Genomic DNA, 57,671 nt, shown 5'->3' with positions numbered 1-57,671 from the left:
AGGGCGTAGAGGAGAGACACACCACGCGCGGAAAGGAACGTCACGTCACTCAGATCGAGTGCGAACGGCTTCTCCGCGAGGACCAGTCGGCGGACCTTGTGGGTGAGTCGATCGAAGTTGTCGTCATCGATGACACCGGAGACGGTCACCACCATCGCGAGGTGGCGGCACTGAGCTCGCAGTTCGGCGCCGTCGCACTTGACCGCCGGGTTGCCGTAGCGGAATGCGATCGTCATGTTCTGCCTCCCTTCTGGTTCTGACCTGTCGTTCTCGATATCACCGAAGTTATCGGCCGAATTTAAGGTACCGGGGAGTAGTGATTGAGACTTTGCTAAGAAGATAGTCTGAGAGCCGGGTAAGGTTTCGCTGAGCGAAATGTAAGCCGTTGTGCTGCAACGCTTTTCGGCGATGAGTTTAATTACCCGAAACGGCGGGTAAACCGTACCGCCGAGTAGCCTAAATTTCAGGGTCAGCGTTTGAACTGATTTCCCGAATATCCATCCCACGGCGAATAGTCCGCGATCAAGGTCTCCTGGGGTGGGCGGATGCCCTCCGGCACATGCTGCAGATTGATCCGCACGCGGTACCAAATCGAGCTCGGACCACGCATCCCGTCGATGAGAACGTCGACCGGCTCCAGCCGCTCGGACGCCTCGGCATGGCGGCTCCGCCACAACTCCAGCGCCGCCATCGCCTCGTCGCGCGTCTTGGTCCGGGCGACCTCGATCAACGGCATCTGTGAGGCGCGGCGCCCGTCGGCGCTCTTCTTGCCGGGCGGTTTCTCCGCGGGCCCCAACCGCTCGGCGAGTTCCAGCAGTTCGGTCAGATCACCGGGATGGGCATCCATATCCGCCCATGGATCGCCGATGTCGGCGAAACGGGCCGGCACGGTGCGGACGGTGAACGCCTCCGGCAGGCAATCGGCGACCTCGTCCCAGTACAGCGGGGTGGACACCCGGGCGTCGGGCTTGGCGCGGACCGAATAGGCCGAGGCGACGGTGCGGTCCTTGGCGTTCTGGTTGAAATCGACGAACACCCGCGCGCCGCGTTCTTCCTTCCACCACCGGGCGGTGGCAAGGTCGGGCACCCGCCGCTCCACCTCCCGGGCCACCGTCTCGGCGGCCAGCCGGACCTGTTTGAACGGCCAATGCGGGTGGATTCGCGCGTAGATGTGGAATCCGCGGGAACCCGAGGTTTTCGGCCACGGGGTCAGGCCGTGATCTTCGAGCACCTCACGGGCCACCGCCGCGACGGCCAGGATCTGGCACCAGTCGACTCCGGGCATCGGATCCAGATCGACCCGCAGCTCGTCGGGGTGTTCCAGATCCTGGGCCTGCACCGGGTGCGGGTTGAAGTCGATGCAGCCCAGACCGACCGCCCATACCAGGCCGGCGGTCTCGGTGATCACCGCTTCCTTGGCCGACGTCCCGGACGCGTACTTCAACTCGGCCACGTCGATGAAGTCCGGACGCTTCTCGGGGGCACGTTTCTGGAAGATCGCCTCTTCGCTGATGCCCTTGACGAACCGTTTCAGGATCATCGGCCGGTTGTGCACACCGCGCAGCGCGCCATCGGCAACGGCCAGGTAATAGTCGACGAGGTCGCTCTTGGTGACATCGGCCCGCCCGTCGGCGCCGGGAAAGATGACTTTGCCGGAATTGCTGACGGAGACCTCGCGCCCGCCGACCTCCAGCGTCCTGCGACTGCCGGCCGAAGCGCCCATACGGCCATGGTAGTTATCTGCCGCGACTCGACACGCGTCACATATTGTGGCGTTCATGCCCAGTCTCACAGACCTGCCCGCTCAGGCAGCGGCCAAGGCCCAGCAATACCTCAGCCGCGGCGCCGCAGAGTTGCATTACGCGCGCAAGATGTTCGAGGCGGGAGCCCTGCGGCTCGAGTCGCCGCAGGCGATGGCCGCCATGCTCGCCGATATCCGGCGCTGGGGCGAGTTCGGGATGATCCCGGCGCTCAACGCCCGTCGCCATCCCGACGCCGTCGCCATCATCGACGACGACGGCGAGATGACATTCGGGGAGCTGGATCGTGCCGCCCACGCGGTGGCCAACGGGCTGCGCGCCAAGGGCGTCAAGGGCGGCGACGGTGTCGCGCTGCTGATCCGCAACCACCGCTGGTTCCTGGTCGGTGTGTACGGAGCGGCCCGGGTGGGCGCCCGGATCATCCTGCTCAACAGTGAGTTCTCCGGGCCGCAGATCAAAGAGGTTTCCGAGCGCGAGGGCGCGCAGATCATCATCTACGACGACGAGTACACCGCCGCGGTGTCGCAGGCCGACCCGGCGCTCGGCAAATTCCGGGCCCTGGCCACCAACCCCGACAAGGATGAGCCCTCGGGTTCCACCGATGACACCCTGGCCGACCTGATCGCGCGCAGCAGCAAGCAGCCCGCCCCCAAGGTGACCAAGCATTCGTCGGTGATCATCTTGACCAGCGGCACCACCGGCACCCCGAAGGGCGCCAACCGCAGCACGCCGCCGTCGCTCGCGCCCATCGGCGGCGTGCTCTCCCACGTCCCGTTCAAGTCCGGCGAGGTGACCTCGCTGCCCGCGCCGATGTTCCACGCACTGGGCTTCCTGCACGCCACCATCGCGATGATGCTGGGCACCACCCTGGTCCTGCGCCGCCGGTTCAAACCGGCCACCGTGTTCGCCGATATCGAGAAGCACAAGGTGACCGGCATCGTGGTGGTCCCGGTGATGTTGTCGCGCATGCTCGACGAACTCGACAAGATGCAGCCCAAGCCGAACCTGTCGAGCCTGCGGATCGCCTTCGTCTCCGGGTCACAGCTGGGTGCCGAACTCGCCGGCCGGGCGCTGCGCGAGCTGGGGCCGATCGTTTACAACCTGTACGGGTCCACCGAGATCGCGTTCGCGACCATCGCGCGGCCCAAGGATCTGTCCATCAACCCGGCGACCGTCGGCCCGCCGGTCAAGGGCATCACGGTGAAGATCCTCGACGACAACGGCGGTGAGGTCCCGCAGGGCGATGTCGGGCGGATCTTCGTGCGCAACACGTTCCCCTTCCAGGGCTACACCGGCGGCGGCGGTAAACAGATCATCGACGGGATGCTGTCCTCCGGTGACGTGGGCTACTTCGACGAGCACGGACTGCTCTATGTTTCGGGCCGCGATGACRAGATGATCGTGTGCGGCGGAGAGAACGTCTTCCCCGCCGAGGTCGAAGACCTCATCAGCGGACACCCGGAGGTCGTCGAGGCCACCGCGCTGGGCGTGGAGGACAAGGAGTGGGGCCACCGGCTGCGTGCCTTCGTCGTCAAGGTGGAGGGTGCGAGCGTCGACGAGGACGTCATCAAGGCCTATGTGAAGGACAACCTGGCCCGCTACAAGGTGCCGCGTGAGGTCATCTTCCTCGACGAACTGCCGCGCAACCCGACGGGCAAGATCCTCAAGCGCGAGCTGCGCGAGATCTCCGTCGACGACTAGCCGGGGAATAGTGGTGGCGCCGTAGGGGTAGTACTACGGCGTGAATATCGACCTATCTGGCAAGACCGCACTCGTCACCGGCTCCACCCAGGGCRTCGGCCTGGCCATCGCGCAGGGGCTGGCCTCGGCCGGTGCGCGGGTCATTGTCAACGGCCGGACCCAGTCCAGGGTCGATGAGGCGGTCGCCACGATCGGCGGTGATGCCATCGGCGTGGCCGCGGACGTGGCCGACGCCGCCGGTGCGGACGCCGTCGTCGAGAAGTTCCCCGATGTCGATGTGCTGGTGAACAACCTCGGCATCTTCGAGGCGGTGCCGGCCCGGGAGGTCACCGACGAACAGTGGCGGCGTTACTTCGACGTCAACGTGCTCTCGGCGGTCCGGCTGATCCGTGCCTACCTGCCCTCGATGACCGAAAAGGGTTGGGGCAGAGCCATTCAGATCGCCAGTGACTCCGCGATCGTCACCCCGGCCGAGATGATCCACTACGGGGTGTCCAAGACCGCGCTGCTCGCGGTGACCCGCGGCTTCGCCAAGGATGCCGCAGGCACCGGCGTGACGGTGAACTCGGTGATCGCCGGGCCGACGCACACCGCCGGTGTGGAGGACTTCGTCTACCAGCTGGTGGACAAGTCGGTGCCGTGGGACGAGGCGCAGCGCGAGTTCATGATCAAGCACCGTCCACAGTCGTTGCTGCAGCGGCTGATCGAGCCGGAGGAGATCGCCAACATGGTCACCTACCTGGCGTCCCCGCTGGCCTCGGCGACCACCGGTGGTGCGCTGCGCGTGGACGGCGGGTACGTCGACGCGATCCTGCCCTGACGTACTTCCCGCGAGCAGTCGCAAATGGCCCCCAAATCGCTTGATTTGGGGGCCATTTGAGTCTGCTCGCGCAGAGGGTTTACGGGTCGCGGGGCAGGCCGAGCAGACGCTCGGCGATGATGTTGAGCTGCACCTCGGTGGTACCGCCGTAGATCGTGGTGGCCCGGCTGAACAGCAGTCGCTCCGCCCACTTGCCCGGATCCTGCTCCTTGTCGCCGATCGCGCCGTCGGTGCCGAATGAGGAGACGCCGAACTCGGCGTAACCCTGGCCGGTCTTCATGGACAGCAGCTTGGAGATCGCCGCGGCCGGCATCGGATCGCCCCCGGCCAGCGTGAGCAGCGTCGAGCGCAGGTTGAGCACCTTGGCCGCGTAGCCCTCGGCGATCAGCCGGCCCGCGTGGTTCTGCTCGATCTGGTCGAACTGACCGTCACGCACGAACTCCACGAACTGCTCCAGGCTGGCCAGGAACGGCGGCTCGGCGCTACCGATCGACACCCGCTCGTTGGTGAGGGTGTTGCGGCTGACCTCCCAGCCGCGGTCCACCTCGCCGAGCACCATCGAGTCCGGCACGAAGACGTCATCGATGAACACCGTGTTGAACATGGCGTCACCGGTGAGCTCGCGCAGCGGCTTCACCTCCACGCCGGGCGACTTCATGTCGATCAGGAAATAGGTGATGCCATTGTGTTTCGGCGCAGTCGGATCGGTCCGGGCCAGCAGTGCGCCCCACTGGGAGTACTGCGCGCCGGTGGTCCAGATCTTCTGGCCGGTGATGCGCCAGCCGCCGTCGACCTTGGTGGCCTTGGTGGTCAGGCTGGCCAGATCGGAGCCGGCGCCCGGCTCGGAGAACAGCTGGCACCAGATCATCTCGCCGCGGAAGGTGGGCGGCAGGAACTGCTGCTGCTGCTCATCRGTGCCGTAGGCGACGATGGACGGGATGATCCAGGCGGCGATACCCATCTGCGGCCGGGCCACCCGCCCGCTGGAGAACTCCTGGGAGATGATGATCTGCTCGATCGGTGCGGCATCGCGGCCCCACGGCTTGGGCAGATGCGGCTGCACCCAGCCGCCCTCGGCGATCGCCGCGTTACGCTCTTCGCGCGCAATGGCTTTCAGGCCGGCCACCTCGGCGCGGATCTCTTCGCGAACCTTCTCGGTATCGGGGTCCAGGTCGATGTCCAGCTTGCGCAGACCGTTGGCGGTCGAGGTGTCGACGACCCGCTGCGGGTAATCGGCGGCCCGCCCGAACGAAGCCGCCAGCACCAGGGCCCGGCGGTAGTAGACGTTGGTGTCGTGCTCCCAGGTGAAGCCGATACCACCGTGCACCTGGATGCACTCCTGGGCGGTGTGCTGAGCGGCAACCGGGGCCAGCGTGCCGGCGACCGCGGCGGCGAAGGCGTACTTCGAATCCTCGCTGCCGCCAGCCGAACCCGAGTGGAATTCGTCGATCGCGCGGCTGGCATCCCAGACCGCGGCGGTGGCCCGCTCGGTCTCGGCGATCATGCCGGAGCACTTGTGCTTGATGGCCTGGAACTGACCGATGGGCCGGCCGAACTGCTCGCGGATCTTGGCGTACTCGGTCGCGGTGTCCGTGGCCCAACGGGCGACGCCGACGCATTCGGCCGACAGCAGCGTGGTGATGAGCGCCCTGGCGTGGTCGCGGCTGAGGTTGGACAGCACCCGATCGGTGCCGACCTCGACCGCATTGGCGCGCACGTGCGCCAACGGGCGCAGCGGGTCGAGACTTTTGACGTCTTCGACCTCCAGGGCGTCGGCGTCCAGCGCCACCCACTCCTCGCTGCTCTCGATAGAGACGGGCAGGACCAGGAGCGACGCCTGCGCCGCGGCCGGCACGGCGCGCACCTCGCCGCGGATGACGAGCTTGTCACCCTGGCGGGTGGCGGTCAGGCCGGAGTCGATCGCGTAGGCGGCGATGGTGTCACCGGACGCCAGGCCGCCGAGGAGTGGCGATTCGGCGTCGTGGGCGGAGATCAGGGCGCTGGCGATGGCCGACGGGACGAAGGGTCCCGGCACCGCGCCGTAACCGAACTCGGCCAGCGTGATCGCCAGTTCCAGAATGCCGAAGCCCTGTCCGCCGACGTCCTCGGACAGGTGCACGCCCTGCAGGCCCTGCTCGGCGGCGGCCTTCCAGTACGGCGGGGGATTGGAGATCGGTGTCTCCAGCGCCTCGTGCAGGACATCTGCCGGGGCGACTTTGGCTACCAGCGACTTGACCGAATCGGCCAGGTCATTGTGTTCAGAGTTGATCGCGATGGGCACGCTTAACCTCCATGGGGCAACTTCCCTATTAACCGGTCGGTTGGGTTTCGAGGGTACCCCGCGGTGACAGGGGCCACACCAGTGGCCTAGCTGACTTGGTTTACCACGTTGGCCAACTCCCGGCCGCCCCGCAACCGGCGACAATTGTCCACCGCGACCTCCAGATAGCGGCGCATGGTGTCGACCGTGTACCAGGTGACATGTGGCGTCAGCACCACGTTGTCCAGGCCGAGCAGCGGATTGCCGGGCTCGACCGGTTCGGTGGAGAAGACGTCCAGCCCGGCGGCGGCCAGGCGGCCCTCCCGCAGCGCCGCGGCCAGTGCTTCCTCGTCGACGATCGGCCCGCGCGCGGTGTTGACGAGCACGGCGTCGGGTTTCATCAGCGCCATCGCGTCCTTGTCGATCAGGTGCCGGGTCGCCGAGGTGAGTGGTAGGTGCAGCGAGACGATGTCGCTTCCCGCGAGCAGTGCCGGCAGCGGCCGCCAGTCGGGGTGGCCGTCGTCGCGGGTGCTGGTGTGCAGCACCCGCGCGCCCAGCGTCCTCAGCACCGTCTCGACCTGCTTGGCGATATTGCCGTAGCCGACCAGCCCGACCGTGCACCCGCCGATGTCGCGGACCGTCTCACCGAGACTCGGATCCGACGGCCAGCCCCGGCCCTCGCGGGTGGCGCGGTCCATGACGGGCAACCGGCGCAGCGCGGCGAGCATCAGCAGCAGGGTGCCCTCGGTGACCGACGGGGCGTTCGCTCCGGGCATGTTCGCGACCGCGATGCCGCAGCGTGTCGCCGCGTCGACGTCGATGGTGTTCACCCCGGCGCCCAGCTTGTGCACCAGCCGGCAGTTCACTGCGAGCTCCAGATCGCCGGCCGACAGCGGTCGCAGCACATGCCAGATCACCTCGGCGTCGGGCAGCTCGCGCTCCAGAGTGGTGTCATCGTCCTCGGCGCACCACCGAACGTCCAGCCAATCCGATTCTGCGGCAACGAGATCGAGTACTTTCTGGCCGGGGGTGAAGTGGGCGAGAACTCTCAGCGCCACCGTTTCGCGATCCACTTGGCGATGGTATCGGCCTGCTCACTGCGCGCACCCGGGGTGGTGAAGTAGTGGTCGGTGTCGATCGACAACAGCGCCTTGTCGTCGCTACCCAGGGCGTCATGGATGCGCTGGGCGTCCGAGGGGTAGACGCCGGTGTCCTGGTCGGCGTTGATGACCAGCGCCGGGCAGTCGATGAGCGCCAGATGAGGTTCGGCCCGGGTCTGGGCGTGCCGCAGGCTCCACATGCCGATCCAGTTGCGCAGCGTGCACGCGGCTGCGATGCCGTAGGCGGACCGGTTGGCCTTGACCGGGGGTCCGGCGTAACACATGTTGGCCTGACGCCTCGTCGGTTCCAGTGCGGGATCGACCATCCGCGGATCCGCCCAGGTGCGCAGCACGGTGAACGGCCGGTCCGAAAACCCGGCGGCTCGCACGCGGGTGAGCTCGGCCTCCGCCCAGTCGGTGATGGCCTCGTTGCGGGCGATCTGCGCGGCGCGGTAGCGGGCGATGAAGTCGCTCGAGTAGGGCGGGCCGTTGCGCGCGCCGAACAGATCGAGGTCGGGATCGGTGGCCAGCGCGTCATTCTCGTCGGTGACCGAGGCGTCCATCCACGCGGTGAGCACATCGGGACGGCCGGGGTGCGCGGCGCTGGCCACGTAGCCGTCGGCCGCGGGCAGGTCGGTGAGACCCGCCGCCGGGCGCATCCCGTCGAGCGGGGTGACGTGGTGGTGCACAGCCTGGGCCTGATAGGCCGCCATCAGGGAGCCGCCACCGGAATTGCCCAGCAGCACCACGGTTTCGATGCCCTGTGTCTCCCGCAGCCAGCGCACCCCGACGCCGATGTCGACCAGCGCATGGTCCAGCAGGAAGGTGCTCTCGAAACCCCGGAAGCGGGTGTTCCACCCGAGGAACCCGATCCCGCGGGTGGCCAGGTAATCGGCGAGATAGTGCTCGGAGAAGTCGATTTGATAGTGCGTGGCGATCACCGCGACCTTGGGTTTGCGGCCGACCCCGCGGTGATACAGACCCTGGCACGGGTGCCCGCCGGCGCCGGCGCGGCGCGCGGTCGGGGAGTCCGTTCCGACGAATTCCCGGGTGACCCCCGGCGTCGGGCCTTTCGACGTCATGACTGCTCAATCTCCTTGTGATAGATCGTCCGGTGAAAGATCGCGGCCAGGGTGGCGACGCAGGCGTCGTCGTCGGCGGTCTGGGCTCCGGTACCCGAGAGTTGGGTGTAGCAGAACTGGTTCAGCATCGACACCAGGGCGACGGCGATCAGGTGCGCGTCATCGCCTGCGCAGCAGCCTTTGCGCTGGGCCCGCTGGACCATCTTGGTGACCAGGGCGATCGGCAGGGCGCAGATGTCGGCCCAGTACTGCGCGAAATCGTCGTTGACCGTGGCCAATTGCGAAACGGCGATGATCTCGGCGAGCCGGTGCCGATAGGTATTCCAGTGCGCGGCGGCGGCGGCGTGTGCGCGCGCGGCATCGGTGAGACCGGGTTCGGCGGCGGCCATGGCGCGTTCGCGGGCCTCATCGCGGAATCGGACGGCCCACTCCCGGACCATCGCCTCCTTGGAGTCGTAATAGTTGTAGTACGACGCGGTGGAACGGCCCGCCTCGGCGGCGATATCGGCGATGGTGGTGGCCAGAATTCCCTTGCGCGCGATAACCGTTCGTGCTGCCGCGTCGATGGCGGCCTGTGTCTGACGCCCGCGTGCGGTGGGCAGCTCTACCCGTGCGGTCACGGAACCCTTTCCCCGGAGTTCGTTGATCGAATCTGAATCTGATGTTAGATTCAGATTCAGATCTGCGCCAGAGCTGCACAAGCCTTTCCCCGTCGCTCCGCTCGCCCCAGGAGAGCCATGATCAAGCCCGACAACCCCAACTCCGAGTTCACCCTCGGGGGTATCAACCACGTTGCACTGGTGTGCTCGGACATGCAGCGCACCGTCGACTTCTACTCCGGCGTGCTCGGGATGCCGCTGATCAAGTCGCTCGATCTACCCGGCGGGATGGGGCAGCACTTCTTCTTCGATGCCGGTAACGGCGATTGCGTGGCCTTCTTCTGGTTCACCGACGCCCCGGACGGCATCCCCGGTGTATCCGCGCCGGTCGCGCTGCCGGGCCTCGGGGAGATCACCAGCGCGGTGACCACCATGAACCACCTCGCCTTCCACGTGCCTGCCGAGAAGTTCGACGAGTACCGGGAGAAGCTGAAGGCCAAGGGCGTGCGCGTCGGGCCGGTGCTCAACCACGACGAGAGCGAATGGCAGGCCTCGCCGACCCTGCATCCGGGTGTGTACGTGCGCTCCTTCTATTTCCAGGACCCGGACGGCATCACCCTGGAGTTCGCCTGCTGGATCAAGGAATTCACCGAGGCCGACACCACCACGGTGCCCAAGACCGCCGCCGACCGGCGGCCCCGCGCGGTGGTCTAGAACTGCCGCTCGTTTTCGCCAGGTCCTGCCCGCCGACCGATTTCCCGGGTCGCTACGCTCCTGCCCGCCGAGGGTCGGGGAACGTATTCAGCAAGGCGGTCAGTAGCTCGATCAGCTCGTCGCGGGTCAGCGCGATAGCCCCCGTGAGCCACCCGTGGATGGTCTGGTTGACCCCGCCGACGATGAAGTGCGCGATCGCCTTGATCTCGTCGCTGTCCTCGCGGGCCAGCACGGTCTGCGCGTGCTGGCCGGCCAGCACGGCGAAGAACCCGCCCAGCTCGGCCCGCTTGCGCACCAGAATTGCGTTGGACAACTGCGGATCGAACAGCAGCCTTCCGATCCGCGCGTCATCGCCGATGGTCCGCACCAGGTTGGTGATGCCGGCCCGGTTCTGTTCCGGTGGTGGCACCGCGGCGACCGCCGCCTGGGTGGTGCTGGCGATCTCGCCGATCACGGAGTCGAAAAGCGCCGCGACGAACTCGTCCTTATCGGCGAACGCCTCGTAGAAATGGCGGGTGGCGATACCGGACTGCCGGCAGATGGCCCGCACCGTGAGTTCGTCGTAGGTCTCGCCGAGGAGGTCCAGGCCGGCTTCCAGGAAGCGGCGGCGCCGCTCGGCCAATCGCTGCGGCGCCGCAACGCCGCGGTAGGGCCGGAGCTGCGTCATATCGTCCATCTTGACACCCGTCCGATGGGCGAGGCAATATCAGGAAACACTCGTTCTCACTTTCATCCACAGAGGTGTCAATGACGATCACCGAACGTCCGATCAGCCAGACCGCCGGCGTGCCGGCCCGCCGGCCACGCTGGGGCGCCACCGTCGATGACGGGCTCATGGGGGTTGCGCTGCTGGCGGGTCCGGCGAACGTGGTCATGCAGCTGGCCCGCCCCGGTGTCGGTTACGGCGTGCAGGAGAGCACGGTCGAGAGCGGTCGCGTGGACCGCCATCCGGTCAAGCGCGCCCGCACCACCTTCACCTACCTGGCCGTCGCGGGCCGGGGCACCGACCAGCAGAAGGCCGCCTTCCGGCGCGCGGTGAACACGGCGCACGCCCAGGTGCGCTCCACCCCGGAGAGCCCCGTGCAGTACAACGCCTTCGACAAGGACCTGCAGATGTGGGTGGCTGCCTGCCTCTACAAGGGTTCGGTCGACATCCAGCGGATGTTCGTCGGGGAGATGGACGACGAGACCGCCGACAAGCATTACCTGGACGGGATGACGCTGGGCACCACCCTGCAGGTTCCCGCCGAGATGTGGCCCGCCGACCGCGCCGCCTTCGACAAGTACTGGCAGGAACAGCTGGACAAGGTGCACATCGACGACACCATCCGCGAATATCTGTATCCGATCGCGGTGGGCCGGCTGCGCGGACTGAGACTGCCCGGCCGCCTGCAGCGACTGCATGAGGACACCGCCGGGCTGATCACCACCGGCTTCCTGCCCCAGCGGTTCCGTGAGGAGATGCGGTTGCCCTGGGATCTGAAGCGTCAGCGCCGCTTCGACCGGCTGATGAGGGCGCTGCGCGTGGTCAACAACGTGATACCCGGCGCGCTCCGCCAGTTCCCCTTCAATGTGTTACTCAAGGATCTGGACTGGCGCATCCGCACCGGCCGTCCACTGGTCTGACGTCCACGCCGGGCCCCATTTGCTGAAAATCGCATCAGCCGAGGTCAACCACGCCGGCTGCCCTTAACCGTCCGCGGTCACTGGATTCGTGGCACGCGGTGAGCGCCGTCACGGTCCCGGCCGACCCCGAACGTCTCGACAGGTTAGTTAATGCAATGCTAACTTCGGCGGAGTTAGCCTAGCCATACCAAAGGAGACGGCAGGGGGGCGTGTGCTTCTTTGCGAATGACATATGGACACGGTCAGTGACACGCTCACCTCGAGCGTTGGGGGAACCCGCGTCGATCGCGACGTGGTGAACAGGTTCGCGACCTGTTGTCGATCGCTGGGCCTGTCGGTCAACGACCGGCAGCGGCCCGCGGACCTGGCCGCCGCGCGGTCAGGGTTCACCGAGCTGACCCGGATCGCCCGCGAACAGTGCGACGCCTGGATCGGACTGGCGGCCGCCGGCGCAGGCGAGAACGCCGGCCGCGTCATCACCACCATCTGGCGCACCCTGGGCACCCTCGGCGCGCTCACCCGCGAAATCGACCTGGGCGCCGAGGATCTCGGATTCACCTACGACACAGGACTGTACCTGCAGTTTCGCGCGACCAGTCGCGACGATATCGTGTTGGCCTATGCCGCCACACTCGGCGAGGCCGGTGACTTCGCCGACGCCGATCAGCTTGTCGGGGAACTGATCTCACGCCGTCCCGCCTGGCTGCAGGCGCGCTGGGTCCGGGTGGCCCTCTATCACCGCAGCCGGCGCTGGTCGGATGTGGTGCGCACGCTCACCCCGGTGGTCAACGACCCCAAGCTCGACGAGCACTACGCCCACGCCGCCCGGGTGACGCTGGCCATCGCGCTGGCAAACCTGGGAATGTTCGCCCCCGCGCTGTCGCACCTGGAGAACCCGGAGGGTCCCGTCCCGGTCGCCGCCGTCGACGGTGGTCTGGTGAAGGGGCTGTGCCTGCGGGCGCAGGGCGAGGACGACGAGGCCGCCGACGTGCTGGCTGAGTTGTACGCCGCCAACCCCGAGCATGCCGGGGTGGAAGAGGCATTGTCGGACAAGTCATTCGGGCTGGACACCACCACCGCTGCGCGGATCGAGGCCCGCAGCAATCCGTGGGACCCCGCGACCGAACCGGGGGAGTCCGACTTCGTCGACCCGGGTGCCAAGGAACGCAAGGCGCACCTGCTCATCGAGGCGGAGGCCGAACTCGCCGAGTTCATCGGCCTCGAAGAGGTCAAGTATCAGGTCGCACGCCTGAAAAGTTCGGTGGCCATGTCGATCCGGCGCCAGGAACGCGGGCTGACCGTGGCCCAGCGCACCAACCACCTGGTCTTCGCCGGTCCGCCGGGAACCGGTAAGACCACCATCGCCCGGGTGGTCGCCAAGATCTACTGCGGGCTCGGACTTCTGAAGAAGGAGACGGTCCGCGAAGTGCACCGTGCCGACCTCATCGGCCAGCACATCGGCGAGACCGAGGCCAAGACCAACGCCATCATCGACAGCGCGCTGGACGGCGTGCTGTTCCTCGACGAGGCGTACGCCCTGGTGTCCACCGGCGCCAAGAACGACTTCGGCCTGGTCGCCATCGACACCCTGCTGGCCAGGATGGAGAACGACCGCGACCGGTTGGTCGTCATCGTCGCCGGCTACCGGGCCGACCTGGACCGCTTCCTGGACACCAACGAAGGTCTGCGATCCCGCTTCACCCGCAGTATCGACTTCCCGTCCTACAGCGCACCGGAACTCGTCGAGATGGCGACCCGGATGGCGGAGAAGCGCGACAGCGTCTTCGAACAGGTCGCCCACGACGAGATGGAGGCACTGTTCGCCCATCTGGCCGCCAGCACCACCCCGGATGCCACCGGCACCGCGCGGCGCAGCCTCGATATCGCGGGCAACGGCCGGTTCGTCCGAAACCTTGTCGAGCGTTCCGAAGAGGAGCGCGAATACCGATTGGACCACTCAGATTCCGACGACTTCACCGATGAAGAGTTGATGGCGATCACCGCCGACGACGTGAGCCGCTCGGCCGCCCCGCTGCTGCGCGGGCTCGGGCTTTCGGTGCCGCAGAAATGAGTGAGACGCCAGAGGACCGTCGCGAGTTCACCTCGCGCACACCGGTCAACGAGAACCCCGACCGTGTCGCCTACCGTCGCGGCTTCGTCACCCGTCACCAGGTCTCGGGCTGGCGATTCGTCATGCGCCGCATCGCATCCGGCGTTGCGCTGCACGACACCCGGATGCTCGTCGACCCGCTGCGCACCCAGAACCGCGCGGTGCTCGTGGGCGCCCTGGTATCGGTCACCGTCGTCGCAGGCTGCTTCGTGTTCTCCCTGATCCGCCCCGGCGGAGACGCGGGAAGCTCGACCATCCTGGCCGACCGCGACACCTCCGCGCTGTATGTGCGCATCGGTGACGTGGTGCACCCGGCGCTCAACCTCACCTCGGCCCGGCTGATCGCCGGCCAGGCCGACAACCCGACCACGGTGAAGAGCAGCGAGATCGACAAGTTCGCCCGTGGCAACCTGATCGGCATTCCCGGCGCCCCGGAACGAATGGTGCAGAACACCTCTCGTGACGCCGACTGGACGGTGTGCGACGCCGTCACCGGCAGCGCCACCGGCGTCACCGTGATCGCCGGTACCCCGGACGAGCAGGGCGAGCGGGCCACCGCGCTGCCCGATGACCGCGCGGTCCTGGTGCAGAACGTCGGCGGCGTGCACTCCGGCACCTGGCTGCTGTGGAATGGCAAACGCAGCCCCATCGACCTGGGCAACCGGGCCGTCACCGACGCCCTCGGGCTGGGCACCGACATCCCCGCACCGCGCGTGATCGCGCCCGGCCTGTTCAACGCCATCCCGGAGTCCGCTCCGCTGGTCGCCCCGGCGCTGCCCGGCGCGGGTGAGCCACCGCGCTTCGCCCTGCCGGTACCGGCCCCGGTCGGAGCCRTCGTCGCCGCCTATGAAGCCGACAACACGATCCGTTACTTCGCGGTGCACGCCGACGGCCTGCAGCAGGTGTCGCCGGTGCTGGCCGCGATCCTGCGGAACTCCAATTCCTATGGGCTGCAGCAGCCGCCACGCCTGGGTGCCGACGACGTGGCGAAGCTGCCGGTCGTCGGGGGTATCGACACCAACGCCTACCCGGCCGATGAGGTCACCCTGGTGGAGCCCGGTCCGGCGCCGGTCACCTGCGCCTACTGGTCCAAGCCTGCCGACGCGACCGAGAGCTCGCTGAGCCTGCTCGCCGGTGCCGCGCTGCCACTGCCCGACGGGTTGCGCACCGTGGACCTGGTCGGCGCCGGCGGCGGATCGACCGCCAACCGGGTTGCGCTCGCCCCCGGTAGCGGTTATTTCGTGCAATCCGTCGGGTCCGATGCCGGCGCACCACCCGCCGGATCGGCCTTCTGGGTCAGCGACACCGGCGTCCGGTACGGCGTGGATGCCTCCGGTGATGCCAAAACCGTTACTGCGCTAGGTCTGACGCCGCCGCCCCTGGCAGTGCCGTGGTCGGTGCTCACCCAGTTCGCGGCCGGGCCCACTCTTTCCAGGGCGGATGCGCTCGTCGCGCACGATGCCGTGTCGTCCGCGGTCGCGTCCGGCCGCGAGGGAGAAAACTGATGAGTCGCTTGATCTTCGAGGCTCGCCGCCGCCTGCCCGCGCCGGAGGCGCGCAAGGGCACCATCACCATCGAGGCGCCGCCGTCGCTGCCCCGACTGGTGCCGCCGTCGCTGCTGCGCAGGGTGCTGCCGTACCTGATCGTCATCCTGATCGTGGGCATGATCGTGGCGCTGTTCGCGACCGGAATGCGGATGATCTCGCCGACGATGCTGTTCTTCCCGTTCGTGCTGCTGCTCGCCGCGACCGCGCTCTACCGCGGATCCGACAACAAGCTGCGCACCGAGGAGGTCGATGCCGAACGCGCCGACTACCTGCGCTACCTGTCGGTGGTGCGGGACAACGTCCGCGCGCAGGCCGCCGATCAGCTTGCGGCACTGGAGTGGTCGCACCCGGAGCCGGATCTGCTCGCCGCGGTGCCCGGCACCCGCAGGCAGTGGGAGCGCGACCCCCGCGACAGCGATTTCCTGGTGGTGCGGACCGGGCTGACCGATGTGCCGCTGAACACCACGCTGCGAGTCAAGGACGCCGCCGACGAGATCGACCTGGAACCGGTGGCGCACACCACCCTTCGTGGTCTGCTCGATGTGCACCGCACGGTGCGTAACGCACCGACCGGGATCGACCTGGCCAAGGTTTCCCGCATCACCGTGCTGGGTGAGCCCGACGAAGTCCGGGACGCCCTGCGCGCCTGGGTCGCCCAGGCGGTCACCTGGCATGACCCGGCGGTGCTCGGGGTGGCGCTGGCGGCCCCGGACTTGGAGGCATCGGACTGGTCCTGGCTGAAGTGGCTGCCGCACACCGACGTTCCCGGCAAGGCCGACGGTGTCGGCCCGGCCCGGTACCTGGCCACCACCGCCGACGGCCTGCACGGTCTGCTGGCCCCGGTGCTGGACGAGCGTGACGCCTTCAATGGCGCCGCACTGGCCTCGGGCAAGCACCTGCTGGTGCTGCTTGACGATCCCGACGCCGATCCCGACGCCGTCGTCGGCCGCACCGGCGCAGCAGGTGTCACCCTGATCCACCGGTCCGCCAAAGAGCCGCATCGCGAACAGTATTCGGACCCGGAGCGGCCCATCCTGAAGATTGCCGACGGCAAGATCGAGCGGTGGCAGACCGGGGGCTGGCAGCCCTACGTCGACACCGCGGACGCATTCTCCGATGCGCAGGCCGCGCACCTGGCACGCCGGCTGGCACGCTGGGACACCAACCCGGAGCAGGCCCGTACGGCAGCCACCGGCGCGACGACCTTCACCACGCTGTTCGGTATCCCGGACGCCTCCGCACTCGACGTGGCGGCGCTGTGGGCGCCGCGGCACCGCGACGAGGAGCTGCGGGTGCCCATCGGGGTCACCGCGACCGGCGAACCGCTGATCTTCGACCTCAAGGACGAGGCCGAGGGCGGTATGGGCCCGCACGGCCTGATGATCGGTATGACCGGATCGGGCAAGTCCCAGACGCTGATGTCGATCCTGCTCTCGCTACTCACCACGCATTCCGCGGAACGGCTGATCGTCATCTACGCCGACTTCAAGGGTGAGGCCGGCGCCGATATCTTCCGGCACTTCCCGCAGGTCGTCGCCGTCATCTCGAACATGGCCGAGAAGCGTTCACTGGCAGACCGTTTCGCGGACACCCTGCGCGGCGAAGTGGCGCGGCGTGAGCAACTGCTGAAAGAGGCCGGGCGCCGCGTTCAGGGCAGCGCCTTCAACTCCGTGACCGAGTACGAGACGGCGATCGCCGCCGGCCACGACCTGGCGCCGATCCCCACGCTGTTCGTGGTGGCCGACGAATTCACCCTGATGCTGGCCGAGCATCCCGAGTACGCGGAGCTGTTCGACTACGTCGCCCGCAAGGGACGCTCGTTCCGCATCCACATCCTGTTCGCGTCCCAGACGCTGGATGTCGGACGCATCAAGGACATCGACAAGAACACCTCGTACCGCATCGGCCTCAAGGTGGCCAGCCCGTCGATCAGCCGTCAGATCATCGGCACCGAGGACGCCTTCCAGATCGAGTCGGGCCGCGAGCACAAGGGTGAGGGCTTCCTGGTGCCCGCACCCGGTGCGAACCCGGTCAAGTTCCGCAGCACCTACGTCGACGGCATCTACGACCCGCCGCGCACCGCCCACTCGGTGGTCGTGCATTCGGTGCCAGAACCGCAGCTGTTCACCGCAGGCTGGGTGGAACCGGCGCCGGACACCGTCATCGTCACCGGCGAGATCGAGGACGTCCCGCCGCCGCGCAAGCTGATCGCCACCATCGGCGACCAGCTGGCCAACTACGGCCCGCGCGCACCGCAGCTGTGGCTGCCCCCGCTGGAGGAGGCCATTCCGCTCGTCGACCTGTTGGCGCGCACCGAGATCGGCGAACGCACATGGCGTTGGCCGCTGGGCGAAATCGACAAGCCCTTCGAGATGCGCCGCGACGCGCTGGTGTTCGACGCCGGCACCGCGGCGGGCAACCTACTGATCCACGGCGGACCGAAATCGGGCAAGTCGACTGCGCTGCAGACCTTCATGCTGTCGGCCGCGGCGCTGCACGCGCCCGGCGAGGTCAGCTTCTACTGCCTGGACTACGGCGGCGGCCAGTTGCGCGCAGTCGCCGACCTGGCCCATGTGGGCGCCGTCGCGACGCCGCTGGAACCCGAGCTCATCCGGCGCACCTTCGCCGAGCTGGAGCAGCTGCTGCGCACCCGCCAGGAGACCGGGGCACGCCCGGGCTCGGGCGGTTACGAGGACGGCTACGGCGAGGTCTTCCTGGTGATCGACAACCTGTACGCGTTCAGCCGCGACAACATCGACACCTTCAACACCCGCAACCCGCTGCTGGCCCGGGTCACCGAGCTGGTCAATGCCGGGCTGTCCTATGGCATCCACGTCGTGATCACCACGCCGAACTGGCTCGAAGTGCCGTTGGCCATGCGTGACGGCCTCGGGCTGCGACTTGAGCTCAAGCTCAACGACTCCCACGACAGCAATGTCCGGGTGGTCGGCGCGCTGACCCGCCCGGCCGACAGTGTGCCCGCCGATCAGCCGGGACGCGGCCTGACCATGGCCGCCGAACACTTCCTCTTCGCGGTGCCGGACCTGCGCGATATCGCGGTCATCAACGCCCGCCATCCCGGCGAGCACGCCCCCGCGATCCGGTTGCTGCCCACCCAGCTCACCCCCGCCGCCGTCGGCAGGATCTATGTGGGCCCGGAGCAGGTCGTCATCGGGCAGCGTGAGGAAGACCTGCGCCCGGTGGCGATCGACTTCGCGCGCAACCCGCTGATGATGGTGTTCGGCGACAGCAGATCGGGCAAGACCACCCTGCTGCGGCATCTGATCCGCACCATCCGGGACAACTCGACCGCGGATCAGGTGGCCTTCACGGTCATCGACCGGCGCCTGCACCTGGTCGAGGAGCCGCTGTTCCCCGACAACGAGTACACGCCGAACATCGACCGGATCACCCCGGCGATGCTGGGCCTGTCCGCGCTCATCGAGAAGCGCCGCCCGACGGCCGGCCTGTCCTCGGAGGACCTGCGCCGCTGGAGCTTCGAGGGGCAGACCCACTATCTGATCATCGACGATGTCGATCAGATCCCCGACGGTCCGGCGGTGAGCGGTCCGTACGCGGGCCAGCGGCCGTGGAGCCCGTTGCTGGGGCTGCTGGCCGAGGCCGGCGACCTCGGTCTGCGGGTCATCGTCACCGCCAGAGCCAGTGGATCGGCGCACGCGGTGATGACCGCGCCATTGTTGCGCCGCCTCAACGATCTACAGGCGACTACCGTGATGTTGTCGGGCAGTCCCGCCGAYGGCGGCAAACTGCGGGGCATGCGCTTCAGCCGGCTGCCGGCGGGCCGGGCGATGCTGCTCGGCGACAGCGAAGAGGCGACCTATGTGCAACTGGTGGACCCCCTCGTGCCCGAGGGAGTTTCGCCTGCCGGTACGAACGGAAAGGAATATAGCTGATGACTCTGCGCGTGGTTCCCGAAGGATTGGCCGCCGCCGGTTCGGCGGTCGAAGCGCTGACCGCGCGGCTTGCCGCCGCGCACGCCGCCGCGGCACCGGTGGTGAACGTGGTGGTGCCGCCGGCAGCCGACCCGGTGTCGTTGCAGACGGCCGCCGGGTTCAGTGCCGCCGGTAACGAGCACAGCGCGGTCGCCGCGCTGGCCGTGGAGGAGCTGGGCCGCGCCGGGATGGGTGTCGCGCAGTCCGGCACCAGCTACGCCACCGGCGACGCGCTGGCCGCGTCGACCTACCTGATCGCGCGCGGCGGCTGAGATGACCGCTCCCGTCTGGATGGCACTGCCGCCCGAGGTTCATTCGGCGCTGCTCAGCAGCGGTCCGGGTCCCGGGTCGCTGCTTGCCGCCGCGGGAGCCTGGCAGTCACTGAGCGCCGAATACGCCGCCGCGGCAGCCGAACTGGTCTCCACGCTGGGTGGTGTGGCCGCCGGCGCGTGGGAGGGGCCGAGTTCCGAGCAGTACGTTGCCGCCCACCAGCCATACCTGATCTGGCTGGCGCAGGCCGGCGCGAAGAGCGCGGTCGCCGCGGCCCAACACGAGACCGCCGCAGCCGCTTACACCACCGCGTTGGCGACCATGCCCACACTGGCCGAGCTGGCCGCCAACCATGCCCTGCACGGCACGCTGCTGGCCACGAACTTCTTCGGTATCAACACCATCCCGATCGCGGTCACCGAAGCCGACTACGTCCGGATGTGGATCCAGGCCGCCACCACCATGACCACCTATCAGGCGGTGTCCGCGGCCACCGTCGCGGCGACGCCGGTGCTGGAACCGGCGCCGATGCTGCTGGCTCCCGGTGTCGGTGAGGCGGGTAGCGCCGGCGCGACCTCCACCCAGATGCTCGCGCAGGCCCAGGCCATCAATTCGGCTGCGGCACTGAATGACTCGAACTTCATCCTGCAGTTCCTGGAGCAGTACCTCAAAAACGTGCCGGGTGGTCAGCTGATCATCGAGTTCATCCAGAACCCGATCGGCAACCTGCAGGCGCTGCTCACCGACTTCCTCACCAACCCCGCTGCGGCACTGACGACCTGGGGTCCGTTCCTGTTCGCGGTCGCCTATCAGGTGTTCTTCAACCTGGTCGGCTGGCCCACCTGGGGAATGATCTTGGCGGCGCCGTTCCTACTGCCTGCGCTGGCTACCCTCGGCATCGTCGGCCTCATCCTGATCATCGACAAGTTGCTGCCGAAGTTCACCGATCTGCCGATGCTGGATCTCGGTGAGCCTCCGGCCGCCGCGCAGCGCGAACCCACGTTGCCGGTGGCAAGCGTCGCGCCGGCCGGTACCCCGGCCCCGTCCGCTGCTCCCGCAGGCACCCCCGCCTCGGCGCCGGCGAGCGCGCCCGCGGCGGCACCGGCGGCCGCCACTCCGGCGCTGGCCGCCTACGCGGTCTACGGCGGGCACCCGGGCGGCGGTTTCAGCCCGACCGTGCGCGACACCACGTCGGCCAAGGCACCCGCCTCGGGTTCGTCGGCGGCAGTCGCCTCGGCCGCAGCACTGTCGGCGGCCGAGCGCCGGAAACGTCGGCGCAAGAAGGGCGGCGAGATCAAGGACCGCGCCTACGCCGATGAATACATGGACTACGACGAGGATCCCGCGCCGCGCGGACCGCGCCCCGAGCCCCGCGTGACGGCCTCCGAACACGGTGCCGGACCGATGGGCTTCACCGGTGCCGTCCCCGGCGAGGACACCACCGCCGCCGGTATGACCGAGTTGACCGGCGACTCGTTCGGCAACGGGCCGACCAATCCCATGCTGCCGGGCTCCTGGAGTCCCGACGAGCCGTCGGCACCGGGAGGGGGACAGCACAGCTGAGCGCACCCCGGACACCCCAGATCGCCCACAGATACCCCCGAAAGGAAACGCCATGAGCATGCTCGACGCGCACATCCCCCAACTGGTCGCCTCCGAATCGGCGTTCGGCGCCAAGGCCGCGCTGATGCGCAGCACCATCGCCCAGGCCGAGCAGGCCGCCCAGGCCTCGCAGGCCTTCCACATGGGCGAGTCCTCGGCCGCCTTCCAAGCCGCGCACGCCCGGTTCATCGAGGTCTCGGCCCGGGTGAACGCCCTGCTCGACATCGCTCAGGTCAACCTGGCCGACGCAGCGGGCACCTACGTCGCGCAGGACGCGGCGGCCGCCAGCACCTACACCTCGATCTGATAACGCAAGCCGACCAGGAGAATTCACATGTCGCAGATCATGTACAACTACCCGGCCATGCTCGCGCTGTCAGCCGAGATGAACGGTTTCGCAGGCGCTTTGAACGCGGTCGGCGCGGATATCGCCGCCGAGCAGGCCGCGCTGTCGGGCGCCTGGCAGGGTGACACCGGTATGACCTACCAGGCCTGGCRGGCCCAGTGGAACGCCAGCATGACCGAGCTGGTGCGTGCGTACCAGGCGATGGCGAGCACCCATGAGACCAACACCATGTCGATGAATGCCCGGGACCGGGCAGAAGGCGCCAAATGGGGATAGATGGCTGCTAATGCGGTCGAGCTGACCGTCGAGCAGGCCTGGTTCATTGCAGAAGAGGTCGGCTCCGGCTCGTTCCCATGGGTGCTGGCGATCACGCCGCCCTACAGCGAGCCGGCAGCCGCYGGACAGTTCGCGGCCGATCGGGTTGCCGAGCTGACCGAGCTGGGAGTGATGTCCGGCAGCGGAGTCATCAATCCCGCTGTCGCCCAGTGGATTCAGCAGACCTGCCGGGCGCGGCAGTGGCTCGAGTTACGAATCGTGGGAGCGCACGGCGACATGCTGCGCGGTCTCGTTGCGCGACACGACGAGACCTCGGTGGTCGCGCTGCGCAGCGGCGGTCTGGTGACCTTCACCGCGATGGAACTGCTGCACCCGAACGACCTGGTGCCGGTGCTGGTGGCCGGCCTGGCCGGATGGCGCGCTGCGTCCTTCGACGATTTCACCGTACCCGTCCGGGCCGGGGCCCGCGCCGACGAGAAGCTGCGAGCCGGCTCCGACCTGACCGAAGTGCTTGAATACCTGGGCATTCCGACGTCCGCACGGCCGGTGGTGGAGGCGGTGTTCACCGGCAGGCGGAGCTACGTGGAGATCGTCGCAGGCGAACACCGAGACGGTCACCGGGTCAGTACCGAGGTCGGCGTGAGCGTCGTCGACTCCGAGGCCGGCCGCATCCTGGTGAGCCCCTCGAAAGCCTTTGACGGTGAATGGGTGTCCACGTTCGCACCCGGAACCGCGGTGGCCATCGCCGCCGCGGTCGACAGACTGATCGCAACACTGCCGCACGGATCGTGGTTTCCCGGCGCGCTTCAGAACCGAGATTTCGACCAGAGAACGGAAGACCGATGCCCGACAACACTGTGATGCCGATCGTGCGGGTGGCCGTGCTGGCCGCCGGGGACGGCGCCGACGGCGCCGGGCGGCTCACCGAGATGGCGCTGCCTGCCGAACTGCCGCTGCGCGAGATCATCCCGGCCGTGCAGCGCACCGTGCTGCCGTCGACAGATGCCCCCGAGGGCGCTCCGGCACGGCTGAGCCTGGCACCCATCGGCGGTGCACCGTTCAGCCTGGACGCGACGCTGGACACCGTCGGTGTCGTCGACGGCGATCTGCTGGCGCTGCAGGCCATCCCGAACGGACCTGCCGCACCGCGCATCATCGAGGACATCGCCGATGCCGCCGTCATCTTCTCCGCCGCACGCGAACGGCCGTGGGATCCGGCGCAGATCCAGCGTGCGGCCGCGGTCGCCGTCATCGCGCTGATCCTGCTGGGTACCGCCCTCGCGACGGCCGCCCGGGTCGTCAGCGGGCACTCGGCCGGACTGTTCACCGTCGCCGGTATCGCCGCCGTCACCGTGATCGCGTCGTTCGCCACCCGGGCCCGGTTCCCGGGCCTGGGTACCGCGCTCGCGCTCACCGCGCTGACCCCCGTCGCCGCAGCCTTCGCGCTCGCCGTCCCCGGCGATTTCGGTGCCGCGCAGGTGCTCTTGGCCGCCGCCGGTGTGGCCGCCTGGTCGGTGATCAGCATCGTCGTCTTCGAACGCGCCATCGCCACGTTCACCGCGTCGACGGTGCTCGGACTCGGCGTGCTGCTGTTCGCGGTGCTGGCCACCATCTGGGACATGACCGACATCCGCACCGGGTCCGGTCTCATCGTCTTCGCGCTGCTGGTGACCGTGCAGGCCGCGCGTCTGTCCGCACTGTGGGCACGGTTGCCCGTGCCGACCATTCCCGCTCCCGGCGATCCGACCCCGTCGGCGCAGCCACTGCGCGTGTTGGAGGATCTGCCGCGCCGCATCCGCGTCACCGACGCGCACCAGACCGGATTCCTGGCCGCCGGTGTCCTGCTGTCGGTGGTCGGCTCGCTGATCCTCGTCGGCTCGGCGGGCGCGTCGCCGTGGGCCTGGGTGCTGGTGATCGCGGCGGCGCTGGGCACCACTCTGCGTGCCCGGGTGTGGGATTCGACGCCGTGCAAGGCCTGGCTGCTGAGCCAGTCATTCCTGCTGCCCGCCGCGCTGCTGGTGACCTTCGCCATCACCGAGCGGTACGCGGCGGCCTGGTGGGCGCTGGCCGCCCTGGTGGCCGTGACCGTCGTCTGGATCGTGGTCGCGCTGAACCCGCGGATCGCCTCTCCGGACACCTACTCGCTGCCCGCGCGCCGGCTGTTCGGCTTCGCCAGTTCCGCCGTCGACGCCTCCGTCATTCCGGTGGCCGCCTACCTGGTCGGTCTGTTCGAATGGGTTCTGAACAGGTGACAGCACAGCTACTGCGTCGTGGAACCGCCGTGCTGGCAGCGGTTCTCGCGGTCGCAGCGGTCGGCTGCCCGGCCGCGGGCGCGATCACCCCGCCCGAGGTGGATGCCGACACCGCACCCCCGTCGGGTGCCGCCGGGCCCGTGCAGACCATGGCGCAACGCGGCACCTGCACGGTGACCGGGGTGATCCCGGGCACCGATCCCGGTGTCGTCAGTCCGAATCAGCTGACGCTGGACCTCGCCGAAGCATGGCGCCACAGCCGCGGTGACGGCCAGACGGTCGCGGTGATCGACACCGGTGTACAACCGGGACCCCGGCTGCCCAATGTCGAAYCCGGCGGTGACTTCGTCGCCGGCACCGACGGACTGACCGACTGCGACGGACACGGCACGATGGTCGCCGGACTCATCGCCGGCCGGCCGGGTGCGGACGGTTTCTCCGGTGTCGCGCCGGGCGCGCAGCTCCTGTCCATCCGGCAGACCTCGGCTCGATATTCCCCGGCGGGCTCGCCGAACCAGCCGGGCCAGGACCCGGTGATCGTGGAGGCCAGCAACGACATCGCGACGCTGGCGCGCGCCGTGGTACGCGCCGCGGACCTGGGCGCCCGCATCATCAACATCTCGTCGGTGGCGTGTGTCCCGGCGAACACTTCCCTCGATCAGAGCGCGCTCGGTGCGGCGCTGCGCTACGCGGCCGTCGAGAAGGACGTGGTGATCATCGCGGCGGCCGGTAACACCGGCGGCGGTATCGCCGGCGGAAGCGCCTGTGCGGCCAACCCGTTGACCGACCCGGCCCGGCCGGACGATCCGCGCAACTGGGCGGGGGTGACCTCGGTATCGACGCCTTCGTGGTGGCAGCCCTACGTGCTGTCGGTGGGGGCGCTGAACCCGGCGGGCCAGCCGGCGCCGTTCAGCATGTCCGGTCCCTGGCTCGGCCTGGCCGCGCCGGGAGAGAACATCACCTCGGTGAGCAACACCCCCGACGGCGGGCTGGCCAACGGGCAGCCCAACGAGAAAGGCGAGTTGGCGCCGGTCAGCGGCACCAGCTATGCCGCCGCCTACGTGTCCGGCGTTGCGGCCCTGGTCCGCAGCCGTTTTCCCGAACTGAGCGCCGAACAGGTGGTGCGTAGGCTCACCAGTACCGCGCGCGGCGCGGACCGCTCGCCGTCGTCACTGGTGGGTGCGGGCACTGTCGACCCGGTGGCCGCCCTGACCTGGGATGTGCCCGGTCCGGGCAGCCCCGCCGAGACGACCAGACCCGTTGCGGCACCGCCGGAACCGGTACAGCAGGACTCCACACCGCGGACCGTCGCGTATATCGGCACCGGTGTGCTCGCACTGGCTGCCCTTGTGACCGCCGCGATCGCCGCACACCGACGGAAGGACAAAGCCGCATGACGGCCCGACTCGCCCTGGCGCTGCTGTTCATCGTGCCCGCCGCACTGGCATACCCGTACGAGACGGTGACCCAGCGCTGGATCCTCGGCGTCGCGGTGGCCGTGGTGATCTTGCTGTTCGCCTGGTGGAAAGGTGATTTCGCGACCACCAAGCTGGCGCGACGATGGACGATCTGGCGGGGCAACCACTCCGAGGCCGGTGTCGCCGAGGCGGGTGACACCGCCACGGTGCTGCTGCGTATCGACGAACCGGCATCCGATGAGCTCCCGGTGGCACTGATCGCCGGCTACACCGACCGGTACGGACTGCGCTGCGACAAGGTCCGGATCACCAGCCGCGACCTGGCCGGTGAACGGCAGACCTGGATCACCCTGACGCTGGACGCCGCCGATAACCTGCGGTCGCTGCAGGCCCGGTCACCGCGGATCCCGTTGCACGACACCGCCGACGTGCTCGGACGGCGACTGGCCGACCACCTGCGCGAGAACGGCTGGGCGGTGACGGCCATCGACGAAGGGGACCGTCCCGCACCGCTGTCCGGCGAGGCCAAGGAGACCTGGCGGGCCATCACCGACGGCTCCGGATTCCTGACGGCCTACCGCATCCCGACGGCCGCATTGCCGGAGACGCTGGCCGCGGTATGGGCGCATCCGTCGGAGGAGACCTGGACCGCAGTGGAATTCGGTCCCGGCACGATGGCTTCGGTATGCGCGGTGCGTACCGCCGAACGCCCCGCATCAGCGGCGCCGATCTCCGGGCTGGCCACGCTGGGCGGCCGTCAGCGCACGGTGCTCGACGCGCTGGACCCGCTGTCGTCGCGGCGTGTCGGCGACCATCAGCCCGCCGGCCCCGCGCTGGCCGAGGAACTCCGCTGGCCGACGGGCGTGGGCGTCAGAACATGAACGGCCGCAGGAACCTCGTCATCCGGCGCAGGTAGTCCGGCTGGCTGACATGCAGGATGTGGTTACCCGGGAACCAGTGGAATGCGCACCGATCCCAGTGCCGCCACAGGATTTCGGCCTGCTGCGGCGGCGCCAGCTTGTCGCCGAGTCCGGCGATGATCAGCCGACGGTCCTTGGGCACCAGGGGTGGGTAGGTCAGCGGTGAGTGGAACAGCGTCGCCGCGTCGGCTTTCGCCTTGTCCACGCCCGTCAGCCGGTTCCCCAACCGCACCAGCATGTTAGCGGGGAACCAGTCGTCGAACGCCGCCTCGGGTGTCACCACCGGCACGTTCGGGATGACGGCCTGGATCCGGTCGTCGACCCCGGCGATCAGCGCGGAGGTGTAGCCGCCCAGTGACATCCCGGTGAGCGCGATGCGATCCACGCCGGTGGACTCCAGATAGTCGACCACCGAACGGAAGTCGTGCACCGCCTGGGCCATCGCCTCGGCGAACCCGGCCATCCCGTCGGCGAAATAGCCGTACCCGCTGTAGGGCGAGTTCGCCTCGGCACGCCTGCCGTGGAACGGCAGCGTGTAGAGCAGCACGTCGTACCCGGATTTGAAGAACCACGGCAACGAGAAGAACAGCCCGTTGAACAGGTAGGCCGACCCCATGAAGCCGTGGATCAGGCACAGCGTCGGGCGCGGCCCGTCGCCGTGCACCCAGTGCTGGGCGTGCACGACGTTGTTGCGGGCGTAGGAGCCGCGTTGCTCGCGCAGTGCGGGATTGACGGCCTGAAAGCTGCTGGCGAACTCGATGTTGTTCACCGATCCGTGCGCTATCCAGGACGCCAGCTGGTTGGCAGGCCGCGTCGAGACCCGCGGCGGAGCCGTCGGTGCGGGGAACGACAGCAGCGGATCCTTCTGTGCGGCAAGGTCGATGTAGAAATCGAGTGCGGCGTCCTCACCGTGGACCCGGTTCGGGTGCAGGGCGGCACCGGCCAGGCGCGGCAGCATCGCCGCACCCACGATGCTGGCGACGGCGGTGCGCAGGCCGAGATCGGCGACGGCCGAAGCATCCACGACCATCCGCTGCTGGAGGGTGAGGTCGCTGCGCCGCGGCAGTCCGCGCGCGGTGGCGTCGGCACCGGGAACGTCGGGCACCGGGATGGGTGGATCAACGGGTGCGGTATCGAGCGGTGGCGCGTCGGTCACGTCGCTGGCCTTTCTCGCTGCGGCCCGCCGATGGTAGCCCGGCCCGGATGAAGGTGTCAGTCAGTCGGGTATCTGTAAAGCGAACAGTTCGGCTGCATTGCGATGGAACACCCCGCGCAGCCAGTCGTCGTCGATCCCGGGCAGTGCGGTGAGCACCGACATCGCGTGGGTGTAGCGGTACGGGATGTTCGGGAAATCGCTGCCGAACAGGATCCGCTCGCCCAGATCGCGCAGCCGCGGGTACGCGCCGGGTGGGAAGGGCATCGTCTCCTCGGCGAACGCGGTGAAGGCCATCGTGGTGTCCAGATGCACGCCGGCATGGCGCTCGCAGATGTCCAGGAACGGCTCGTATTCCGGCATACCCATGTGCGCGACGATCAGCCGGAGCCGCGGATGACGGGTCAGCACGGCCTCGATCGGCTCCGGACCGGTGAACGTGCCGGGGGCGGGACCCGAGCCGCAGTGGATGACGACGGGTGTCCCGGCGTCGGCCAGCACGCCCCACACGTCCTCGAGCAGGGGATCGGTCGGGTCATACCCACCGACCTGGACATGGGCCTTGAAGACCCGGGCACCGCCCTCGATGGCCGCGGTGACGTACCGGGCCGCGCCGGGTTCGGGAAAGAAGGTGGCGGTGGACAGGCAGTCCGGTGTGTCGGCGGCGAACTGCGCCGCCCACTGGTTGAGCCAGGCCGCCATCTGCGGTTTGTGCGGGTACACCAGCGAGGTGAAGGCCTGCACGCCGAACGCGCGCAGGGTGTGCAGCCGATCGTTCTCATCGGCGCGATAAGTGATCGGCCATTCCCGCCCCACCAGCGGCCCGGCGCTGTCGAAATACAGCCAGACCTTGTCCATCACGTTCTTCGGCATGAAGTGGGTGTGTACGTCGATGATTCCGGGCAGCCCGAGAGACTCCCAGATGCGCCGAACCGTTGTTGCCTCATCCATCACCGTCGATGATGTCAGTATGTGGAATCCCGACACCTACCTGGCCTTCGCCGACCACCGTGGCCGGCCGTTCTTCGACCTGGTGAACCGGGTGGCCGCGCGGCAGCCCCGCCGGGTGGCCGACCTGGGCTGCGGACCGGGCAACCTCACCGAGACGCTGAGCGGGCGCTGGCCCGGCGCGGTGGTGCAGGGCTGGGATTCCTCACCGGAGATGGTTGCCGCGGCCACCGGTCGTGGTCTGGATGTGCGCGTCGGTGGGATCGCCGAGTGGTCACCGCAAGCCGATACCGATGTGGTCATCTCCAACGCGGCGCTGCAGTGGCTGCCCGAACACCGTGAGCTCGTGGTGCGCTGGGCCGGGCAACTGGCGCCCGGATCGTGGATCGCGTTCCAGGTGCCGGGAAACTTCGACGCCCCCTCGCACGCCGCGGTGCGTGCGGTGGCCCGCCGTGAGCCTTTCGTCGAGGCGCTGCGCGATATGCCGTGGCGCGACGCCGATGTGGTCGGCACGCCGGTCGAGTACGCCGGGCTGCTGACCGACGCCGGCTGCGTGGTGGATGCCTGGGAAACCACCTATGTGCATGAGTTGGAGGGTGAGACACCGGTTTTGGACTGGATCACGGGCACCGCGCTGACCCAGGTGAAGGAGCGGCTCACCGAGCTGCAGTGGCAGCAGTACCGGGAGGCGATCATTCCCGAACTGGCGCAGGCCTATCCGGCCCGCGCGGACGGGCACACCTTCTTCCCGTTCCGGCGGATCTTCGTGGTCGCACAGGTGCGTTAGTCGAGCAGCGCGATGACCTGGGCGACCAGCTGATCGATATCGGCGCCGGTGGTGTCGACGACGAGATCCGGGTTCTCCGGTGGCTCGTAGGGTGCGTCGATACCGGTGAGCCCCTTGAGTTCACCGGCCCGGGCGCGGGCGTACAGGCCCTTGGGGTCGCGGCGTTCGCATTCGGCGACCGGGGTGGCGACGTGGATCTCCAGGAACGGCAGCTTGGCCGCGTCGTTCAGGGCGCGGGCCAGTTCGCGGTCGGATTTCAGCGGGGACACCAGCGAGGCCAGCGCGACCACCCCGGAGTCGGCGAGCAGACGCGTCAGATGCCCGACGCGACGGATGTTCTCGGCCCTGTCGCCCGCGGAGAACCCCAGGTCGTCGGAGAGGCCGTGGCGCAGGTTGTCGCCGTCGAGCAGGTAGGCGACCCGGCCGGACTCCACCAGCGCCCGCTCTACCGCGACCGCGAGGGTCGACTTGCCGGACGCCGGCAGACCGGTGAACCAGATAGTCGCGCCGCGTTGTCCCGTTTTTCCCCAACGATATTCGCGATCCAGTGAGGACGGGTGCCACTTGATGTCGGAACGGTTGTGTCCGCTGGGCTTGACCTCGCGGGGCTCGGCGATGATGCCGGCGCCGACGGTGTCATTGGACACCTCGTCGATCAGGATGAACGCGCCACTGTCCCGGTTGTCGGCGTAGGAGTCGGCGACCACGATGGAACTGGTGCGCAGGGTGATCGAGCCGATGTCGTTGAGCGACAGCTCGACCGGGCCGTCCACCTCATCCAGGGTCTCCGGGTCGAGTTTGGTGTGCAGTTCCTGGACGGTGGCTCGCACCGTACGGGTGCCCTGTTTGAGCGCGAGCCGGTCACCGGCGCGCAGCGGGTCGTCGAGGAACCAGCAGACGGTGGCGTCCAGCTCGCGGGCCAGCACCGGCAGCACTGCATCGTCGGCGGCGCTGACGAAGACATCGCCGCGGCCGACGTCGATATCGTCGGCGAGTTCGATGGAAACCGACAGTGGCGCAACCGCTGTGCTGCGTTCATCGTCCAGGGTGTCCACGACGGTGACGGTGGACCGGGTGCCCGACGGCAGGCTGACCACCGGGTCGCCCACCTTGAGGGTGCCCGCCGACAGTCGCCCGGTGTAGCGGCGGCGCTGTTCGGCGGTGGGCCGGGACACCCACTGCACCGGCAGGCGCAGGCTGGACGGCTCCGGGTGCGGCGCCGAGAGCTCGACGGCCTCAAGGTATTCCAGCAGGGTGGGCCCGGAGTACCAGGTGGTGTTGTCGGAGCGGTGCACGACGTTGTCGCCGAGCTTGGCCGCGATCGGGATGACGGTCAGCTCCGCCCCGCCGAGCCGCTCAGCCACCAGGCGCAGCTCCTGCTCGACCTCTGCGAACCGGGCCTGGTCGAAGTCGACCAGGTCGATCTTGTTGACGGCGGCCACGAAATGCTTGATGCCCAGCAGCTTTGCGATGCGGGCGTGGCGGCGGGTCTGACGCAGCACGCCGGCGCGGGCGTCGACCAGCAGGATCGCCACGTGTGCATTGGAGGCGCCGGTGAACATGTTGCGGGTGTAGCGCTCGTGGCCGGGGGTGTCGGCCAGGATGTAGCTGCGGTTCTCGGTGGAGAAGAACCGATACGCCACATCGATCGTGATGCCCTRCTCGCGTTCGGCGCGCAACCCGTCGGACAGCGCAGCCAGGTCCGCCACGCCTTCCTCGTCGGTGACGGCTTCCAGATGGTCCAGCGGCAGGCTGTCGGTGTCGTGCATGAGCCGACCGATCAGGGTGCTCTTGCCGTCATCGACCGAACCGGCGGTGGTGATGCGCAGCAGCTGACGCGTGCTCATGCTGTTTCCCCCGTCGCTCCGCTGCGCTGCGCTCGCCCCATCATCAGAAATAGCCCTCTCGCTTGCGGTCTTCCATTGCCGCAACGGATGTGCGGTCGTCGGCGCGGGTTTCCCCGCGTTCGGAGACGGTGGCCGCCGAGATCTCGGTGATCACCCGGTCGATCGTGGTGGCTGTGGAGCGGACCGCACCGGTGATGGTGAGGTCGCCGACGGTGCGGTAGCGCACCCACTCCACCGCCGCGGTCTCCGCGCCGGTGGGTTTGGCGAATTCTGATACCGCCAGCAGGATGCCGTCACGCTCGAACACCTCACGTTCGTGCGCGAAGTAGATCGAGGGCAGTTCGAGGTTCTCCAACTCGATATAGCGCCAGATGTCGATCTCGGTCCAGTTCGACAACGGGAAGACGCGCACCTGTTCGCCCTTGCGGATCCGGCCGTTGTACAGCGACCACGGTTCGGGCCGTTGCGCGCGCGGATCCCACTGTCCGAACTCGTCGCGGAAGCTCAGGATGCGCTCCTTGGCCCGAGCCCGCTCCTCGTCACGGCGCGCACCGCCGAACGCCGCGTCGAAACCGCCGGCCTCCAGGGCGTCGAGCAGGGTGCGAGTCTGCTGCCGGTTGCGCGACGCACCCGGGCCCGGGTCGGCGACCCGGCCGCTGTCGATGGTCTCCTGCACCGATCCGACGAGCAGCTTGTGCCCGACGCCGGTGGTGCGCCGGTCGCGGAACTCGATGACCTCAGCGAAGTTGTGCCCGGTGTCCACGTGCAGCACCGGAAACGGCAGTGGTCCGGGCCGAAAAGCCTTCTCCGCCAAACGGAGCAGGACGATCGAGTCCTTGCCCGCGGAGAACAGCAGCACCGGGCGCTGCAGTTCGGCCGCGACCTCGCGGATGATGTGGACGGCTTCGGCCTCCAACAGCCGGAGCTCGTCGACCAGAACGGTGTCGGTACTGGCGGTCATGTCGGCAGCCCCTCTCGGTGTGCGTCGGCGCGATAACGGTCTACCCAATCGTCGGAACGTTGATCGGCCTGACGTTCCAGGACCGGTTCCGGCGCCAGCCGGGGATCGAGGCCCAGCTGCTCCAGCACGGTGGCCACGACGGTGGTGAGGTTGCGCCACAGGTACGGGTAGGACACGTCGAGCGGTTCGACGCCCTCTTCCTCGAACCAGTTCCGCCAGCCCTCTTCCTGCGCCCGCAGCATGGTGATGACGTGCGCGATTGCCCCGGCGTGGTACTCGGCCCGGGCATCGCGGTTCGGGTCGGGACGTCCACGCCACACGCGGGTCTGCACTGCGCGCCAGAAGGAGACGGCCTGCGACACCACATCGGGCCGGTAGACGTGCACCAGCACCGGATCGCTGCCGACGACGTCGCGGATGGCCGACAGCAGGCCCTGACCGGAGCGGTYCGGCAGCCCGGCGGCACGGTCCAGCAGCAGCGGGGTCTGATTCCACATCAGCTTCCCGCCCCAGATCCCGTTCGGGGTGCGGCCGACCGTCTGGATGTAATCGCGCCAGATCGTCGCTGGCGCCAGATCCGGTTTGCCCTCGTCCAGCGGGTCGAGCAGGCGCAGGATGGATTCGTCCTCGACGCCGGTGAACCACTGCCGAGGCTGGGGCGACTGACTGGTGGTGGGCAGGTACTGGAAGAACTCCTGCGGCTCACCGGCGACACCGGTGGCACGCAGTGATTCGACGAGCAGCGTGCTGCCACTGCGCTGCGATGCGAGGACGAGATACGCCTTCGGATGAGCCATGGGCGAGACTCTAACCGCTATTGTTTTCCCGGCGCAGACGGGATATTCGCGTCAGGCTGAATTTAACTATTGCGAAGACTGCTCGGCGTCTTCGATACCGCGGTCGGCCGCAATCGCCGAGCGGCTCAATGCCGGCCATTCCTTGATCGTCAAATACGTTTGTGTGTAGCGCTCCGAAATGCGGGTGCCGGCGAACTCGGAGGGGATGACATCGTTGGTCTTCTCGCGCCAGTCGTTCAGTCGGAGTGCGAGGTCACGGGCGACTTCCTCCATTTCGGCGCCAGAACTCGTCTCGAGAAGGTTCGTGGACTCACCAGGATCGGTGCGGAGGTCATAGAGCTCCCGCTCCGGCCGCGGGCTCAGCGAATTCGGGCCGACGATGGCTCCGGGGGCGCTGTCGGCGATATCCCAGGGCAAATCCAATAATGGTCGTGATGCGTAATTCTCGATATACGAGAAGTCCTTTGTGCGAATGGCTCGGATGGGGTCGAAAGAATCGTGATAAGTCTTTGTCGAGTACACCTCGGTGCGCACCGGTATGTCGTTCTCGGCGGGTGCGAGCAGACCCGCGGCATGTGACAGACCCTGCACTTCGGTGGGCACCTCGACACCGAGTAGATCCAGCAGGGTCGGGACCAGATCGACGCCGCTGAACAGTTCGTCGTAGACGTGTGGCGGCACCGCCGACCCGGTGGGTGGCCGCACGATCATCGCGATCCCGGTGCCCGCGTCGTACAGCGTGGACTTGGCTCGCGGCAGCGCCGGACCGTGGTCGGTCATGAACACCACCCAGGTGCTGCGGTCCAGCCCGGTCTCGGCGAGGGTGTCCAGCAGTCGGCCCACAGCGGCGTCGGCCACGGTGATCGACCCGTAGAAATCGGCGAGGTCCTGGCGGACCGCCGGGGTGTCGGGCAGGTAGCCGGGCAGCTCCACCGCGGTGGGGTCGGCGGGGTCGTAGCGGTCATGCGGGTAGGGACGGTGCGTCTCGAAGAATCCGGTGGTGAGCAGGAAAGGCTTCGCCGGTGGACGGCGCAGCCAGGAGTCGGCRTGTTCGACGACGTACTCGCAGTAGGAATTGGAGACGTCGAACTCGTCGAACCCGAGGCGGCTGGGGTAGGACGTCTCGTGCTGCATACCGAACAGTGCGGTGTGCCAGCCGGACTTGCCGAGGATGTCCGGCAGGGTGCGCACATCGGTGCGGTACTCCCAGCCGTGGTGCGCCAGGCCGACCAGTCCGTTGCTCTGCGGGTAGCGGCCGGTGAACAGCGACCCCCGCGACGGCGAGCACAGCGGCGCGGTGGCGTGCGCCCGGGTGAGCAGGATCCCCTCGGCGGCGAGCTGGTCCAGTCGCGGGCTGCGCACATCACTGTGCCCGTACGCCCCGAGATGGCGGCCCAGGTCATGCCAGTGCACGATCAGCACATTGTCGCGCCGTGCGTCTGTCACAACGGACACCTCCTATTCGTCTGTTGGCAATATCCCACAGCGGAAGTCTGGTCCGCCGTTGGGTTTTGCGCAGCGCGGTTCGTGTGCTGTACGGCCCTCACCGCATGTGCTAGTCACTTCCAGGCGAACACCGGCTGCTCGAGTTCGTCGACGGGGTCGCCGCGTCCTTCCAGCCCGAGCCAGCGCATCTGGAGCAGCACCGCGCCCGTCGGCGCGTGGATCAGGTCATTGCCCAACGGGATCTGTACCACCGGGCGCGGGCTTTCCGGGATGGTGATGAAACGCGGCGAGTCCGCGCGTTGCAGCTGGTGCAGGCCGACCCGGTAGACGGCGACCACCTCGTCAGGGGATGGGTGCAGATCCAGCCGGCCCCCGCCCCACAGCACCACCGGGGTGATGACGTAGCCGGAGCGGGTGGGGTAGTCGTCGAGCAGGCCCAGAACCGAGCTGCCCGGCAGATCGACACCGACCTCTTCGTGGAGTTCGCGCAGCGCGGCATCGACGGAGAACTCGCCCGGGTCGAGGCGCCCGCCGGGCAATGCCCACTGTGCGGCATGCGAGTTGAGCCGGGACGCCCTGCGGCACAACAGGAAAGCGGCACCGCCGGAGACGTCGACCATCCGGCCGTCCAGCGAGTCGGGCATGGGCCGCCCGGCGATCCAGTCCTCGACCGGTGCCGGGTCCACCCGATCCTCGCCGAGGTGCGAGTCCACCAGCGTCACCGCGACGGCGGCACGCCGCTTGGTGGTGTCGGTGAACGTGCGGCGCTCATGCCCGGCGAGGTTGGCCCGGATCCGCTCCCGCAGATGTTCGTCGTAGCTGATGGTCACGGGTGGTACGGCACCCCGACGGCACGGAAGATGAATTCCGGCGGCACGTCGTAGGCCAGCGACCGGCGCGGCAGGCGTGCCAGCACGTCGTCGCTCAACGGCTCCTTGTAATGCAGGGACAGCTGGCCCGAGCATCGTGGGTCGACCTGGGCGACATCGAGGTTGATGACCAGGCCGGCCGAGGAGATATCGGCGATCACCGGGCCCGATTGCGGTGCGTCCCATTGCAGGTCGATGGCGCGTCCGGCGAGCTTGGGGACGGTGGACAGCGTGCCGAGCACACGCTGGGAGGTGAACACCAGTGAACCGGAGAAACTGGTGACGCTGCCGACCGAGCGTTTCCCGGGCACCTTTCCGGTGAAACGCCTGGTGACGGGCACGTATTCGGCGTAGTGGATGACGCCTTCGGCTTCCACAGCCTCGCGCAACTCGCTGGGAAGTTTGCCGATGCGCAGTAGTTTGCGCAGGAACACCGCCATGTTTCGCACGATACCGGCAACCCGACTTCGCGGCGGCGGCGATCCGGTGGTCGCCTATGCTCGGCCGCAGACCGATGTCCGCAGGGGGAGCGGCGAGAGTGGGGTGGGACGTGGGAGCACGCCGCACTGCGCTGCTGGCCGGCGCCGTGCCTGCCGCGGCGGTGTTCCTGCTCGCCCTGGCCGGGGTGCTCGGGCGGTGGGAGTGGATGGAGAACGCCGACTGGGCGGTGCTGGATCCGCTGTACCGCTACGGCGTCGCGCATCCGGGCTGGGTGACCGCGTGGGATGTGCTGTGCAYGGTGTTCCACCCGGCGGTGTTCCGCCTGATCGCCCTGATCTGGATCGTGTACCTGTTGATGGGGCGCAGGCCGGACCGGTACCGGGTGGCGTTGTTCCTGGCGGCGACGGTGGAGTTCTCCGCGCTGATCGTGGTGTTCGCGAAAGCGGTTGTGTCGCGGCCACGTCCGGTCACCGCGCTGGTCCCGGAGTTTTCGTCGTCCTTCCCGTCCGGCCACGCGCTCGGCACGGCGGTGGCGGTGACGGCGATGTTGTTCGCCGCGTCACCGTGGCTGCGCGGCCGGTGGCGCAGCGCGGCCATCGCGATCGGCGTGCTGATCGTCGTCGCGGTCGGCGTGGGCCGGGTGGTGCTCAACGTGCATCACCCCTCCGATGTCCTGGCCGGTTGGGCGCTGGGCTACCTGTGGGTGCTGGTCTGTCTGCCGATACTCACCAGCAGGCGCGTCACGGTAGTGGACGAAAAACCGGCAGCGCCCGGTACAGCGCCTTGAAATTCGCTTCCTGCGCAACGACTTCCACCTCACCGTCGTGCGCGATTGGCGTGGGACCGTCCACAGCGGTGAAGCTGAACTCGGGGACCCGCAGTTCGCGGTAGAGCGGGCTGTACACCAGCCTGCCCGTCGCCAGGGCGGTCAGGATCCGCACCGTGCTGAACCTACGACCGGTTTCCAGGATCCTGACGTCGATGAGGCCGTCATCCATCCGCACCCGGCGTGACGGCGCGAAACCTGACGGCGAGTACAGCGAATTGCCCAGGAAGAACAGTGATGTCTGCACGGTCTTGTCGTCGTACCGAATGCGCACCGTGGCGTCGCTGCTCAGCGTCCGGTACAGCGCGTAGGCGCCGGCCAGGGGTTTGCCCATCTTGTGCTCGAGCTTTTCCCGGATGCGGACGAACTTCGGATAGGCGCCGATGCTCGCGGTGTTGACGACGGTGTCGGAGTCGTTGAACCGGATGATGTCGACGTACGCGGCGGATCCGGCGCGGATCGCCTCGACGGTGGCGGCGACCGTCTCGCAGCCGATGTCCTTGGCGAAGTGGTTGAAGGTGCCGCCCGGAAAAACCGCCAGCGGCACGTTCGCCTCGTAGGCGATTCCGGCGGCGCACGAGACGGTGCCATCGCCGCCCCCGACGGCCAGTACCTCGGCCCGATCGGCGGCCTCGCGCAACTTCTCCTCGATGTCTTCGGCGTCGCCGACCTCGACGATCTCGGCCTTGGGCAGTGCCTCGCGGACCTCGTCGAGGATGCGCCCGCCGGTGCCGCTGCCGGAGTTCGGGTTGACCACGAGCACCACGCCCTCGCCGTTCGGGCGGGGCTCGGTGTCTAAAACGCGCGGCTCGGACGCGATGGCCGGGGGTTGTCTGAGCGGTTTCACCACGCCTGCGCCGACGAGCGCGATGGCGGTGCCGATTCCGAATCCGGCCAGCACATCGCCCGGGTAATGCGCGCCGGTGGCCACCCGGGACAGGCCGACCAGGCCGGCGAGCGCACCGAGACCGAAACCCAGGTTGCGATTCTCCAAGCCGACACCGACCGCGAAGGCGGCCGCGCTGGCGGAGTGCCCGGACGGCAGCGAGTTCGATGTCGGCATCCGCCGCGAGCGCCGGACGAAGGGCACCGTTGCGAAGTCCGGTCGCTGCCGCACCCAGATGCGCTTGGCTCCCTGATTGGTGACCAGGCTGGTCACCGACAGCGTGAGCAGGCCGCGGGCTGCGCCGCGGCGCATGGATGGGGTACCCGCGGCGATGAGTCCGGCGCCGATCGCGAACCACAGTTTCGAGTGGTCGGCGGCCGAAGTCAGCTTGGGCATCACCGTATCGAGTACTTTGCTGTCGGATTCTGCAACGGCCAGGAAAATGCGCCGGTCGACCGTTCCAAGTCCCATGGCTACAAGGTACGCACAAAGCGCCGTGTCCAAACCTTGACTTGACCTGGGTCACCTGCGGTGCCGACGATGGTCGGATGCGCCGACTACTCGTGGTGTTGAGCGCGCTCTGGCTGGCCCTCGGGTCGGCGCCGGTCGTCAACGCCGCCGAGACACCCTGGTTCGTCAACTCCGTCGGCAACGCCACGCAGGTGATTTCGGTTGTGGGCGTGGGGCCTACGACGGCGAAAATCGATGTGTGGGAGCGGACCGCCGCGGGCTGGAACCCGGTCGGGATCGGCATACCGGCCCACATCGGTTCGAGCGACATGGCACAGGAGATCCGCGAGGGTTCGATGAAGACGCCGATGGGTGTGTTCAGCCTCGACTTCGCGTTCGGCACCCAGGCCAATCCCGGTGGTGGTCTGCCCTACGTCCAGGTGGGGCCGAATCACTGGTGGGACGGCGATGTGAACAGCGCGACCTACAACACCATGCAGGTGTGCGAGAAGGCGCAGTGCCCGTTCGCGACCGAGGACAGCGGCACCGAGAACCTGCAGATCCCGCAGTACGCGCACGCGGTGGTGATGGGGGTGAACAAGGCGCGGGCGCCCGGCGCGGGTAGCGCGTTCTTCCTGCACACCACCGACGGCAGCGCGACGGCGGGGTGCGTCGCCATCGATGACGCCGCGCTGGTGAAGATCATCCGGTGGCTGCGCCCGGGAGCCTTGATCGCCGTCTCGAAGTAGTCAGATGTTCACGGCCCGACCGGCTTTCACCTTGAAGCCGACGGTCTCGGTGGACAGCGAGGCGTCGTAGGTCCGGTCGTAGCCGGTCTTGCTGATCTTCCAGCCGTCCGCGGTGCGCCGGTAGCTGTCGTGATAGAAGCCGGCTCCGATGAGCATGAAGTTGAACTCGGCGGCGATGACCTTGTCCTGCAGGTACCAGATGCCGGTGGCCTCGTCCCCGTCGATGGCGATCTCGGGATGGGTCACCCGGTGCTCGGTGATGATGCCGGCCGGCATCGAGTTGCGCATGAACTCCACGAGCGTCGCGCGGTCGGTGAAGTGATGCTCCTCGCCGAGTGATTCGCCGTAGTCCCCGACCACGTCCTCGGTGAGGGTGTCGGCGAAATCGTCCCAGTGTTTGGTGTCCAGCGCACGCAGGTAGCGGTACTTGACCTGTTTGATTGCTTCGATTTCAGCGAGGTTGTCAGCCATGCCCGACATCACAACACAGGCTTTCCCCGCGTTGTGTCCGTTCGGCCGATCGGAGTGGCGGCGGTTATGGTGGGCCCAATGACCGACCCGTTGGGGTTGTCCATCGGGACGACCAACCTGGTCGCGGCACGTGTCGGCGACCTGCCCGTGACTCGGCGCGCTGTTCTGACACTTCCGGTGCAGGGCGCGCCGGAAGTCGGTGCGCCATCCGGTCAGCCCGGACAGGTGCTGACCGGATTCGTTGACCGCGTGGGGGATCCGGTGCCGCTGGTGGCCTCGGACGGATCGTCCTATCCGGCCGACGACCTGTTGGCCGAGGCGCTGGAGGCGATGGTCGGTGTCGTGGGCGGCACCGCTTCGGCGCAGACAGCCGTCGCGGTTCCCGCGCACTGGAACGCTGCGACGCTGCGGGCGCTGCGGGCGACGCTGCGGACCAACCCGGTGCTCTCCGCGAACGGGACACCGCCGAGGCTGGTCTCCGATGCCGTCGCCGCGTTGACCTCGCTGCACACCAATCCGGGCCTGAGCGCCGGCGGCCCGGTGGTGCTGGTGGATCTGGGCGGTGGTGGCACCAGCATCACCCTCGCCGATTCCGGCGCGGCCTTCGAGCCGCTCGACGAGACGACCCGGGTGGCCGAATTCTCCGGTGACCTGATCGACCAGGCGCTGCTGACCCACGTGCTGTCCGGCATCGAGGACACCGACCCGGGCGCCACCGCCGCGGTCGGGCTGCTCGGTGCATTGCGTGAGGAGTGCAGGCAGGCCAAGGAGCGGTTGTCCGCGGCGACGGCCACCGAGATCCCGGTGGCACTGCCCGGATACCGGTCGGTGGTGCGGGTGACGCGCGCCGAGCTGGAGGCGTTGCTCGCCGAGCCGCTGCAGCAGGTTCTCGATGAGCTGGACAATCTGTTGCAGCGCAACAGGATCGGCTGGAACGATGTATCCGTGATCGCCACCGCGGGTGGCGGTGCCAGTATTCCGCTGATCACCCGGCAGCTGTCCGCGCACACCCAGATCCCGGTGGTCAGCACCCCGCAGCCCGCACTGGACGCGGCCGTCGGGGCGGCGCTGTTCGCGGCCGGTGCGGCCGAGGCCGGCGCGCAGACCGGGATGGCTCCGGCACTCGGTGCCGACGCCCCCACCAGCCTGGCACCGCCCATCGTGATCCCGGACCAGTCCGGGTCCTCGACGTTCCGGGCGCTGGCGTGGTCGCAGGATGACGACGGCGGCGGCGAGCCGGTGCCCTACACCGGCCCCGACGACTACCCCGAGGTCAGTGCGGCGAACCCGTACATCGGGGATGAATCCACCCGCATTGTCTCCCAACATGTTCCGGCCCAATACGAGGACGAGTCCCGGGGCGTGCCACGGCTGCCGATGGCGGTTTTCGCCGCCGCGGGAATCCTGGCCGTCGTCGCGCTCGGCGGCGTGGCGATCGCGCTGACCGGTGTCTCGGAAACCGACACACCAACCCCGTCGACCGCGCCGGTGTCGGGGGTGTACACCCCACCTCCCGTTGAGCAGCCGCCGGTGATCGAGACGCCGCCGCCCGTCCTCACCGTGACCGAGGCGCCGCCCGCACCGCCGCCGCCACCGGAGCCCGTCGCACCGCAGCCGGTGGCGCCGACGACGCACACGACCACGACGACGCCGCCGACAACAACCACGACGACCACCACCACGACGACCACGACCACCACGACGACCACCACGACGCCGTCCACCACGACGACCACGACCACGACTACGACGGTGCCGACGACCACCACGACGACGGCGCCGAGCACGTTGCCGACGACCACCGCGGAGGTCACCACGGTGTCTCAGGCACCGGCGATGACGACGACGTACATCAACATTCCTTTGCTGCCGCCGATACCTGTCCAGGTGCCCAACCCGGCAGCTCCGGCGGCCCCGTAGGCCGGGACCTGCCACTTCACCTGCTCATACCAATCTCACAAAGAGTTGAGCTGCTGCGACACGCCGGGTTATAGTCACCCGGGTTAAGTCACGGATAGGTAACGACAAGCAAACGGCCGGGTCTCGGCGGTTGCTGAAGTCGAAGTCGGCGAGCTCGAAGGTGTGGTGAATGCGGCGACAAGGAATGGCTCACGGCCGACTGCGGTCGACTGCCGCGCTCGCCGCCATCGTGGCGCCGGCGGCCGTGCTCTTCTCGATCGGCGGCGATATCCAGCCTGGTACGGCCCCTGATCCCGGGGCACGAGTCGCTGCTCCGGCCGTGGTCACCGCCGCCGAGGCCGCCCCGTTGGGCGTCGAGGTCGTGGCCGCGCCGGCATCCTTCGGCTGGAGCCCGTCCGCCATCGTGGCCGCAGCCCCTGAGGTCGCCTCCGCGCAACTCGTCTCGGCGTCGAGGTGGCGCGCGGACACCCGATCACTGCTGCTGCCCAAGGGCGTGGCTCCCGAGCACGGTCTGCAGATCAAGACGATTCTGGCCGCCCGTGCCATCAGCGCGGTGTTCCCGGAAATCCGCAGTATCGGCGGCGTGCGCGCGGATGCGCTGCGCTGGCATCCCAACGGTCTGGCGCTGGACGTGATGATCCCGAACCCCGGAAGCGCGGAGGGTGTCGCGCTGGGCAACCAGATCGTCGCCTACGTCACCAAGAACGCCGCCCGTTTCGGCATGCAGGACGCCATCTGGCGGGGCACCTACTACACCCCGAGCGGTGCGGCGGGCTCCGGCGGTTACGGCCACTACGACCACGTGCATGTCACCACCACCGGTGGCGGTTATCCGTCGGGTGACGAGCAGTACTTCCGCTGATTCCCGGGAGGGTCAGCCCACGAGCGCGGTGACCTCGCGCGCGCAGCCCCAGCACAAGGTGATCCCCGAACCGCCGTGCCCATAGTTGTGCACCACTCGTGCGCCGGATCGCAACCGCTCGCCTTCCTCGAGCCGGACGGCCGGGCGCCCGGGCCGCAGTCCGACGACCTGTTCGTGTACTCGAGCGTCGCGTAGCGCGGGCACCAGCTCGGCGCACCGTGCCAGGATCGCCGCGCCGACGGCCGGGTCGGCCGTGGTGTCCCATTGCCCCTCATCGAGGGTGCCGCCCAGAATGCAGTCCTCGGTCCGCGGGTGCACGTAGGCGCGGCCACCCGGATGCTCCTCGTCGCGAACCGACATCGTCAGACCGGGATTGCTGACCCGCACGACCTGCCCCCGCACCGGATACACCGACGGGTCGTCGACCAATTTGCCCGCGCCCAGGCCGGCACAGTTGATCACCACGTCGGCCCCGTCGCCCACCTCGTCCAGTGACCCCAGCTGCCGCTGGGTGACCTGGGCACCGAGGGTGCGGACCCGGGCCTCCAGCCATGGCAGGTAGCGGGGCATCTCCGCCAGCGGCACCGCGTAGCGCAAGCCGTAGGGGTAGCCCTCAGGCAGTTCGTCCGGCCGGGCCGGCCGGACATTGCCGACGGCGGCTGTCCACCCGGGTTCGCCCGGCGGTGTTCGATAGAGGCTGAGCGACTCGCGCATCACCATCCCCGGGGCGTGCGCCGCCGCCTGCTCGGCGAGCACCTCGAAGGTGTGCGCGCCCCAGCCCGATACGCGTTCCCACGGGGCGACGTGGGTGGGGAACCACACCGCCGCCGCCACGGCCGAGGTGGTGGACATGGCGCGGTCTGCGGCCACCATCCGCACCCGGTGGCCGGCCTCCAGCAGAGAGATGGCCGTGGTCAGCCCGCTGATCCCGGAGCCGACCACGACGGTCTGCAGTGCCGCGGTCACGGTTCGAAGCTACGCGTGGCCGGCGGGTACGGCAGGTTGCTGCTGGTATGCGGATCGACCTGAACGGGTCGGCCCACATACGGGAACGCCCGTTGTGGGCAGACCGGCCGGTCGCAGATGCGACAGCCGGCCCCGATCGGCACGGCTGCGTCGGCATCGGTGAGGTCGATGCCCACCGAGTAGACCAATTTGTCGGCGTAGGCCAGGTCGCAACCCAGGCCGATCGCAAAGCTCTTCGGGGTGCCCAGATACCGGCTGGGTGTGGACACCGAGGTCTTGGCCAGCCAGAAGTAATTGCGGCCGTCCGGCATCTGCGCCACCTGGGTCAGGAACTCGCCGGGGCGCGCGAACGCATGATGCACCACCCACAGCGGGCAGTTGCCGCCTACCCGGGAGAAGTGAAAAGCGGTGGCCGACTGACGCTTCGAGATGTTCCCCGCGCTGTCCGTGCGGACGAAGATGAACGGCACGCCGCGGGCGTCGGGACGTTGCAGGGTCGACAGCCGGTGACAGACCGTTTCGAAACCCAGCTCGAATCGCCGTGCCAGTCGGTCGATGTCGTAGCGCAGCTCCTCGGCGGCGGACAGGAAGATCCGGTAGGGCAACAGCAGTGCACCGGCGAAGTAGTTCGCCAGCCCGATGCGGGCCACGTCCCGTGCCTCGTTGCTGAGCTGGTCGTCGGTGGCGACGATCGCCGAGATCAGCTCCGAATGCAGTAGCAGCGCGAGTTGGGTGGCGAGCTGAAACGCACGTTGTCCGGGTAGCAGCCAGCGCGCGAGATACAGCGTGTTCGTCTCGGCGTGGAAGCGCCGCTTTACGTCTGAACCCAGCCTGTCTCCGTCGTCGACGATGACCGTGATCCCGAATTCGTCGGCCAGCAGCGTGGCCAACTGGGCATCCACACCACCCAGTTGCAGACGGTGTCGGGTGAACAGCTCCTCGGCGGCCCGGTCGAGCGCGTCGATGTAGTTGCGCCGGTCGTAGAAGAAGTCGCGGACCTCTTCGAACGGCATCGGCTGCTGGGTCCCGGCTTGCGCGTCGAGGTTGGCGCGCCCGTGCACGGTTTCGAGTTCGGATGTCGCGTCGTGCAGTCGCCGGTGCATGCTGACGACGGTCTGGCCGACCTCCGGCATCCGGGCCACCAGTTCTTCGATCTGGGCGATGGTGGCGGGCCCGTCGGCGAGGATCTCCCGCAGATCCGACAGCAGCCGGGCGTCGGAATCCGGGGCGAAGTAGTGGGTCGGTAGGTCGAAGCGATCGGCGAGGGCGAGGAGTACCGAAACGGTGATCGGGCGCTGGTCGTTCTCCAGCTGATTGACGTAACTGGTGGACAGGCCGAGAGCGCGGGCCAGTGCGACCTGAGTCAGGCCTCGTTCATCTCTGAGCCGCCGTAGCCGGGCTCCCGCGAAGGTCTTCGCCACCGGGTGTAACCCTATAACAGGCGTCTTACACAACATTCGCAAAATGTGCCGGCCAAGGACGCACAATTACGCATTTACAAGTACTTTCGCACGATATCGCCGCCTGCGTACCGTGCGGAATATGCAGATCCATGACGTCCGGACACGACGCAGCGCCGAAGACTTTCCACGCACCGAGCACCTCGCCTGGAAGATCGCCGAGGTGGCCGCAGACCCCGTCGAGGTCGCGCCGGAGACCGAGGAAATGGTCATCAACCGCCTCATCGACAACGCCGCGGTGTCGGCCGCCTCGGTGATCCGTCGCCCCGTCACGGTGGCCCGGGCGCAGGCACTGGCCCACCCCAACCGTCATGGCGCCTCGGTGTTCGGAGTCGACGGCAAGGTGTCCGCGGAATGGGCCGCATGGGCCAACGGTGTCGCGGTGCGTGAACTCGACTTCCACGACACCTTCCTGGCCGCCGAGTACTCGCACCCAGGCGACAACGTCCCGGCACTCGTGGCAGTCGGCCAGCAGCTCGGTGTGCGCGGATCCGACCTCATCCGCGGGCTGGCCACCGCCTACGAGATCCAGGTCGACCTGGTCAAAGGTATCTGCCTGCACGAGAACAAAATCGACCACGTTGCGCACCTGGGCCCGGCGGTCGCCGCCGGCCTTGGCACCATGCTGCGACTGGACACCGAGACCATTTATGCCGCGATCGGTCAGGCACTGCACCTGTGCACCGCGACCCGGCAGTCCCGCAAGGGATCCATCTCCAGCTGGAAGGCGTTCGCGCCGGCATGGGCCGGCAAGGTCGCCATCGAGGCCGTGGACCGTGCCATGCGCGGCGAGGGCTCCCCTTCACCCATATGGGAGGGCGAGGACGGCGTCATCGCCTGGATGCTCGGCGGCCCCGAGCGCAGCTACCCGGTGCCGCTGCCCGCGCCGGGCGAGTCCAAGCGCGCCATCCTGGACACCTATACGAAAGAGCATTCCGCGGAGTACCAGAGCCAGGCGCCCATCGACCTGGCCCGCCGGATGCGGGATCGAATCGGCGATCTCGATCAGATCGCCTCGGTGGTGCTGCACACCAGCCACCACACCCATGTGGTGATCGGCACCGGATCCAACGACCCGCAGAAGTTCGATCCGGGTGCCTCCCGCGAGACGCTCGACCATTCGGTGATGTACATCTTCGCCGTAGCCCTGCAGGACGGTGTCTGGCACCACGAGCGGTCCTACGCCCCCGAGCGCGCACACCGGCCCGACACCATCGAGCTGTGGAGCAAGATCTCCACCGTCGAAGACCCCGAGTGGACCCGGCGCTATCACAGCACGGATCCGGCGGAGAAGGCGTTCGGCGCCAAGGCCGTCGTCACGCTCAAGAGCGGTGAGACCATCGTCGACGAGCTCGCTGTGGCCGATGCGCACCCGCTGGGTGCCCGCCCGTTCGCGCGCGAACAGTATGTCGGCAAGTTCAGCGACCTCGCCGAGGGTGTGGTGGAATCCGAAGAGCAACAACGCTTTCTGAGCGCCGTCGACGCAGTTGCCGGAATCAAGCCCGGGGGACTCGGAGTGCTGAACATCCGCGTCGATCCGCGCGTGCTGGACAAGGCGCCCACGATTCCGTCGGGAATATTCCGGTGACGGGCCTGCTCGGTTCCGCCATCTCCGCTGCCGACAAACGGATCAGGTTCCGCAGCGCGCTGAAGTCCGGACGCCTACAACGCTTCCCAGGAGCCTTCTCCCCGTTGGTCGCCAAGCTGGTCGCCGACATCGGGTTCGACGGGGTGTACGTCTCCGGAGCGGTGCTGTCCGCCGATCTCGGTCTACCCGATATCGGGTTGACAACGCTGACCGAGGTCACCGGCCGGGGTGCCCAGATGGCTGCGGCAACGGATCTGCCGACGCTCATCGACGCCGACACCGGATTCGGTGAGCCGATGAGCGCGGCCCGCACGGTCACTGTTCTCGAGGATGCCGGGCTGGCCGGCCTGCACCTCGAGGACCAGGTCAACCCCAAACGCTGCGGGCATCTCGACGGCAAGGCCGTCGTCGAGACCTCCGAGATGGTCAAGCGTGTGCGGGCGGCTGTCGCGGCCCGCAGGGACCCGAACTTCGTCATCTGCGCGCGCACCGACGCCGCGGGTATCGAGGGAATCCCGGCGGCCATCGATCGAGCCAAGGCCTACGCCGATGCGGGCGCCGACCTCATCTTCACCGAAGCGCTGCATACCCCAGCCGAATTCGAGCGGTTCCGCGACGCGGTGGACACCCCGCTGCTGGCCAATATGACCGAGTTCGGCAAGTCGCAGTTACTCACCGCGAGTCAGCTGTCCGATGTCGGCTACAACGTGGTCATCTATCCGGTGACCACTCTGCGACTGGCGATGCACGCTGTCGAGGTCGGTCTGCGTGAGATCGATTCGGCGGGAACACAAGCCGGACTGCTCGACCAGATGCAGCACCGCAGCAGGCTCTACGAACTGCTGCGATACGCCGAATACAACGAATTCGATTCAGACATCTTCAACTTCAGCATTCAGGGAGCATCGACATGACCAGCGCCATCGAAGACACGCCGAAGATCTACAAGGGGCTGGCCGGCGTCGTCGTGGACACCACCGCGATCTCCAAGGTGGTCCCGGAAACCAACACGCTGACCTACCGCGGCTACCCGGTGCAAGACCTGGCCGCGCAGTGCAGCTTCGAGCAGGTCGCCTACCTGCTGTGGCACGGCGAGCTCCCAGGAGATCAGGAGCTCGCGCTGTTCAATCAGCGTGAACGCTCCTCGCGGCGACTCAACCGGTCGTTGTTGTCGCTGCTGACCAAGCTGCCGGAGAACTGCCATCCGATGGACGTGGTACGCACGGCGATCAGCTATCTGGGTGCCGAGGACCCCGATGAGGACGACAGCTCGGTTCCGGCGAACTACGCCAAGGCATTACGGATGTTCGCCGTGCTGCCCACCATCGTGGCCGCCGATATGCGCCGCCGCCGCGGGCTCGACCCGATCGCACCGCACAGCCACCTGGGCTACTCGGAGAACTTTCTGGCGATGTGCTTCGGCGACGGGGCGAGCGGAGCGACAGGGAAGGGCTGGGTGCCGGACCCCGTGATCGTCGAGGCCTTCGAGCAGTCGATGGTGCTGTACGCCGAGCACAGCTTCAACGCCTCCACCTTCGCGGCCCGCGTGGTGACCTCGACCCAATCCGATATCTACAGTGCGGTCACCGCCGCCATCGGTGCGCTGAAGGGCTCTCTGCACGGCGGCGCCAACGAGGCCGTCATGCACGACATGATGGAGATCGGACGCGCCGACAATGCGTCGGCCTGGCTGCACGACAAGCTTTCCCGCAAAGACAAGGTGATGGGCTTCGGCCACCGCGTCTACCGCCACGGTGACTCCCGGGTCCCCACCATGAAAGCGGCGCTGGAATCCGTCGCGGCGGCCAGGGACGGGCGCCGCTGGCTGGACATCTACGACGTGCTGGAGAAGGACATGCAGGCGGCGACCGGCATCAAACCGAATCTGGATTTTCCGACCGGGCCCGCATATCACCTGATGGGCTTCGACATTCCGAGCTTCACCCCGATCTTCGTGATGAGCCGTATCACCGGCTGGACCGCGCACATCATCGAGCAGGCCGCGTCCAACGCGCTCATCCGGCCGTTGAGCGACTACAGCGGGCATCCGCAGCGCGCGCTGAGGTGATCAGACCCGAGGATTGGCGACATCAGGCTCGATGCCGTGACAGGGATCCCGACCTGTTCTTCCATCCCGACGGTGAACAGGTGCGGTCCCGGCGCCGACGGTTGGCGGTTGCCCGGGAGATCTGTGGAAAGTGCCCGGTCAGGTGGGAATGCGCGAGGTTTGCGATCGACAGCGGTGCGGACTTCGGAATCTGGGGAGGAATGTCGGAAACCGACCGCGCCAGGCTGTTCGTGATTGCCGATCAACGTCGCGGCGCATGAGCGAGGAGACTGTGGCCCGGATCCCGTGTGGATCCGGGCCACAGCGCTATCTCAGTGCTCGGTGCGCACCAACGCGGCGGCCTGCACCAGGTTTCGCAGCGACGCCGTCACCTCGTCGGTTTTACGGGTCTTCAGGCCGCAGTCGGGATTGACCCACAACCGCTCGGCCGGCACGGCCCGCAGCGCGGCCCGCAACGACTCGGCCATCTCGTCGGTGCCGGGGACCCGGGGGGAGTGGATGTCGTAGACACCCGGACCCACGCTGTTGGAGAACCCGATCGCGTTGAGGTCGTCGAGCACCTCCATGTGCGAGCGCGCCGCCTCGATGGAGGTGACATCGGCATCCAGGTCGGCGATCGCGCCGATCACCTCACCGAACTCCGAATAGCAGAGGTGGGTGTGGATCTGGGTGCTGTCGTCGACACCCGAGGTGGAGAGCCGGAACGCACCGACCGCCCACTGCAGGTAGGCCTGCTTCTCCTTGGACCGCAGCGGTAACAGCTCCCGCAGCGCGGGCTCGTCGACCTGGATGATCGCAATCCCCGCCGCCTGCAGATCGACGGTCTCCTCGCGGATGGCCAGCGCGATCTGATTGGCAGTGTCCGCCAACGGCTGATCGTCACGCACGAACGACCAGGCCAGGATGGTCACCGGCCCGGTCAACATGCCCTTCACCGGCTTGGTGGTGAGCGACTGGGCGTAGGTGGCCCAGTCGACCGTCATCGGCTCGGGCCGCACGACGTCGCCGTACAGGATCGGAGGACGCACGCAACGGGTGCCGTAGGACTGCACCCAACCGTTCTGGGTGGCGAAGAAGCCATCCAACAGTTCGGCGAAATACTGCACCATGTCGTTGCGCTCGGGCTCGCCGTGCACCAGCACGTCCAGCCCGATCTCTTCCTGCAACCGGATGACCTCGGCGATCTCGGCCTTCATCTGCTCGTCGTAGCCGGCCTGATCGATCTCGCCGGACCGCAAAGCCGCACGGGCCTTACGGATCGCGGTGGTCTGCGGGTAGGAACCGATGGTGGTGGTGGCCAGCGCCGGCAGGTTCAGCCGCTCATCCTGGCTGCGCCGCCGGTCTGCGGCCGGGCCACGCGTGGTTCCGGACGCCAGCACCGTGTCCAGCTGGGCACGGACCTTCGCGTTGTACAGCCGAGGATCTGTCTTCCGCGAGGCCGCGGCCCGGGTCGACGCGGCGATCACGTCCGCCACCGCATCCCGGCCGTCCCGCAGCGCAGTGGCCAGCGTCGCGACCTCGGTCACCTTCTCGGCGCCGAACGCCAGCCAACTCCGCAGTGCCGCATCGAGTTCGGTTTCGGGATCCAGGGAGTAGGGCACGTGCAGCGTTGAGCACGACGTGGAAACGGCGACTGCGCCAGCCTGACCCAGCAGGGCGGTCAGCCGCGCCAGCGTGGCATCCAGGTCCGTCGCCCAGATGTTGCGGCCGTCCACGATGCCCGCGACGAGCAGCTTGTCGGCGAGTTCGGGCACCGAGACCACGGCCTGGTCGCCGCCGGCCACCAGATCGACACCGATGGCTTCGACCCGTGTGCGGGCCAGCGCAGGCAGCACGTTGTCCAGTGCACCGAAGTAGGTGGCCACGAAGATCGCCGGACGCTGTTCTGCGACAGCGAAATCGGAGTACACCCGCTCGGCCAGACCTGCCGGGTCCGCCACGATGTCGGTGACCAGCACCGGCTCGTCGATCTGGACCCACTGAGCACCCGCGGCGGCCAGGCGCGCGAGCAGATCCCGGTACAGCGGCAGCAGTTCGCCGATGCGCTCGATCGGCGCGCCGGCCCCGTCGACCGCCTTGGACAGCGCCAGGAAGGTAATCGGCCCAATGATCACCGGACGGGCCGGGATACCCTGGGCAAGAGCTTCTTTGAGCTCACCGAGCACCTTCGACGGGTTCAGCGAGAACGACGTCTGAGCGGAGATCTCGGGGACGATGTAGTGGTAGTTGGTGTCGAACCACTTCGTCATCTCCAGCGGCGCAATGTCGCCGGTGCCACGCGCGGCGGCGAAGTAGCGATCCAGTTCGTCTTCGATTCCGGCGACGCGGGGCGGCAGCGCACCCAGCATGGCCGCGGTGTCCAGCACCTGGTCGTAATAGGAGAACGTGTTGACCGGGATGGAGTCCAGACCGGCGGAGGCCAGCGCGGACCGCGTGCCGTGCCGCAGGCCCGAGGCGGTTGCTTCCAGCTTGGCGCGGTTGATCCGGCCGGCCCAATAGCCCTCGGTGGCGCGTTTCAGCTCGCGGTTGGGGCCGACCCGTGGCGATCCCAGGGTGGTGGCGGTGAACGGTGCAGCAGATTGTGGTGACACGGTACGTCCTTCGACAAGATGGGAAGCCCGTCGCCCATAGGTACGTACAACCGAAGAAACCACCGTGAGCATTCCGTGCGCACGATGACCACACCGGCCATACGCCCAGTCCTCGAGGCGATGCGCCGCCGGGCGCGGCGCGCCCAGCACAGCTGGCAGGTCTTCGGACTCACAGGCGCACACCGTTGAGGTGTTCCTACTGGCCGTCGCTTCCCGGCGTCAGCGTGAGCTGCGCACCAGTGCCTATGACGGCGGTCGTTCCTGCTTACCGCTGCGGGACAGTCCCGGATTCTCACCGGGTTCCCTCTCACGATGCGATCGTCGCCGACCGCATTGCTCGATGCCGCAAACGCAGAACGCACGTTCGTGGCAGACCAGCTGCACCTGGCACTTTACCGGTCAGCAGACCGGCGTAGCGGGCCAGGTCGAGACGACTGTGGGCCCCGTGCACGCAGACCACCTCGATCCTGTGCATGAGGCCCACAGTGGATGCTGAGTTACTCCGACGCGGTGGATTCGCCCTTGCCGCCACCGGCTTGCGAGTCCGAGCGGGACGTCGACCCGCCCCCGGTGAGCTTCTTGACGGTGCGGCCGAMGTTGTCACGGAAGTCCTTGATGCCCTGCCGGATTCCGGCGGCGGGATCGACCTTCGCGGGCTTGACCGGCTTGGTGGTCGCCGTCTCGTCGGTGACGGTTTCGCCTTCGGTTTCGGTGATGTCTGTGTCGTCGGCGGCGGGGGTGGCCGTTTCGGTGGGTTCCGGTGTCTCCACGACCGTCTCGGGCTCGACGGTCTCGCTGACCGGCTCGACGGCGGCCTCCACGGGGCCTTCGATGACGGTGTCGGTGGTGGGTTCGATGACGGCGGTGTCCGCCTCGGTGGTGCGCTCGTCGCGTCCGGTGGACAGGCTCACCAGGTTCGCGTTGGCATTCGGGACCGTGGTGACGATGTCGTTCGGTGTCTTGATGTCGCGGACCCGCGGCGGTTTGCCCCACGGCGTGAACAGACCGGGCGCCGGGATGTACTGCCCCTCACGGCCGGGCAGGATCGGGCCGAGTTCGCCGTAGCCGCCGAAGAGCAGGCCGTCGATCACGTGGAACGGCGCCCTGACGATGGCCTCGATGAAGGGCTCGATGCGCAGCGTCGTCATCGAGTAGAAGATCTCCGAGTGCGCCACCCCGGCACCGCCGATGGCACTGAGGACCGGCCCGATCAGCCGGACGAACGCATACTCGACGAAGTCGGGGATCTGGCGGATCTGATCGCCCAGGACCGGGAAATTGCGGGCCACAGCCTCGGCCACCGCGTCGTTGAGCGGGCCGATGAGCAGCGGTGTGATGGGCGCCAGGAAGATATCGGTGACCAGGGCGTAGTTCCAGTGCAGCAGGTCGGCGTCGGGCCACTGCTCGTGCACGGTCCACCACAGATCGGGGATCTTGCGGGTGAGCGCGTCCACGCTCTGCTCCACCGCGGCCCGGGCGCCGTTACCGATGAGCTGCAGGTCCTGGACCAGCCCGGCCGGCATCACGTCGGTGGTGACGACGCGCGGGGTGTCGACGACGGCGCGAATCTCCGGAGTCACGGTCACCGGGGTCAGCGCGATGGCACCGGCACTGGCAAGAACAACGCCCGTGGTGAGGGTCTGTCGAAATACCTTGTTGGCCATGCCTTTATGACTCCTGCGTCGGATTCGATAGTTTGCCGACGCAAACGCTAGCCGAGCCTGCGGTGAAAGTGGGGCCTCCCTATTCGCCGTCTGCGGGGTTCGTTGTTCGCGTGGTTGCGCGCGAAACCCGCCCTTTCTCGTTTATGGTTCGGCTGTGCCTGATTTTGATCGACGCAGTGCCTTGATGATGCTGGGACTGGGTGCGGCCGCCGCCGCACTACCCTCCCCGGCGGCCCACGCCGAACCCATCCCGGGTGATTTCCCGCCCGGACCGGTGCCCGGCCCCGGCGCTCCGGCGCCCGCGGCGGCCGCGCCGGCAATGCTGTTCCAGGACGAGTTCAACGGTCCTGCGGGCTCGCCCCCGGACCCGGCCGCATGGTTCATCGTGCCCGTCCGGGAGACCATCAGGAACCCCGTCGAATGGGACAAGCCCTACAACATGGGCCGCTACGTCACCGATCAGGAGCACGTCTTCCAGGACGGCAACGGCAACCTCGTCATCCGCGCCACGCGCGGCGAGGGTGCGAACATCCAGGAAAAGTACGCCAGCGCGAAGATCATCGGCAATTGGCGTGGCGGAATAGGCACCACCTGGGAAGCCCGCATCAAACTCAACTGCCTGACCGACGGCGCATGGCCGGCGTTCTGGCTGCTGAACGACGACCCGGTCCGCGGCGGTGAGATCGACCTGGTGGAGTGGTACGGCAACCGGGACTGGCCGTCGGGTACCACCGTGCACGCACTGCTCGACGGCACCGCGATGGCGACCGACAAGCATCCGGTCGACGGCAATTGGCACACCTGGCGCATGACCTGGCAGCCGACCGGCCTGTACTTCTGGAAGGACTACCAGCCGGGCATGGAGCCCTACTTCACGGTGCCGGCGAACTCGCTGAACCCGTGGCCTTTCAACGATCCCGGCTACACCATGGCGCCGATCTTCAACATCGCGGTCGGTGGCTCCGGCGGGCGCGAGCCCGCCGGCGGCAACTACCCGGCCGAGATGCTGGTCGACTGGATCCGGGTGTTCTGAGGCGGGTTACTTCACCCCGCTGGACGCTGCGGTCTTCGGTGCCTTTGCCGTCTTGGCGGTCCGCGTCGTGGTCGTCGTACGGGCGGTGACCGGTGGCGCGGTCTCGGCCTCCTCGGCGGGCTCCTGCTCGGCTTCCTCCGCGTCCGGCTCTTCGGTCACGTCGTCGGACGGGGGAGCGGGTGCCTCGGTCTCGGTGGCCTCGGGTTCGGCGGTCACGGGGACCTCGGTTTCGGTCACTTCGGGTTCGGCAACCTCAGGCTCGACGGTGGCGTCGGGTTCGACGATATCGGCGTCGACAGGCTGAGTGTCGACACCCTCGGTGGTGACGACTTCAGCGTCGCCGGCGGTGGGCTCGACCACTTCCGGGTCGGCGGGATTCTCCGGGACCGCCGGGGTGTCCTCTTCCTTCGCGGGGTCGTCGACCGTCAAAACTGTTGCAGCAGCCATCATCCGGTTCTGCGCCGGCGCGGTGCTCTCGATTCCCAGGCAGCTCTTGACCTTCTCGACCACCCAGTTCACCGAGTTGACGATGGCGTCGGCGATACCGTGCACGACCTTGGACGTGATGTCGACGATGCCCTCGACGACGTTGACGGTCACCTCGGCAATCGTCTTCACCACCCACACCGTTGCATCGATGAATGCCTCCACACCCCACACGATGGCATCCACCACGCCGTTGATCACCTCGCCGGTGATCTCGACCACGCGGCTGACGACCTGGCGGATCGCGTCCCAGATGGGGTTGTCGGGTTCGAGATCTTCGAGGAAGTCTCGGATGACCTGTACCGCAGGCTTCTCGGACCAGTCGGTGTACCAGATGCCGAAGTTGTCCTGATCGCTTGTGCTGCCGGTGTTGATGTCTCGGGTGGAGTAGATGAAGATCGGTCCGGTACCGTCCTCGCGCTGCCAGCTCGCCAGGAAGTCCGCGAGGAACTCGGCCTGCTTTTCCGGCGAGTTGTACAGCAGCGGATGGGTCGGGTCGAACGGCGTTGTGGGAAGGCCGTATTCGCTGGCCCACACCTTGAGATCACCGTCGCCGTACTGCTCCATCAGTTCCCTGATCGCGCGCAGCTGCAGAATCGGGGAGTCCGATTGTGTTGCACCCTCGGAGAACGGGATGTCGTAGTGGTAGGGGTGGAAAGAGAACGCATCGAAAAAGCCGTGTGCGTCGGCGTCGTACATGCCCTGCAGGAAATCGATGGGGTTCATGGTGAAGTCGTTGCCGACGGTGCGGCCGGATCCCAGCACGCCGGCGACGACGGTGATGTCATCGTCCGGGTCGTCGGGATCGTCGAATGCCTTGATGGCTGTGTAGGCGGCTTTGACCATGCTTGTGTAAGCGGCGGGGTCGACGGGGTTGAGGAAGAACCGGCCGTTCGGTTCATTCCAGACTTCGAGCGCGGAGACCTTGCCCTCGTATCGCTCGGCGACCGCGCCGGCGAATCGGCCGAACGCATCAAGATTCGGTACCCCCGACAGCGGCGGGCTGCCCGCCCACGCCGGAGTCTCATGAAGGACGCCGAGCACACCCATGCCGCGCCGGTGCGCTTCGTTGATGACGTAATCCGTGGCACCCCAGAAGAAGTTGCCATCCTCGGTGAGCTGCGTCGAGATCCAGGAGATGCCGATGCGGACGTTCTGGACACCCAGCGCTTGCATCATGTCGAGTTGCTTGTTGATGAGGTCCTCGTCGTCGAGGCGGACCAGGTTCGAATCGGCCAGGCCGATGGTGGTGGGTGTCTCTTCGATGGCGGCGACCATGTCGACGGCATAGGACGCCGCGCGCAGGCTGATCGGTGGCCGTTGTTCGGTGGTTGCGCACACCGTGGCGAGTACCACGGCCGCGGAGACGGTGACGATCGTTCGCCGCTGAACGCTGCGACGAGCTGGCTTCCTCATGACGACTCCCGACGGTCGTGAAAGCGGCCGGCGGAAGCTCAGCCAGTTCAGAGACTAGCCCAACCAGGCATCCTGAAATAGGCAATGACGTGGTCAAACGGCCGAAATTTGACGGGTATCCCAGGTGGTCGGGAGAGGAACCGCGCCATGATTTGCGGACAGTGCGTATCTCGCGCGGAAGTACGCTCTTTGCCACCCTGCTTGCGCTGGCAAGCAGTTAGCGGAGACAAGAGTCAGCCGGGGCAGGCGGACATCCTGCCCCGGCTGACTTGTCTGGTTATTCGCCCGAGCTACTGGACGAGCTGTCGCTGTCCGAAGAACCGTTGGACGAGCTGTCGCTCGCCGTGCTGCTGGACGAGCTGTCGCTCGCAGAAGCCGACCCGGACTCGGCTTCTCCGGATTCCGAACTCGACGATGCCGAGCCTGCGCTCGACTGAGTGGCGGTCGATCCGGCGGTCGCCGAACCACTTTCGGAGGTTTCCGACTCGGTAGCAGCGGACTCCGTGGTATCGGACGCGGTGGTGTCGGACTCTTCCGTATCGGTCGACGCGGACGCGTCGGGCTCATCGGTCGCGGTCGCGGTCGGGGCCGCTGTCTCGGTCTCCGCAGTGTCGGATTCGGGCTCGGCCTGCGTGGCTTCGATCAACGCTGCGCGGGACGAGTCTGTGCTCTCCAGTGCGGGATCCGTTGCGCTGGCGGGCTCTCCAACCTCGGCCTCGGCGTCGGACTCGGTCAGATCGGCAGGTTCAGCCGGTGCTTCTTCGGGTGCTGCCGCGGTCCGAGCCGACACCGTCGTCGTGGCCGGCGCGGTGGTGGTGGCCTGACCCCATGCCGCCGCCCAGTTCGCCGCGGCTTCGGCCAGCGCCTTCTGCCAATTCGCCACTGCCTCGGCCACCGGGTCAGCCGGTGTCGGGGTAACCGGCTCCTCGGCCACCGGATCGGTCGGTACCGTCGGGATCCCGATATCGGGGATCTCGTCGATCGGCGGAAGGCCATCGGACGGAAGCGGACCGTTCTCCTCAATCCAGGCCTGCACGATCGCCGCTGCCTGCTTCGGGGTGTAGTCGTCACGGAACAGACCCCAGGTGTCCTCAACATCGGTCGACGCGCTGTTCCGGTCGATCAGCGAGTAGATGAACATGGGACCCGTGCCCTCGTGTTCGGACCAGGTATCCATGAAATCGTCGATGAACTCGGCCTGCTGAGCCTCCGAGACATACGAGGTCGGCAGACCGTATTCGCTTGTCCACACCTCTTTCTCGCCGTCGCCGTACTGCTCCATGAGCGCCTGCATGGCCTCCAGCTGGCCGACCGCCGAGATCGCGTTGCCGGCGCCGTCGCCGAACTTCCAGTCGTAGTTGTACGGGTGATAGGACAGCGCGTCGAAGTACCCCGCCGCGCCGCTTTCATACATTGTCTGGACGAACTCGACCGGGCTGATGTTGACGTCGCCCCAGGTCAGTCCCGCGGTGACCACGCCGCCGACCACGGTGCCGGTCGGGTCGACTTCCTTGATCGCGGTGTAGCCGGCCTTCAGCAGTTCGGTGTAAGCGGCGGGGTCGGGCTTCGGTGACCAGAAGACGAAACTCTGTGGCTCGTTCCAGATTTCGTATGCGGAGATGCGTGCGGATTCGGGATCGCCGGCGCCGGCGCCGTAGCGGCTGGCCAGTTCGCCCATGAAGTCGCCGAAGTCCTCGGGGTCGCGCGGGGCGCCGTATGCGGAGTCCTGGACATCTGATGCCCAGGTCGKGGTGCTCGTGACCGCGCCCAGAACGGCCATGCCGCGCTCCTCGGCTGCGTCGATGACCTTGTCCACGTCGGCCCAGTTGTAGGTATCCGGGGAAGCTTCGACCGCACGCCAGGGGATGAACATACGGAACTGGGTGACACCCATGGACTGCATGGTGTCGAGGGCGACGCCGACCTCTTCCGGGGTCATGAAGTACAGCTCGGATTCGGCGATGCCAACGGCGTTCGATGAGGTGTCGATGGCCGCAGCCAGTGACACAGCCGCCGATACCTGCCGGATCGCGTCCTGTTGCGGCGACATGCTCAGCGGTGCCGCGGCACCCACGTGCACTGCTGCACCGACGAGCGTGAACGCGAACAACGGTGCYGCGACTGAGCAAATCGGTTTTGCTGATCGCTGCCTAGGGCCCCACATGATGTCATCTCCAAACTTCCGCAAACCCGGAATAGTTGTTGTGATGCGGTTCACACCGCGGACAACTCGAGCAATACCCGGGCCGCAARTGATCCAATCAGGGCAGTTGAAAAGAATGGCGAATAGAGAATGGTTTGATGGGCTCAATAACGCATGAATTGCCTGTTCACAGGCTAATCGTGAATTGCTGTCCGGGTCGATTACTGTGTGAAATTGCGTGAATCGGCCCACTCCCGCCAATCATATTTCTAGATCGTCAATTTCTGACTAACGCAGCACGTTAAACAATTTTCAGTGGCGCAAATTGCACGCTTATAGCAAATCACGATCGAAAAAGGCTTTTCAAGATCGTATTTGCTGACCTTCAATATCAGTACGAAATGTCCTAGTAATCGGCGAGGCGAGCGCAGCTTGGCGCTTCGCGACAACTGGCAACATCTGCCAAAACTTCGCCACGTGGCTCACA

General features: G+C 67.6%; 48 protein-coding genes and 1 riboswitch (1 of these 49 running past the window's edge). Of the genes, 25 read left to right on the top strand and 23 right to left on the bottom strand.

All coding sequences use genetic code 11. The features are described from left to right. Positions 1-236 carry the 5' portion of an STAS domain-containing protein gene (locus AC1DTF_RS16375; RefSeq protein WP_057170437.1) on the bottom strand. The gene continues 187 nt to the left of window position 1, outside the view, so only the first 236 of its 423 coding nucleotides appear in the window; its start codon is at positions 234-236; its stop codon lies beyond the left edge, outside the window. A 233-nt stretch (positions 237-469) separates the two neighbouring features. Next, positions 470-1,723 carry a DNA polymerase domain-containing protein gene (locus AC1DTF_RS16370; RefSeq protein ID WP_477474825.1) on the bottom strand — a complete coding sequence of 418 codons (1,254 nt, stop codon included), beginning with the start codon at positions 1,721-1,723 and terminating at the stop codon, positions 470-472. 55 nt (positions 1,724-1,778) lie between these two features. On the opposite strand from AC1DTF_RS16370, the gene fadD2 reads away from it, so the two are divergent. Both fadD2 and AC1DTF_RS16360 read left to right on the top strand, forming a co-directional pair. Then, complete coding sequence (gene fadD2 / locus AC1DTF_RS16365; RefSeq protein ID WP_477474824.1) at positions 1,779-3,461, top strand: long-chain-fatty-acid--CoA ligase FadD2; 1,683 nt, start codon at positions 1,779-1,781, stop codon at positions 3,459-3,461. A 40-nt stretch (positions 3,462-3,501) separates the two neighbouring features. Then, the gene (locus tag AC1DTF_RS16360; RefSeq protein ID WP_477474823.1) at positions 3,502-4,281 is read left to right on the top strand and encodes an SDR family NAD(P)-dependent oxidoreductase; all 780 of its coding nucleotides are present in this window, start codon (positions 3,502-3,504) and stop codon (positions 4,279-4,281) included. Positions 4,282-4,360: 79 nt separating this feature from the next. Here AC1DTF_RS16360 and AC1DTF_RS16355 read toward each other — a convergent pair whose 3' ends face one another. The 4 genes from AC1DTF_RS16355 to AC1DTF_RS16340 form a co-directional block, all read right to left on the bottom strand. Then, on the bottom strand, positions 4,361-6,562 hold the full coding sequence (locus AC1DTF_RS16355) for an acyl-CoA dehydrogenase (RefSeq protein WP_477474822.1): 2,202 nt from the start codon (positions 6,560-6,562) through the stop codon (positions 4,361-4,363). Between the two features lie 86 nt (positions 6,563-6,648). Beyond that, positions 6,649-7,614 carry a 2-hydroxyacid dehydrogenase gene (locus AC1DTF_RS16350; protein WP_477474821.1) on the bottom strand — a complete coding sequence of 322 codons (966 nt, stop codon included), beginning with the start codon at positions 7,612-7,614 and terminating at the stop codon, positions 6,649-6,651. Continuing rightward, the gene (locus tag AC1DTF_RS16345) at positions 7,590-8,723 is read right to left on the bottom strand and encodes an alpha/beta hydrolase (RefSeq protein ID WP_057170433.1); all 1,134 of its coding nucleotides are present in this window, start codon (positions 8,721-8,723) and stop codon (positions 7,590-7,592) included. Before AC1DTF_RS16345 ends, AC1DTF_RS16350 begins: the two co-directional genes overlap by 25 nt. Beyond that, positions 8,720-9,343, bottom strand: coding sequence for a TetR/AcrR family transcriptional regulator (locus AC1DTF_RS16340; protein ID WP_477474820.1), 624 nt, complete (start codon positions 9,341-9,343; stop codon positions 8,720-8,722). The genes AC1DTF_RS16345 and AC1DTF_RS16340 overlap by 4 nt, the downstream gene beginning before the upstream one ends. Positions 9,344-9,460: 117 nt before the next feature. On the opposite strand from AC1DTF_RS16340, the gene AC1DTF_RS16335 reads away from it, so the two are divergent. Beyond that, on the top strand, positions 9,461-10,036 hold the full coding sequence (locus AC1DTF_RS16335; protein WP_057170432.1) for a VOC family protein: 576 nt from the start codon (positions 9,461-9,463) through the stop codon (positions 10,034-10,036). A 52-nt stretch (positions 10,037-10,088) separates the two neighbouring features. Here the strand turns inward: AC1DTF_RS16335 and AC1DTF_RS16330 are convergent, their stop codons facing one another. Then, positions 10,089-10,703 carry a TetR/AcrR family transcriptional regulator gene (locus AC1DTF_RS16330; protein WP_477474819.1) on the bottom strand — a complete coding sequence of 205 codons (615 nt, stop codon included), beginning with the start codon at positions 10,701-10,703 and terminating at the stop codon, positions 10,089-10,091. An 80-nt stretch (positions 10,704-10,783) separates the two neighbouring features. Here AC1DTF_RS16330 and AC1DTF_RS16325 point away from each other — a divergent pair, with 80 nt between their 5' ends. The 12 genes from AC1DTF_RS16325 to eccE all read left to right on the top strand — a co-directional run bounded on the left by AC1DTF_RS16325 (position 10,784) and on the right by eccE (position 26,317). Further along, positions 10,784-11,662, top strand: coding sequence for an oxygenase MpaB family protein (locus AC1DTF_RS16325; RefSeq protein ID WP_477474818.1), 879 nt, complete (start codon positions 10,784-10,786; stop codon positions 11,660-11,662). Positions 11,663-11,894: 232 nt separating this feature from the next. Beyond that, positions 11,895-13,733 (top strand): type VII secretion AAA-ATPase EccA, encoded by a 1,839-nt coding sequence (gene eccA, locus AC1DTF_RS16320; RefSeq protein ID WP_477474817.1) that lies wholly within the window; start codon positions 11,895-11,897, stop codon positions 13,731-13,733. Further along, the gene (eccB, locus tag AC1DTF_RS16315; RefSeq protein ID WP_477474816.1) at positions 13,730-15,277 is read left to right on the top strand and encodes a type VII secretion protein EccB; all 1,548 of its coding nucleotides are present in this window, start codon (positions 13,730-13,732) and stop codon (positions 15,275-15,277) included. Before eccA ends, eccB begins: the two co-directional genes overlap by 4 nt. Further along, positions 15,277-19,233: a type VII secretion protein EccCa gene (gene eccCa, locus AC1DTF_RS16310; RefSeq protein ID WP_477474815.1), complete on the top strand. Its 3,957-nt coding sequence runs from the start codon at positions 15,277-15,279 to the stop codon at positions 19,231-19,233. The genes eccB and eccCa overlap by 1 nt, the downstream gene beginning before the upstream one ends. After that, positions 19,233-19,544, top strand: coding sequence for a PE family protein (locus tag AC1DTF_RS16305; protein ID WP_057170426.1), 312 nt, complete (start codon positions 19,233-19,235; stop codon positions 19,542-19,544). The genes eccCa and AC1DTF_RS16305 overlap by 1 nt, the downstream gene beginning before the upstream one ends. Before the next feature lies 1 nt (position 19,545). Next, a complete protein-coding gene (locus AC1DTF_RS16300; protein ID WP_477474814.1) occupies positions 19,546-21,105 on the top strand; it encodes a PPE domain-containing protein in 1,560 nt (519 codons plus the stop codon). A 52-nt stretch (positions 21,106-21,157) separates the two neighbouring features. Then, complete coding sequence (locus AC1DTF_RS16295; RefSeq protein ID WP_057170424.1) at positions 21,158-21,451, top strand: hypothetical protein; 294 nt, start codon at positions 21,158-21,160, stop codon at positions 21,449-21,451. Positions 21,452-21,478: 27 nt separating this feature from the next. Continuing rightward, entirely contained in the window at positions 21,479-21,766 is a 288-nt protein-coding gene (locus AC1DTF_RS16290; protein WP_477474813.1) for a WXG100 family type VII secretion target, read from the top strand. Continuing rightward, positions 21,767-22,627 carry an ESX secretion-associated protein EspG gene (locus AC1DTF_RS16285; RefSeq protein ID WP_477474812.1) on the top strand — a complete coding sequence of 287 codons (861 nt, stop codon included), beginning with the start codon at positions 21,767-21,769 and terminating at the stop codon, positions 22,625-22,627. After that, positions 22,609-24,018: a type VII secretion integral membrane protein EccD gene (eccD, locus tag AC1DTF_RS16280; RefSeq protein ID WP_477474811.1), complete on the top strand. Its 1,410-nt coding sequence runs from the start codon at positions 22,609-22,611 to the stop codon at positions 24,016-24,018. Before AC1DTF_RS16285 ends, eccD begins: the two co-directional genes overlap by 19 nt. Beyond that, positions 24,000-25,415, top strand: coding sequence for a type VII secretion-associated serine protease mycosin (mycP, locus tag AC1DTF_RS16275; protein WP_477474810.1), 1,416 nt, complete (start codon positions 24,000-24,002; stop codon positions 25,413-25,415). The genes eccD and mycP overlap by 19 nt, the downstream gene beginning before the upstream one ends. Continuing rightward, a complete protein-coding gene (eccE, locus tag AC1DTF_RS16270) occupies positions 25,412-26,317 on the top strand; it encodes a type VII secretion protein EccE (RefSeq protein WP_477474809.1) in 906 nt (301 codons plus the stop codon). Before mycP ends, eccE begins: the two co-directional genes overlap by 4 nt. Here the strand turns inward: eccE and AC1DTF_RS16265 are convergent. Together AC1DTF_RS16265 and AC1DTF_RS16260 are read right to left on the bottom strand one after the other, a co-directional pair. Beyond that, positions 26,307-27,512: an alpha/beta hydrolase family protein gene (locus AC1DTF_RS16265; protein ID WP_477474808.1), complete on the bottom strand. Its 1,206-nt coding sequence runs from the start codon at positions 27,510-27,512 to the stop codon at positions 26,307-26,309. The two genes, eccE and AC1DTF_RS16265, sit on opposite strands and share 11 nt — an antisense overlap. A 60-nt stretch (positions 27,513-27,572) precedes the next feature. Further along, positions 27,573-28,460: an amidohydrolase family protein gene (locus AC1DTF_RS16260; RefSeq protein ID WP_057170417.1), complete on the bottom strand. Its 888-nt coding sequence runs from the start codon at positions 28,458-28,460 to the stop codon at positions 27,573-27,575. Between the two features lie 19 nt (positions 28,461-28,479). Between AC1DTF_RS16260 and AC1DTF_RS16255 the strand changes: the two genes are divergently transcribed. Continuing rightward, the gene (locus tag AC1DTF_RS16255; RefSeq protein WP_477474807.1) at positions 28,480-29,244 is read left to right on the top strand and encodes a trans-aconitate 2-methyltransferase; all 765 of its coding nucleotides are present in this window, start codon (positions 28,480-28,482) and stop codon (positions 29,242-29,244) included. Here the strand turns inward: AC1DTF_RS16255 and cysC are convergent. The 6 genes from cysC to AC1DTF_RS16225 all read right to left on the bottom strand — a co-directional run bounded on the left by cysC (position 29,241) and on the right by AC1DTF_RS16225 (position 35,604). Further along, positions 29,241-31,091, bottom strand: coding sequence for an adenylyl-sulfate kinase (cysC, locus tag AC1DTF_RS16250; protein ID WP_477474806.1), 1,851 nt, complete (start codon positions 31,089-31,091; stop codon positions 29,241-29,243). The two genes, AC1DTF_RS16255 and cysC, sit on opposite strands and share 4 nt — an antisense overlap. Positions 31,092-31,134: 43 nt before the next feature. Beyond that, entirely contained in the window at positions 31,135-32,052 is a 918-nt protein-coding gene (gene cysD, locus AC1DTF_RS16245; protein ID WP_477474805.1) for a sulfate adenylyltransferase subunit CysD, read from the bottom strand. After that, the gene (gene stf0, locus AC1DTF_RS16240; RefSeq protein WP_477474804.1) at positions 32,049-32,849 is read right to left on the bottom strand and encodes a trehalose 2-sulfotransferase; all 801 of its coding nucleotides are present in this window, start codon (positions 32,847-32,849) and stop codon (positions 32,049-32,051) included. The genes cysD and stf0 overlap by 4 nt, the downstream gene beginning before the upstream one ends. Before the next feature lie 66 nt (positions 32,850-32,915). Continuing rightward, the gene (locus AC1DTF_RS16235) at positions 32,916-34,295 is read right to left on the bottom strand and encodes a sulfatase family protein (protein ID WP_477474803.1); all 1,380 of its coding nucleotides are present in this window, start codon (positions 34,293-34,295) and stop codon (positions 32,916-32,918) included. A gap of 113 nt (positions 34,296-34,408) precedes the next feature. Next, the gene (locus tag AC1DTF_RS16230; protein ID WP_477474802.1) at positions 34,409-35,125 is read right to left on the bottom strand and encodes an NUDIX hydrolase; all 717 of its coding nucleotides are present in this window, start codon (positions 35,123-35,125) and stop codon (positions 34,409-34,411) included. Next, positions 35,122-35,604 carry a hypothetical protein gene (locus AC1DTF_RS16225; RefSeq protein WP_057170410.1) on the bottom strand — a complete coding sequence of 161 codons (483 nt, stop codon included), beginning with the start codon at positions 35,602-35,604 and terminating at the stop codon, positions 35,122-35,124. The genes AC1DTF_RS16230 and AC1DTF_RS16225 overlap by 4 nt, the downstream gene beginning before the upstream one ends. Positions 35,605-35,714: 110 nt before the next feature. On the opposite strand from AC1DTF_RS16225, the gene AC1DTF_RS16220 reads away from it, so the two are divergent. Then, positions 35,715-36,392 (top strand): phosphatase PAP2 family protein, encoded by a 678-nt coding sequence (locus AC1DTF_RS16220; protein ID WP_477474801.1) that lies wholly within the window; start codon positions 35,715-35,717, stop codon positions 36,390-36,392. Here AC1DTF_RS16220 and AC1DTF_RS16215 read toward each other — a convergent pair. Further along, a complete protein-coding gene (locus AC1DTF_RS16215; protein WP_477474800.1) occupies positions 36,346-37,788 on the bottom strand; it encodes a diacylglycerol kinase family protein in 1,443 nt (480 codons plus the stop codon). The two genes, AC1DTF_RS16220 and AC1DTF_RS16215, sit on opposite strands and share 47 nt — an antisense overlap. Positions 37,789-37,865: 77 nt before the next feature. On the opposite strand from AC1DTF_RS16215, the gene AC1DTF_RS16210 reads away from it, so the two are divergent. After that, positions 37,866-38,516: a L,D-transpeptidase family protein gene (locus tag AC1DTF_RS16210; protein ID WP_477474799.1), complete on the top strand. Its 651-nt coding sequence runs from the start codon at positions 37,866-37,868 to the stop codon at positions 38,514-38,516. On the opposite strand, the gene AC1DTF_RS16205 is transcribed toward AC1DTF_RS16210, so the two are convergent. Further along, complete coding sequence (locus AC1DTF_RS16205; protein ID WP_057170719.1) at positions 38,517-38,996, bottom strand: nuclear transport factor 2 family protein; 480 nt, start codon at positions 38,994-38,996, stop codon at positions 38,517-38,519. A 69-nt stretch (positions 38,997-39,065) separates the two neighbouring features. On the opposite strand from AC1DTF_RS16205, the gene AC1DTF_RS16200 reads away from it, so the two are divergent. After that, positions 39,066-40,907 (top strand): Hsp70 family protein, encoded by a 1,842-nt coding sequence (locus tag AC1DTF_RS16200; protein WP_477474798.1) that lies wholly within the window; start codon positions 39,066-39,068, stop codon positions 40,905-40,907. A gap of 169 nt (positions 40,908-41,076) precedes the next feature. Continuing rightward, complete coding sequence (locus tag AC1DTF_RS16195) at positions 41,077-41,769, top strand: VldE C-terminal domain-containing protein (protein ID WP_057170406.1); 693 nt, start codon at positions 41,077-41,079, stop codon at positions 41,767-41,769. Positions 41,770-41,781: 12 nt separating this feature from the next. Here the strand turns inward: AC1DTF_RS16195 and AC1DTF_RS16190 are convergent, their stop codons facing one another. Continuing rightward, positions 41,782-42,735 carry an FAD-dependent oxidoreductase gene (locus AC1DTF_RS16190; RefSeq protein ID WP_477474797.1) on the bottom strand — a complete coding sequence of 318 codons (954 nt, stop codon included), beginning with the start codon at positions 42,733-42,735 and terminating at the stop codon, positions 41,782-41,784. After that, entirely contained in the window at positions 42,732-44,156 is a 1,425-nt protein-coding gene (locus AC1DTF_RS16185) for a short-chain fatty acyl-CoA regulator family protein (RefSeq protein ID WP_442928771.1), read from the bottom strand. The genes AC1DTF_RS16190 and AC1DTF_RS16185 overlap by 4 nt, the downstream gene beginning before the upstream one ends. 121 nt (positions 44,157-44,277) lie before the next feature. Here AC1DTF_RS16185 and prpD point away from each other — a divergent pair, with 121 nt between their 5' ends. From prpD to AC1DTF_RS16165, 4 genes are read left to right on the top strand one after another with little or no spacing between them, the layout of a single operon-like run. Next, positions 44,278-45,783, top strand: coding sequence for a 2-methylcitrate dehydratase PrpD (gene prpD / locus AC1DTF_RS16180; protein ID WP_477474796.1), 1,506 nt, complete (start codon positions 44,278-44,280; stop codon positions 45,781-45,783). Then, complete coding sequence (gene prpB / locus AC1DTF_RS16175; protein ID WP_477474795.1) at positions 45,780-46,697, top strand: methylisocitrate lyase; 918 nt, start codon at positions 45,780-45,782, stop codon at positions 46,695-46,697. The genes prpD and prpB overlap by 4 nt, the downstream gene beginning before the upstream one ends. Beyond that, positions 46,694-47,851, top strand: a complete 1,158-nt coding sequence (locus AC1DTF_RS16170; protein ID WP_477474794.1) for a bifunctional 2-methylcitrate synthase/citrate synthase — start codon at positions 46,694-46,696, stop codon at positions 47,849-47,851. Before prpB ends, AC1DTF_RS16170 begins: the two co-directional genes overlap by 4 nt. Next, on the top strand, positions 47,848-48,111 hold the full coding sequence (locus AC1DTF_RS16165) for a WhiB family transcriptional regulator (protein WP_477474793.1): 264 nt from the start codon (positions 47,848-47,850) through the stop codon (positions 48,109-48,111). Before AC1DTF_RS16170 ends, AC1DTF_RS16165 begins: the two co-directional genes overlap by 4 nt. 51 nt (positions 48,112-48,162) lie before the next feature. Here the strand turns inward: AC1DTF_RS16165 and metE are convergent, their stop codons facing one another. Further along, a complete protein-coding gene (gene metE, locus AC1DTF_RS16160; RefSeq protein WP_477474792.1) occupies positions 48,163-50,442 on the bottom strand; it encodes a 5-methyltetrahydropteroyltriglutamate--homocysteine S-methyltransferase in 2,280 nt (759 codons plus the stop codon). A 137-nt stretch (positions 50,443-50,579) separates the two neighbouring features. Beyond that, positions 50,580-50,786, bottom strand: a riboswitch (cobalamin riboswitch). A gap of 153 nt (positions 50,787-50,939) precedes the next feature. Next, entirely contained in the window at positions 50,940-52,106 is a 1,167-nt protein-coding gene (locus AC1DTF_RS16155) for a hypothetical protein (protein WP_477474791.1), read from the bottom strand. A gap of 184 nt (positions 52,107-52,290) precedes the next feature. On the opposite strand from AC1DTF_RS16155, the gene AC1DTF_RS16150 reads away from it, so the two are divergent. Further along, on the top strand, positions 52,291-53,139 hold the full coding sequence (locus AC1DTF_RS16150) for a glycoside hydrolase family 16 protein (RefSeq protein ID WP_057170399.1): 849 nt from the start codon (positions 52,291-52,293) through the stop codon (positions 53,137-53,139). A gap of 6 nt (positions 53,140-53,145) precedes the next feature. Here the strand turns inward: AC1DTF_RS16150 and AC1DTF_RS16145 are convergent, their stop codons facing one another. Further along, positions 53,146-55,041 (bottom strand): glycoside hydrolase family 5 protein, encoded by a 1,896-nt coding sequence (locus AC1DTF_RS16145; RefSeq protein WP_082614467.1) that lies wholly within the window; start codon positions 55,039-55,041, stop codon positions 53,146-53,148. 277 nt (positions 55,042-55,318) lie between these two features. Further along, positions 55,319-57,115, bottom strand: coding sequence for a cellulase family glycosylhydrolase (locus AC1DTF_RS16140; RefSeq protein WP_477474790.1), 1,797 nt, complete (start codon positions 57,113-57,115; stop codon positions 55,319-55,321). Positions 57,116-57,671: the final 556 nt, after the last annotated feature.

The sequence above is a fragment of the Mycobacterium sp. P4_H6 genome, from assembly GCF_056400845.1.
The sequence above is the reverse complement of the archived record's forward strand: the minus strand, read 5'-3'. Positions and strand labels throughout refer to the sequence as shown.

Bases quoted from the DNA above. Each gene is read 5' to 3' on its own strand.
- AC1DTF_RS16295 (WP_057170424.1), top strand. From the start codon at position 21,158: ATGAGCATGCTCGACGCGCACATCCCCCAACTGGTCGCCTCCGAATCG.
- AC1DTF_RS16170 (WP_477474794.1), top strand. From the start codon at position 46,694: ATGACCAGCGCCATCGAAGACACGCCGAAGATCTACAAGGGGCTGGCC.
- AC1DTF_RS16335 (WP_057170432.1), top strand. From the start codon at position 9,461: ATGATCAAGCCCGACAACCCCAACTCCGAGTTCACCCTCGGGGGTATC.
- AC1DTF_RS16225 (WP_057170410.1), bottom strand. From the start codon at position 35,604: ATGGCGGTGTTCCTGCGCAAACTACTGCGCATCGGCAAACTTCCCAGC.
- AC1DTF_RS16150 (WP_057170399.1), top strand. From the start codon at position 52,291: ATGATGCTGGGACTGGGTGCGGCCGCCGCCGCACTACCCTCCCCGGCG.
- AC1DTF_RS16370 (WP_477474825.1), bottom strand. From the start codon at position 1,723: ATGGGCGCTTCGGCCGGCAGTCGCAGGACGCTGGAGGTCGGCGGGCGC.
- AC1DTF_RS16145 (WP_082614467.1), bottom strand. From the start codon at position 55,041: ATGAGGAAGCCAGCTCGTCGCAGCGTTCAGCGGCGAACGATCGTCACC.
- eccA (WP_477474817.1), top strand. From the start codon at position 11,895: ATGGACACGGTCAGTGACACGCTCACCTCGAGCGTTGGGGGAACCCGC.
- AC1DTF_RS16305 (WP_057170426.1), top strand. From the start codon at position 19,233: ATGACTCTGCGCGTGGTTCCCGAAGGATTGGCCGCCGCCGGTTCGGCG.
- AC1DTF_RS16210 (WP_477474799.1), top strand. From the start codon at position 37,866: ATGCGCCGACTACTCGTGGTGTTGAGCGCGCTCTGGCTGGCCCTCGGG.
- AC1DTF_RS16345 (WP_057170433.1), bottom strand. From the start codon at position 8,723: ATGACGTCGAAAGGCCCGACGCCGGGGGTCACCCGGGAATTCGTCGGA.
- eccE (WP_477474809.1), top strand. From the start codon at position 25,412: ATGACGGCCCGACTCGCCCTGGCGCTGCTGTTCATCGTGCCCGCCGCA.
- cysD (WP_477474805.1), bottom strand. From the start codon at position 32,052: ATGACCGCCAGTACCGACACCGTTCTGGTCGACGAGCTCCGGCTGTTG.
- AC1DTF_RS16255 (WP_477474807.1), top strand. From the start codon at position 28,480: ATGTGGAATCCCGACACCTACCTGGCCTTCGCCGACCACCGTGGCCGG.
- AC1DTF_RS16200 (WP_477474798.1), top strand. From the start codon at position 39,066: ATGACCGACCCGTTGGGGTTGTCCATCGGGACGACCAACCTGGTCGCG.
- AC1DTF_RS16195 (WP_057170406.1), top strand. From the start codon at position 41,077: ATGCGGCGACAAGGAATGGCTCACGGCCGACTGCGGTCGACTGCCGCG.
- AC1DTF_RS16300 (WP_477474814.1), top strand. From the start codon at position 19,546: ATGACCGCTCCCGTCTGGATGGCACTGCCGCCCGAGGTTCATTCGGCG.
- AC1DTF_RS16260 (WP_057170417.1), bottom strand. From the start codon at position 28,460: ATGGATGAGGCAACAACGGTTCGGCGCATCTGGGAGTCTCTCGGGCTG.
- AC1DTF_RS16330 (WP_477474819.1), bottom strand. From the start codon at position 10,703: ATGACGCAGCTCCGGCCCTACCGCGGCGTTGCGGCGCCGCAGCGATTG.
- eccD (WP_477474811.1), top strand. From the start codon at position 22,609: ATGCCCGACAACACTGTGATGCCGATCGTGCGGGTGGCCGTGCTGGCC.
- AC1DTF_RS16205 (WP_057170719.1), bottom strand. From the start codon at position 38,996: ATGTCGGGCATGGCTGACAACCTCGCTGAAATCGAAGCAATCAAACAG.
- AC1DTF_RS16215 (WP_477474800.1), bottom strand. From the start codon at position 37,788: ATGGGACTTGGAACGGTCGACCGGCGCATTTTCCTGGCCGTTGCAGAA.
- prpD (WP_477474796.1), top strand. From the start codon at position 44,278: ATGCAGATCCATGACGTCCGGACACGACGCAGCGCCGAAGACTTTCCA.
- AC1DTF_RS16325 (WP_477474818.1), top strand. From the start codon at position 10,784: ATGACGATCACCGAACGTCCGATCAGCCAGACCGCCGGCGTGCCGGCC.